The sequence below is a fragment of the Nitrospinota bacterium genome (assembly GCA_016235255.1).
Lineage (GTDB): Bacteria > Nitrospinota_A > UBA7883 > UBA7883 > JACRLM01 > JACRLM01.
Map to the genome: position 1 here is coordinate 1 of JACRLM010000072.1, position 46,953 is coordinate 46,953.

The 46,953-nt window shown below is 57.7% G+C and carries 44 protein-coding genes and 1 tRNA gene; 32 read left to right on the top strand and 13 right to left on the bottom strand.

Annotated elements, in window-relative coordinates; genetic code table 11:
* Window positions 1-413: 413 nt before the first annotated feature.
* A complete protein-coding gene (purL, locus tag HZB29_09375) occupies window positions 414-2,627 on the bottom strand; it encodes a phosphoribosylformylglycinamidine synthase subunit PurL (protein MBI5815805.1) in 2,214 nt (737 codons plus the stop codon).
* 213 nt (window positions 2,628-2,840) lie between these two features.
* Here purL and HZB29_09380 point away from each other — a divergent pair, with 213 nt between their 5' ends.
* Window positions 2,841-4,622 (top strand): SGNH/GDSL hydrolase family protein, encoded by a 1,782-nt coding sequence (locus HZB29_09380; protein ID MBI5815806.1) that lies wholly within the window; start codon window positions 2,841-2,843, stop codon window positions 4,620-4,622.
* Between the two features lie 19 nt (window positions 4,623-4,641).
* Here the strand turns inward: HZB29_09380 and HZB29_09385 are convergent, their stop codons facing one another.
* Window positions 4,642-5,178, bottom strand: coding sequence for a sulfite exporter TauE/SafE family protein (locus HZB29_09385; protein ID MBI5815807.1), 537 nt, complete (start codon window positions 5,176-5,178; stop codon window positions 4,642-4,644).
* Window positions 5,179-5,448: 270 nt separating this feature from the next.
* Here HZB29_09385 and HZB29_09390 point away from each other — a divergent pair, with 270 nt between their 5' ends.
* The 3 genes from HZB29_09390 (at window position 5,449) to HZB29_09400 (ending at window position 8,114) form a co-directional block, all read left to right on the top strand.
* The gene (locus HZB29_09390; protein MBI5815808.1) at window positions 5,449-5,670 is read left to right on the top strand and encodes a hypothetical protein; all 222 of its coding nucleotides are present in this window, start codon (window positions 5,449-5,451) and stop codon (window positions 5,668-5,670) included.
* 250 nt (window positions 5,671-5,920) lie between these two features.
* Complete coding sequence (locus HZB29_09395) at window positions 5,921-7,342, top strand: ammonium transporter (protein MBI5815809.1); 1,422 nt, start codon at window positions 5,921-5,923, stop codon at window positions 7,340-7,342.
* Between the two features lie 253 nt (window positions 7,343-7,595).
* Window positions 7,596-8,114 carry a hypothetical protein gene (locus HZB29_09400; protein MBI5815810.1) on the top strand — a complete coding sequence of 173 codons (519 nt, stop codon included), beginning with the start codon at window positions 7,596-7,598 and terminating at the stop codon, window positions 8,112-8,114.
* A gap of 84 nt (window positions 8,115-8,198) precedes the next feature.
* Here HZB29_09400 and HZB29_09405 read toward each other — a convergent pair.
* A tRNA-Leu gene (locus HZB29_09405) sits at window positions 8,199-8,285 on the bottom strand.
* A 165-nt stretch (window positions 8,286-8,450) separates the two neighbouring features.
* Here HZB29_09405 and HZB29_09410 point away from each other — a divergent pair.
* From HZB29_09410 to HZB29_09430, 5 genes are all read left to right on the top strand, one after another.
* Window positions 8,451-9,293, top strand: a complete 843-nt coding sequence (locus HZB29_09410; protein ID MBI5815811.1) for a segregation/condensation protein A — start codon at window positions 8,451-8,453, stop codon at window positions 9,291-9,293.
* Window positions 9,294-10,079 (top strand): SMC-Scp complex subunit ScpB, encoded by a 786-nt coding sequence (gene scpB / locus HZB29_09415; protein MBI5815812.1) that lies wholly within the window; start codon window positions 9,294-9,296, stop codon window positions 10,077-10,079. It begins immediately after the preceding gene.
* The gene (locus HZB29_09420; GenBank protein ID MBI5815813.1) at window positions 9,991-10,821 is read left to right on the top strand and encodes an rRNA pseudouridine synthase; all 831 of its coding nucleotides are present in this window, start codon (window positions 9,991-9,993) and stop codon (window positions 10,819-10,821) included. Before scpB ends, HZB29_09420 begins: the two co-directional genes overlap by 89 nt.
* A complete protein-coding gene (locus HZB29_09425) occupies window positions 10,821-11,831 on the top strand; it encodes a GHMP kinase (protein MBI5815814.1) in 1,011 nt (336 codons plus the stop codon). Before HZB29_09420 ends, HZB29_09425 begins: the two co-directional genes overlap by 1 nt.
* A 69-nt stretch (window positions 11,832-11,900) precedes the next feature.
* Window positions 11,901-12,401 (top strand): macro domain-containing protein, encoded by a 501-nt coding sequence (locus tag HZB29_09430; GenBank protein MBI5815815.1) that lies wholly within the window; start codon window positions 11,901-11,903, stop codon window positions 12,399-12,401.
* Window positions 12,402-12,419: 18 nt separating this feature from the next.
* Here HZB29_09430 and HZB29_09435 read toward each other — a convergent pair whose 3' ends face one another.
* The 3 genes from HZB29_09435 to HZB29_09445 all read right to left on the bottom strand — a co-directional run bounded on the left by HZB29_09435 (window position 12,420) and on the right by HZB29_09445 (window position 17,631).
* Window positions 12,420-14,897, bottom strand: coding sequence for a PAS domain S-box protein (locus HZB29_09435; protein MBI5815816.1), 2,478 nt, complete (start codon window positions 14,895-14,897; stop codon window positions 12,420-12,422).
* A 196-nt stretch (window positions 14,898-15,093) separates the two neighbouring features.
* Entirely contained in the window at window positions 15,094-17,088 is a 1,995-nt protein-coding gene (locus HZB29_09440; protein ID MBI5815817.1) for a heme lyase CcmF/NrfE family subunit, read from the bottom strand.
* Window positions 17,089-17,139: 51 nt separating this feature from the next.
* Window positions 17,140-17,631, bottom strand: coding sequence for a cytochrome c maturation protein CcmE (locus tag HZB29_09445; protein MBI5815818.1), 492 nt, complete (start codon window positions 17,629-17,631; stop codon window positions 17,140-17,142).
* 255 nt (window positions 17,632-17,886) lie between these two features.
* On the opposite strand from HZB29_09445, the gene HZB29_09450 reads away from it, so the two are divergent.
* The 21 genes from HZB29_09450 (at window position 17,887) to HZB29_09550 (ending at window position 39,854) form a co-directional block, all read left to right on the top strand.
* A complete protein-coding gene (locus HZB29_09450) occupies window positions 17,887-18,714 on the top strand; it encodes an adenylate/guanylate cyclase domain-containing protein (protein MBI5815819.1) in 828 nt (275 codons plus the stop codon).
* Window positions 18,715-18,835: 121 nt separating this feature from the next.
* A complete protein-coding gene (gene rplU / locus HZB29_09455) occupies window positions 18,836-19,144 on the top strand; it encodes a 50S ribosomal protein L21 (GenBank protein MBI5815820.1) in 309 nt (102 codons plus the stop codon).
* Window positions 19,145-19,197: 53 nt separating this feature from the next.
* Window positions 19,198-19,464 (top strand): 50S ribosomal protein L27, encoded by a 267-nt coding sequence (rpmA, locus tag HZB29_09460; GenBank protein ID MBI5815821.1) that lies wholly within the window; start codon window positions 19,198-19,200, stop codon window positions 19,462-19,464.
* An 89-nt stretch (window positions 19,465-19,553) separates the two neighbouring features.
* Window positions 19,554-20,615: a GTPase ObgE gene (obgE, locus tag HZB29_09465; GenBank protein MBI5815822.1), complete on the top strand. Its 1,062-nt coding sequence runs from the start codon at window positions 19,554-19,556 to the stop codon at window positions 20,613-20,615.
* A gap of 387 nt (window positions 20,616-21,002) precedes the next feature.
* Window positions 21,003-23,003: an FAD-dependent oxidoreductase gene (locus HZB29_09470; GenBank protein ID MBI5815823.1), complete on the top strand. Its 2,001-nt coding sequence runs from the start codon at window positions 21,003-21,005 to the stop codon at window positions 23,001-23,003.
* Window positions 23,000-25,555, top strand: coding sequence for a molybdopterin-dependent oxidoreductase (locus HZB29_09475; GenBank protein MBI5815824.1), 2,556 nt, complete (start codon window positions 23,000-23,002; stop codon window positions 25,553-25,555). The genes HZB29_09470 and HZB29_09475 overlap by 4 nt, the downstream gene beginning before the upstream one ends.
* 118 nt (window positions 25,556-25,673) lie before the next feature.
* On the top strand, window positions 25,674-26,027 hold the full coding sequence (ndhC, locus tag HZB29_09480; GenBank protein ID MBI5815825.1) for an NADH-quinone oxidoreductase subunit A: 354 nt from the start codon (window positions 25,674-25,676) through the stop codon (window positions 26,025-26,027).
* Complete coding sequence (gene nuoB / locus HZB29_09485) at window positions 26,018-26,578, top strand: NADH-quinone oxidoreductase subunit NuoB (GenBank protein ID MBI5815826.1); 561 nt, start codon at window positions 26,018-26,020, stop codon at window positions 26,576-26,578. Before ndhC ends, nuoB begins: the two co-directional genes overlap by 10 nt.
* 42 nt (window positions 26,579-26,620) lie before the next feature.
* Window positions 26,621-27,121 (top strand): NADH-quinone oxidoreductase subunit C, encoded by a 501-nt coding sequence (locus tag HZB29_09490; protein MBI5815827.1) that lies wholly within the window; start codon window positions 26,621-26,623, stop codon window positions 27,119-27,121.
* A 15-nt stretch (window positions 27,122-27,136) separates the two neighbouring features.
* Window positions 27,137-28,345, top strand: coding sequence for an NADH-quinone oxidoreductase subunit D (locus HZB29_09495; GenBank protein MBI5815828.1), 1,209 nt, complete (start codon window positions 27,137-27,139; stop codon window positions 28,343-28,345).
* A gap of 8 nt (window positions 28,346-28,353) precedes the next feature.
* Entirely contained in the window at window positions 28,354-29,442 is a 1,089-nt protein-coding gene (locus HZB29_09500) for an NADH-quinone oxidoreductase subunit H (protein MBI5815829.1), read from the top strand.
* Window positions 29,443-29,456: 14 nt separating this feature from the next.
* Window positions 29,457-30,050 carry an NADH-quinone oxidoreductase subunit I gene (locus HZB29_09505; protein MBI5815830.1) on the top strand — a complete coding sequence of 198 codons (594 nt, stop codon included), beginning with the start codon at window positions 29,457-29,459 and terminating at the stop codon, window positions 30,048-30,050.
* 3 nt (window positions 30,051-30,053) lie between these two features.
* Complete coding sequence (locus HZB29_09510; GenBank protein ID MBI5815831.1) at window positions 30,054-30,551, top strand: NADH-quinone oxidoreductase subunit J; 498 nt, start codon at window positions 30,054-30,056, stop codon at window positions 30,549-30,551.
* 4 nt (window positions 30,552-30,555) lie between these two features.
* Window positions 30,556-30,858, top strand: coding sequence for an NADH-quinone oxidoreductase subunit NuoK (gene nuoK, locus HZB29_09515; protein ID MBI5815832.1), 303 nt, complete (start codon window positions 30,556-30,558; stop codon window positions 30,856-30,858).
* Between the two features lie 8 nt (window positions 30,859-30,866).
* The gene (gene nuoL, locus HZB29_09520) at window positions 30,867-32,819 is read left to right on the top strand and encodes an NADH-quinone oxidoreductase subunit L (GenBank protein ID MBI5815833.1); all 1,953 of its coding nucleotides are present in this window, start codon (window positions 30,867-30,869) and stop codon (window positions 32,817-32,819) included.
* A 22-nt stretch (window positions 32,820-32,841) separates the two neighbouring features.
* Entirely contained in the window at window positions 32,842-34,431 is a 1,590-nt protein-coding gene (locus HZB29_09525) for an NADH-quinone oxidoreductase subunit M (protein ID MBI5815834.1), read from the top strand.
* A gap of 38 nt (window positions 34,432-34,469) precedes the next feature.
* On the top strand, window positions 34,470-35,924 hold the full coding sequence (locus HZB29_09530) for an NADH-quinone oxidoreductase subunit N (GenBank protein ID MBI5815835.1): 1,455 nt from the start codon (window positions 34,470-34,472) through the stop codon (window positions 35,922-35,924).
* A gap of 178 nt (window positions 35,925-36,102) precedes the next feature.
* A complete protein-coding gene (locus tag HZB29_09535; GenBank protein ID MBI5815836.1) occupies window positions 36,103-37,320 on the top strand; it encodes a hypothetical protein in 1,218 nt (405 codons plus the stop codon).
* Window positions 37,321-37,336: 16 nt separating this feature from the next.
* Window positions 37,337-37,879 carry a HEAT repeat domain-containing protein gene (locus HZB29_09540; protein ID MBI5815837.1) on the top strand — a complete coding sequence of 181 codons (543 nt, stop codon included), beginning with the start codon at window positions 37,337-37,339 and terminating at the stop codon, window positions 37,877-37,879.
* Between the two features lie 137 nt (window positions 37,880-38,016).
* Window positions 38,017-38,955, top strand: a complete 939-nt coding sequence (locus HZB29_09545) for a nucleotidyltransferase family protein (GenBank protein MBI5815838.1) — start codon at window positions 38,017-38,019, stop codon at window positions 38,953-38,955.
* Window positions 38,952-39,854 (top strand): zinc dependent phospholipase C family protein, encoded by a 903-nt coding sequence (locus tag HZB29_09550; protein MBI5815839.1) that lies wholly within the window; start codon window positions 38,952-38,954, stop codon window positions 39,852-39,854. Before HZB29_09545 ends, HZB29_09550 begins: the two co-directional genes overlap by 4 nt.
* A gap of 8 nt (window positions 39,855-39,862) precedes the next feature.
* Here the strand turns inward: HZB29_09550 and HZB29_09555 are convergent, their stop codons facing one another.
* The 7 genes from HZB29_09555 to rpsF form a co-directional block, all read right to left on the bottom strand.
* Window positions 39,863-40,933 (bottom strand): tetratricopeptide repeat protein, encoded by a 1,071-nt coding sequence (locus HZB29_09555; protein ID MBI5815840.1) that lies wholly within the window; start codon window positions 40,931-40,933, stop codon window positions 39,863-39,865.
* 35 nt (window positions 40,934-40,968) lie between these two features.
* Window positions 40,969-41,439, bottom strand: a complete 471-nt coding sequence (locus HZB29_09560) for a cyclic nucleotide-binding domain-containing protein (protein MBI5815841.1) — start codon at window positions 41,437-41,439, stop codon at window positions 40,969-40,971.
* A 151-nt stretch (window positions 41,440-41,590) separates the two neighbouring features.
* Entirely contained in the window at window positions 41,591-42,115 is a 525-nt protein-coding gene (locus HZB29_09565) for a 50S ribosomal protein L9 (protein MBI5815842.1), read from the bottom strand.
* Window positions 42,112-43,059 carry a DUF2232 domain-containing protein gene (locus HZB29_09570; GenBank protein ID MBI5815843.1) on the bottom strand — a complete coding sequence of 316 codons (948 nt, stop codon included), beginning with the start codon at window positions 43,057-43,059 and terminating at the stop codon, window positions 42,112-42,114. The genes HZB29_09565 and HZB29_09570 overlap by 4 nt, the downstream gene beginning before the upstream one ends.
* Window positions 43,060-43,083: 24 nt before the next feature.
* A complete protein-coding gene (locus tag HZB29_09575; GenBank protein ID MBI5815844.1) occupies window positions 43,084-43,347 on the bottom strand; it encodes a 30S ribosomal protein S18 in 264 nt (87 codons plus the stop codon).
* A gap of 55 nt (window positions 43,348-43,402) precedes the next feature.
* Window positions 43,403-43,807: a single-stranded DNA-binding protein gene (gene ssb, locus HZB29_09580; protein MBI5815845.1), complete on the bottom strand. Its 405-nt coding sequence runs from the start codon at window positions 43,805-43,807 to the stop codon at window positions 43,403-43,405.
* The gene (gene rpsF, locus HZB29_09585; GenBank protein ID MBI5815846.1) at window positions 43,794-44,171 is read right to left on the bottom strand and encodes a 30S ribosomal protein S6; all 378 of its coding nucleotides are present in this window, start codon (window positions 44,169-44,171) and stop codon (window positions 43,794-43,796) included. The genes ssb and rpsF overlap by 14 nt, the downstream gene beginning before the upstream one ends.
* A 224-nt stretch (window positions 44,172-44,395) precedes the next feature.
* On the opposite strand from rpsF, the gene HZB29_09590 reads away from it, so the two are divergent.
* Both HZB29_09590 and HZB29_09595 read left to right on the top strand, forming a co-directional pair.
* Window positions 44,396-45,349: a hypothetical protein gene (locus HZB29_09590; protein ID MBI5815847.1), complete on the top strand. Its 954-nt coding sequence runs from the start codon at window positions 44,396-44,398 to the stop codon at window positions 45,347-45,349.
* Between the two features lie 444 nt (window positions 45,350-45,793).
* Window positions 45,794-46,858 carry a PAS domain-containing sensor histidine kinase gene (locus tag HZB29_09595; GenBank protein MBI5815848.1) on the top strand — a complete coding sequence of 355 codons (1,065 nt, stop codon included), beginning with the start codon at window positions 45,794-45,796 and terminating at the stop codon, window positions 46,856-46,858.
* The last annotated feature ends 95 nt before the right edge of the window (window positions 46,859-46,953 follow it).

The following is a 46,953-nucleotide window of genomic DNA, read 5'->3' on the forward strand; positions in this document are numbered from 1 at the left end:
AATCCATTCTTCCCTTGCCAGTTTTCCCGTTACCGTTTACTCTTTTCATGTGACCTCCTTGCTTTCCGTTGTTTTCGTTCAAAAACATGGTAGCAGGTGAGGTCATACCTTCGTTTCAACTAAGTTTAGGACACTTTCCTCGCCATTATTATATTGCTTATGTTTCTTATATCGCAATATTCCACACTATCGCTAATTGTCTTATCGGCGCATGGTACTTAAACTTTAGTTGAATCCACATTATTTCTAACAAACACCAAATTTAATTTAATGCCATTTAATATCAATAAGGTACAATTGGCTAAATTTAATTTAAACTTTTACTTATTTCGCTAAAATGCGGATTCTATTCGTTTTATTTTCGCTTTCAAGCAATGACCTTCTTTGGTGGTTAAAGCCTGCGAGACTTGAATTTAAGCGAAAAGCCTGGGCAGGGTCTCAGACCAGGATTTCATAAGGTCCGGAGTTGTGGTCTGGACAAGTGCTTTGCCATTGACTGTGACTTTCATCCGTTTGAAGGTCACCTGGCCTGCCACGGCGGCGGGGACGCCCTGTGACCTGGCGGCCTCCAGAATTTTAACAGCGTCCGCCGGTGAGCTGGAAATCACGGCCCGTGACTGGGTTTCGGAGAACAGGAAAAGATCGGGCCGCAAATCCGTGTTGAAGGAGACTTCGAAACCAAGCTGCTTGTCCGATCCGATTTTAAAGCAACATTCAGCCAGCGCCACAATAAGCCCTCCGTCGGACACGTCGTGCATGGAATGGACCAGCCGCCCGTCCGCCATTATGAACATCAGTTTTTGCAGCGCGGCCTCTTTTTTTAGATCAACGATTGGCGGCGCGCCCCGTTCCACACCGTGGACGATTGACAGGTATTCCGATCCGCCAATCTCCGCAAGGGTGTCCCCCAGGACAATCACAGTGTCCCCTTCCTGCGTAAAATACTGGCCCACGAGTTTTGTATGGTCTTCCAAAAGACCTACAGCGCCGATGGTGGGGGTGGGATTGACCGACTGGTCCCCCGTCTGGTTATAGAACGAAACGTTGCCGGACACCACCGGGGTGGAAAGGGCGATGCACGCCTCCGACATCCCGCTGATCGCCTGGATGAACTGCCACATCACTTCCGGCCGCTCCGGGCTGCCGAAATTCAGGCAGTCGGTTATGGCCAAAGGTTTGGCGCCGGAGCATGCCACGTTCCTTGTGGCCTCCGCCACCGCCTGCATCCCGCCGGTGCGCGGATCCAGGTAACAATACCTGCTGTTGCAGTCCACGCTCATGGCGACAGCTTTTTGCGTCCCCTTTATCCGTATCACCCCCGCGTCCGATCCGGGCATCTGGATGGTGTTGGTGCGCACCATATGGTCGTACTGGCGATATATCCATTCGCGCGAGCAGAGGTTCGGCGATGAGATCAGGGTGACAAGAGCATAATTGTAATCATGTGGCTCCGGGAAAATCATGGGATCCAGCGATTGGCGCACCGCGAGATCCTCCGGCGGCAGGGCCGGCCTGTGGTACACCGGCGCCTTGTCCGAAAGCGGCGCGGCAGGCATCTCGGCGGCGACGATCCCATTGTCCCTCAATCGCACCATTCCGTCCCCGGTCACCACGCCGACGACCTCTGCGGAAAGCCCCCATTTTTCGAATATGGCGCGGACCTTTTCCTCCACCCCCTGCCTGCACACGAGCAGCATCCGCTCCTGCGATTCGGAGAGCATGATTTCATAAGGGGTCATCCCCTCCTCTCGGCGGGGGACTTTTTCCAGTTCAAGCTCCACCCCGGTGCCTGCGCGCCCGGCCATTTCGAAAGATGACGATGTCATCCCGGCGGCGCCCATGTCCTGTATGCCGACCACGTAATCGGTCTTGAAAAGCTCCAGACAAGCTTCCAGCAGGAGTTTTTCGGTGAAAGGATCGCCCACCTGCACCGTCGGGCGGCGCTCTTCGCCCCCCTCGCCGAATTCCTCGCTGGCCATGGTGGCGCCGTGGATGCCGTCCCGCCCGGTCTTGGAGCCGACGTACATCACAGGGTTGCCCACTCCCGAGGCGTTGCCCAGGAATATCCTGTCCTTTTTCACAAGGCCGAGGTTGAAAGCGTTCACAAGGCAGTTGCCATTGTAGCTGGGATGGAATGAAAGCTCCCCGCCGATGGTGGGAACCCCCATGCAATTGCCATATCCGGCGATCCCGGCCACAACGCCGTCGAGCAGATATTTTGTGCGCGGATGGGTAAGATCGCCAAACCTCAAAGAGTCCAGGCAGGCCAATGGCCGGGCGCCCATTGTGAAAATGTCCCGCAATATCCCCCCCACGCCGGTGGCTGCGCCTTGGTATGGCTCTATGTAAGAAGGATGGTTGTGGGACTCCATTTTGAAAACCACAGCCAGCCCATCGCCGATGTCCACCACGCCGGCGTTCTCCCCCGGCCCCTGAATCACCTGCGGCCCGGTGGTGGGAAACTTGCGCAGATGGGCGCGGGAGCTTTTATAGGAGCAGTGCTCGCTCCACATGGCGGACAGAATGCCAAGCTCCACCATGGTAGGTTCACGGCCGAGGATTTTCACCGCCTCGCCATACTCTTCCATGGACAGGCCATGCTGGGTGATAACGTCTTCTGTGATCATGCGAACATTATAGACATTTGATTGTGGATGGCAACGGAATGTGATTTGGCGGTTAAAGAGCGCCTGGGCACATGTGCGGCATGATGGTTGTCTCCGCTGCTCGGATTCACCCAAATTGACTTTTCACGGCTGGTGTTATAGCTTGCCGCCTTGATGATGAAACACCGGAACATCCATGACAGGTCTATTGATTAACCTTTTCCCGCCAGCAATATGAAGCCTTTTCCGAAAAAAATATTCACAATCTGTGGCGTGGCGCTATGGCTTGCCGCAACGGGTATTTTGGTGTGCTCCGGAATAGAGCCGGACAAGGCTGCGTCGTTTGCCGCGGGGGGCGGCACGGAAAAATGGGACCAGTTCTGGAAGCAGGGTTTTGCGGCGGCTAAAATCGAAAAACCGGGTGATGAACTTCCAACAGTCCTCCCCGGCCCGATGGACGCTTGGGGGGGCGGGAAAGAGCATGGAATTGGCGTCGCCATTCAAGCCGCTCCGGGCAAATATGATCTGGTGGCCACGTTTCACGAGACTCACGATAAATTTCCGCCATCGCTGACCGCGTTTCTCAACAATACGCAAATATGGCAGGGCAAACTTCCGGCCGGGGGCGGGCGGCCAGGCCCCTATTCCGGGATTATCGAAAAAGCTACGGTGCGCATCCCGGTCACAATCGGCGCGGGACAAAACAACGTCGAAATAAGGAACACTTCCGGATCGTGGGCAGCCCCGGCGGAGGTGTACCTATCCAAAGGGCGCCAAATAAACCTGGACAAGCTTGCGTACCGGCTGTTTTCCGGCCCAACGCTTTTACTGTCTGTGGCGGCGGCCGCTTTTGCCGGGCTGATTGTTTTCCGTATGGCGTCCGGCGGCCTTGCGGCTGCCACGGCGGAGGCGGGCCTTGTGGCCGTGTCGTTGCTTGCCACGGCGGTATGCATAGAGTTTGGCTACAGGCTGTACCTTAAAAACAGAAGTGAGTTAAAACCTGGCCAGGCGATAAACGCGGCGGCGGAAAAGGGGCATAACTATTCGCTGATGGAAATGCTGCTCCCCACCGGCGATTTCGACCTGCCATATCTGCTCAAACCCGGCCTGGACGGATTTTTTTATGGCAAGCATGTGCGGACGAACTCATACGGATTCCGCGGGCCGGACATTGCGCCCCAGAAACCTGCCAACACGTTGCGTATTGTGGGGCTGGGCGACTCCGTGCTTTTCGGATGGGGCATTGATTACGAGCAGACCACTCTTGCGCGGCTTGCGGAACTGCTGCAAAGCAAGGTGAACAAGCAAACACAGGTGATCAACACGGCTGTCCCCGGATATAACACCGCCGTGGAGGCGGCTGTATATGAGAAGGCCGCGCGCGGATTCTCGCCGGACATCGTTGTGCTGCTTTTCGTGGAGAACGATTTTTATTATCCCCACATCATGGCCGAGCCTGCGACCTTTTTCAGGCTGGACAAAAGCTATATGGCCTCCGCGTTGGCAGGTTATTTCGGATCAAGGTGGGGGGCCGCCGGCGGTCAGAATGAAAACTGGGTCACGTCGGCGGAGTTCGAGGAAAAGAAAGACAAGCCCGGCGGCGGGGACAGGATGATATCGGCCATCAACAAAGGATATGAGGCCACCACCGGCAAGAAAGCGGTGGAAAGCCTTATCAGACGGCTGGGCGCAAGGATAAAGGAGGACGGCGCGATCGGTGTGTTCGCATGGCCTCCTTTCAACGTGTATCCCAGCCAGCCGAAATACGATTACCCCACCCTGGATGAACGTGGATATTTTGAGAACGTGGCAAAAGAGGCCGGATTCCTGGTTCCACCCATGCACGACATGTTTCTGGAGTATGTGGCCAGCCACAAGGCGTATTGCCAGGGGGACATCCTGTGGCTCAACGAGAATGACAGCCATCCAAAACCGGACGCGCACCAGATGATCGCCCAGGCCATCTTCAATGCGCTTGTGGAGAGCGAGGCGTTGTCAAAACTCGCCACGAAATGACAGCAATGGCGGGAAAGGTTTACCGCAGCATCGTTGCACCCATGAGCGCGATCACAAGGTAAATTATTTTCTGGGCGGTGTTGCGGTCCAATTTCCTTGCCGCCGCCGCGCCAAAAAGGGAGCCGGCCGCCAGGAAGGGGGCGCACACGGCAAAATTGCCGAACGTATGGCCGGTGTCCAGCCCCGCCGCCAGGTAAAAGGCGATGATTATGGTGTTGCTGGCGAGAAAATAGGAGACGAGCGCGGCTTTCTTTTCTTCCACCTCCCACAGTTGCGACGACACGAACACAACGGAAACCGGGCCGTTCATCCCGAAGGCTCCGCCTAATATTCCGGAGAAAAGGCCGAACACGTATGAAAGCTTCGGCCAGATACGAAAATACCTCCCGGCGGCGATGAGTGAATAGATCGAATAGCAGACGAGCAGGGAGCCAATGGCTTTTTTCAGAATGGAAGGGTCCCACGTTTTCAGGAAGTAAACACCGATGGGTATCCCCAGCGCTCCGCCAACTATCAGCGGAGCCGATTTTTTTGAAATCGTACCGGTTGCGCCAATACGCTGCGAGGGTGATGTTTATCAGGATGCCGTTGATAAGGGACAAGGGGACGGCCGTTTTTACGTCCATCATCAATGTGAAAAGAGGGATGGCGATGAGCGCCTGGCCTAACCCGGCGGCCCCCTGCGTGGCGGCGGAGGCGAAAGCTATGAGGGCGAGAGCGGCGATGTTTTCCAAAAGCTTTTTCTCCATGCGCGCATGTCTGGCGGCGCCCGCCCTGCGCTATTGCTGTTATACTAACCTGAAAACACCGGTCACATATGAACAGCATAAGCTCCGCCGGGATAGCCGGCATACTCAGTTTCGTCCTCCCCGGCGCCGGGCAGATATACAACGGCAAGTTCCTGCGCGCCATATTCTGGTTCATCGTCACACCGGGGCTGTGGATCGGCAGCGGAGGGACGCTGGGCTGGATATGCCATGTAATAGCGGCCTACACGGCGTACAATTACGCCAAGTGCTTTGAGGAGGCCGCCCCAGGCCAGGACTGAATGTCAATTGTCATGTTCAAAACAAACATCCAGCCTAGAAACTAGGCTTCTACTATTATTCTTGCTGTCTATTTGGGCGGCCTGAAAATATCTCCCCATTAAATCCTTTGTAATTTCAAGCCATAGCGAAGGGTACGCCTTTTGCTTTTTGAGCATTCCTATAAAAGCGCATCAAGCGGCGGACAGACGATCCGGCTATGCGCTGATGGTGATGGAGGTTTGGGCGAATAAAGTTATGTGGAGGAGACCGATGAAACGGGCAATGTTTTTACTGCTAGGTATTTTCTTATTTACGTCGTTCCCCGTTCTGGCGGAAGAGGCGGCCTCTCCGCAAGCTTCGCAAGCGGCCCCGGCCGCCGACCAGCCTGCGGCGGCCCCGGCGCCCGCGCCAGAAGCCGCCCCGGCAGCTGAGGCCGCGCCGCCTCCGCCACCTGCCATCAACAGCGGCTCGGTGGCGTGGCTTATCACGGCCACGGCCATGGTGATGCTGATGACCCTGCCGGGACTTGCTCTTTTTTACGGCGGGCTTAGCAGATCTAAAAACGTTCTTTCGACGATCATGTACTCTTTTGCGAGCATCGCCATAGTCAGCGTGGTGTGGGTGCTTTGGGGCTACTCGCTTGCCTTCGGGCCGGACGTGGGGGGTGTGATCGGCGGACTGGACAACCTGTTGCTCAACGGCATCGCCCTTCCCGGCGACACCGGCCCGGCCAACGCCGTGATGAAGCTGGAGATACAGGACCTTCTGTTCGTCATCTTCCAGGGGGCGTTCGCGGTGATCACCGTGGCCCTTATATCCGGAGCATACGCGGAGCGCGTGCGCTTCGGCTCGTTCGTCCTTTTCTCCATACTGTGGGTCACGCTGATATACGCTCCGCTGGCCCACTGGGTGTGGGGCGGCGGCTGGCTGTTCAAGCTTGGCGCGCTGGACTTCGCCGGCGGGACGGTGGTGCACATAGCATCCGGTATGTCCGGCCTGGCGGCGGCGCTTTTTCTTGGAAAACGCAAAGGGTACGGCACGGAGAAGATCATGCCGCACAACGTCCCCTTCGTGGTGCTCGGCGCGGGCCTGCTGTGGTTCGGCTGGTTCGGGTTCAACGCCGGGTCGGCGGTTGCGGCCAATAACATAGCGGTGAGCGCTTTCGTGGCCACGCACACGGCGGCGGCGGCGGCGGCCCTCGGCTGGACGTTCACAGAGTGGCTCCACGGCGGCAGCCCCACAACGGTGGGCATGTCCTCCGGCGCGGTGGCGGGGCTTGTGGCCATCACCCCGGCGGCGGGGTTTGTGACCCCCGGCGCCTCGATCATCATCGGGGGCATTGCGGGGATGATCTGCTACTTCGCGGTGATGTACAAGCACAGGTTGGGATATGACGACGCGCTGGACGCTTTCGGCATCCACGGCGTGGGCGGCACATGGGGCGCCATCGCCACAGGCATATTCGCCTCCACTGCCATCACCGGCGCCACCGGCGCAAAGGGATTGCTGGAAGGGAACGCCGGGCAGGTGGTCACCCAGTTGATCGCGGTGGCGGCCACGATGGTGTTCTGCTTCGTGGGGACGTTCGTGATCATGTTCATCGTCAACGCGATCACCAAGTTCCGCCCGGAGACGGAGAACGAGATCATGGGGCTCGACCTTACAGAGCACAGCGAAAGCGCTTACAACTGACTTTAGTCCCTATTCAAGCGCCGGGTTCGCGTTAACTTGCGGGCCCGGCGCCCCTCCTTTTAGTCTGATTTCGAGGTCTCCGCCGGGAAACGCCGCAAGGCGTAGTTTGGCGGAAAACCTCCCTGGGCGCCGGGGATGGAAACATCCCCGGTGTTTTTTATTTGTTTTGGATGTGATCCGATTGACAGGGCGATATGGCGGAGCTATCCTTGCGGCATCTTTATAAAAGCAACGCCTGGCGGGAGACATATCCATGAGCAAAATCACCTCTGCGGCCGGTCTGGTCTTCATGCTATTCGCGGCATCGTGCGGCGGCGGGTCTTCGTCTTCAACGTACACTGCGGCGGCGTCTTCCGTATCCATATACAATTCTCTGCCGGGGACATGGGACGTGCGGCTGTACGGCCCGGTCACATCATGCTCCACCCTCGACCTTGGCTCCTTCGCCGGTGACGGGGAACGCACTCAACGGATATTCTCCACTCATGAAGACGGGGAGATAAAATACGTGACAATCGCCCTGGCCGATCCGGCCGACACCGCAAGCCCTTTGGAATATACCGTCACCTCGGACGGCGACCCTTTAAGGATGGAAAGGTCCTATGAAGAGCAGGGCGCCACCTGCGTGTGGACCCTCATGCGGTCATACGAACTGACCCTCACCGCTGACGGACGGCTGACCGGATATCAGAACACCGACATCACATCGGCCTCGTCCGCGTGCGAGCAGTGCTATTACACGCTGGAGGTGGAGATGACCCCGGCAGGGTGAAAGCGACGGTGCTTGATTTGGATGGATGGTTTGGACCGTCGAGCTTTCTGACGATTGATTGACCGATAAGGCCGCAAAGTTATTTGGTGCCGAAGGGGGGACTCGAACCCCCACATCCGTTAAGACACATGAACCTGAATCATGCGCGTCTGCCAGTTCCGCCACTTCGGCTTTCCTTTGCGGACGGGTCATCAAAACCCGGAAAAAAACATTATAACCACATGCCCATCCAAACGCAATTCGTTCCGGGCCTTTAATAGGGTATAATCTCCAATCCGCCGGAAAACGGCGGGAGGTGGTATTGGTGGACATGGTTTTGGATGCATAGCTTAAACAATGGCGTATAACATAAAGCTGGACGTTTTCGAGGGGCCGCTGGACCTCCTTTTGCACCTTATAAAGGAGAACCAGGTTGACATTTACGACATCCCCATCGCCTCGATCACAGAGCAGTATCTTGAATACATCGAGATTATGAAGTCTCTCAACCTGGAGCTGGCCGGGGAGTTCCTCGTGATGGCGGCCACGCTCACCTATATAAAATCGAAAATGCTCCTCCCCAAACAGGAGATCCCGGAGGGGATGGAGGAAGGGGAGGAAGGGCAGGATCCGCGGGACGAACTTGTCGCCAGGCTGATCGAGTACAAAAAGTACAAGGAAGCGGCGCTGCGGCTGCGGGAGAAGGAGATAGACCAGTCACAGGTGTTCGGCAGGATCCCATCGCAGGACGAGATGCCAAGCGAAGGGGAACTTCTGCTGGAAGTGAGCGTGTTCGAGCTTTTGAATTCCTTCCGAAAGATACTGGGAAAACTCGGCGAGGGGGACAAATACACGGTCACCCTCGAGGAGATGTCCGTCACCGACAAGCTAAACGAGATCATGGGGCGGCTGGAAACGGCCGACAGCATGACGTTTGACAGCCTGTTTGAGACCAGCCGCACCCGGATGGAGGTGATTGCCACGTTCCTTGCGGTCCTGGAGCTTTTGCGGCTGAAGCTGGCCCGCGCTCTGCAGATCCGGGTGGGCGGGGAGATAATGCTATACAAAGCGGCCGAAGAGGCCGGCGAGGCGAGGAACATGGAAGAGGACCTGGCGCCCCGGGAAGAATCCCCCGTTTCACCCGATCCCGCGGAGGAGACCGCCGCCAATGAAAACGAAAACGCGATGGAGAACGGATAAGTGGACCGCGAACAACTCAAGGCGATACTGGAGAACTTGCTTTTCATAGCCGATGCGCCGGTGACCGTGGACAGGCTTGCGGGGCTTTTTGAGAAAGAGGCCACCCGGGAGGAAATCCAGGGAGCCATGGAAGAATTGATCAGCGATTACGAGGGGCGCAACCTTATGCTGACGGCGGTGGGCGAGGGTTACAGGATACAGACCCGGCCGGAGAACGCGCCGTGGATCACCGCTTTTTTCAAGATGGAAAAGGGGCAAAGGCTCGGCCGGGCGTCGCTTGAGGCTCTGGCGATCATCGCGTACCGCCAGCCGATCACCCGGGCGGAAGTGGACGAGATACGCGGCGTTGATTCGGGCGCGGCGTTGCGGGGGCTTGTGGAGAAGAACCTTGTGAAGGCCATGGGGCGGCGCAAGGCCCCGGGCAAGCCGATGATGTATGGAACAACGAAGCGGTTCCTGGAATATTTCGGGCTGGCCAGGCTTGCCGATCTGCCCACAATGGAAGAGTTCCAGCGGGAGATGGACGAGACGCTTGGCGCCCAGGGCTCTTTCGAGTTCGCCGAGGACGATGCGGAAGGGGAAATCTCCGAACACCTGCCGGAGGCGGGGGTGATGGAGGACGATGTTAGCGAAGGGGGCGTCAAGGAAGACGGCCTGGCCGTGATACAGGAAGGGTTTGACCCTGAGGAAGGCGAGGATGACGATGAAGGATTCGTCCAGAACGACGAAGAGGCCGGAGAGGCCGGAGAGGCCGAAGACGCCGAAGACAAACAGCCCGGCGAGTGAAGGTGGGCCTGTAAGGCTCCATAAGATAATAGCCGCCGCCGGAATATGCTCGCTTCGCAAAGCGGAGGAGCTTGTGGCCGAGGGGCGCGTTTCGGTGAACGGGCAGGTGGTCACGGAAAAGGGCGCCGCCGCCTGGCCCGGGAGCGACATTATAAAGGTGGACGGCAAGCCGGTGGTCAAGACCGCCGCCAAGACATACCTTATGATGTACAAGCCAAAGGGGATCGTCACCACCCGTTCGGACGAGATGGGGCGCAAGACGGTGATGGACCTTCTGCCCAAGGAACACCAGAGCCTTTACCCGGTGGGGAGGCTCGACCTCATGTCCGAAGGGCTTCTGCTTTTCACCAACGACGGGATTTTCGCCCAGGCAGTGATGGCGCCAAAGCACGGCGTGGAACGGATATACATGGTGAAGGCCCGGAACAAGCCGGACCAGAAGACGATGAAGAAGATGATCTCCGGGATCACTGTGGAAGGGGAGAAGCTGGCGGCGGACTCTGTGGAAGTGGAAGAAGAGGTGGGGCGCAACTGCTGGCTTAAAATCACGTTGAGCGAGGGGCGCAACCGTCACATACGAAAACTGCTGGAGACCCTCGGCCTGCCGGTGCTAAAGCTCAAAAGGGTGGCCATCGGCCAGATTAAATTGGGCGCGCTAAAGCCCGGTGAAGTGATCCATCTTCCCGTGGAGGAGGTCAACAAGCTGATGAAATCGGCCGGAATGCGGAAAAAGGGGAAGTGATGGGGAAAATCGTGGCCACCGCCCCCGCACGGGTGGACCTGGCGGGAGGGACGCTGGACATCTGGCCCCTGAACTTGTTTTTCAAGGACACCCTCACGTTGAACATGGCCATATCCATAAGCGCCCGTGCGGAAGTGACGCCGCGCAGGGACGGCAAAATTGTCCTGGTCTCCCGCGACGGTGGCAAGCGCGTGGAATTCAAGAATCTGCCGCAAATAAAACATAATCATCCGCTGGGCCTGCTTTCACGGCTTGTGGAGAAATTCATCCGCAAGGGAGGGGTGGAGGTGGTCACCATGTCAGAAGCTCCGGCGGGGGCTGGGCTGGCCGGATCGTCGGCTTTGAATATCGCGCTGTGCGGGGCGTTGTCCCGGGCGGCGGGTGATAAGACATCCAAGGCGAAACTTATAGACATAGCCAAGGACGTGGAGGCGGCGTTGCTGCACACCCCCACCGGATTGCAGGACTACGCCGCGGCGGTGTTCGGCGGTGTCAACGCTTTCAGGTTCCCCGCCGGGGGGATGCAGCGGGCCAGCCTGGATATCGCCGGCAAGGAGCTTGAGCGCCGGCTGATATTGTTTTATTCCGGCCAGTCGCGCAATTCCGGGATCAACAACTGGGAGATGTTCAAGCGGGTGATAGACAAGGACAGGCGCGCGATGAACCTTTTCGCGAAGATCGCCGGATGCGCTGTGCAGGCTTCGGAGGCGTTGGCCGATGGCGATTTTAAACGGTTTGAGAAAGCCGTCGCCAGCGAATGGAAGGCCCGGCGATCCCTCTTTCCCTCCATATCTACCGATGTGATAGACGGCGCCATACAGGCCGGTGTTAAAGCAGGCGCCCGCGCCGCCAGGATTTGCGGAGCCGGAGGTGGTGGATGTTTTTTTGTGCTGGCGGAACCAGGAAGTCGCAGGGCGGTCATCGAAGCGGTGGAAAAACTAGGGCCGCGCCACCTTCCTTTCACCCTTTCAACCAAGGGGCTGCGGGTTTATAATGCGCGGAAAGATTGATTGCGGGCGGACCGGAAAGGGGACCAGGTGAACGCACTTCGAGTGGTGAAAGAACCGATCGAACTTATCATGGGGGACATCACCGAAATCGCCGCGGACGCCATTGTCAATCCGTCCAACGCAAGCCTGGTCCTCGGCTCGGGCGTGTCCGGGGCCATAGCGGCGAAAGGGGGCCCATCCATACAAGAGCAGATGGGCAAGATCGGCGGATGCCCCGTCGGAAGCGCCGTGGTGACCGGGGCGGGAACGCTGAAGGCCAGGCACGTCATCCACGCCGTGGGGCCGCAGATGGGGGAGGGGGACGAGGACAACAAGCTGCACAACGCCACGCTCGCCTCGCTCAAAAAGGCGGAAGAATTAAAGATCGGCTCCATCGTTTTTCCCGCTATCTCGACGGGTGTTTTCGGATTCCCGGTGGAACGGTGCGCCGCGATAATGATATCCACCGCGTTGGACCATTTCGCCACCGGCTCCCCGCGCAGCCTTAACAGGGTGATTTTCTGCCTATGGGGAAAAGAGTCGTTCGAGACTTTCAACAAAGCGCTCGACTGGCTGATGCCCCAGATGTGATCTGGCGGCGCGGGCAGGTCAATAAGGTTTCCTGTCCGCCACGGGGATGAAGAAAGTCACCGCGCTCCCCTTGTTTACACCCTCGCTTTCAACGGTGATCCTGCCGCCGTGGAATTCCATTATCATCCTGCACAGCGCCAGCCCAAGCCCAAGTCCGCCTCCCATGAACGCATATTCGCCGCCGTTGAAATCAACGGGATTTCCCAGTGAATAATAGTGCTCGAAAACATGGTCGAGCTTGTCTTTGTCCATGCCTATCCCCTCGTCCTTCATCTCAAGGGCGGCGAAGCCGTCCACGATGCGCGCGGTGATATGTATGCTTTTGCCGTCGGGAGTATATTTGATGGCGTTGGAGAGCACCTGGTCAATGGCCATGCCCAGCATCTCCGGATCGCCCATTATTTCGGTGTCCAGCGGTATTCCCTTGATGTCCACGCCGATGGAAAGGTTCCTTCCGCTTTTGGCGGCGGCGGCCTTTGCGTTGTCCACGCTGGCAAGCGCCGTGAGCAGCGGATAGAACCTTATCAGCCTGCGGTCCTTGGCCTGGGCGGAGAGCTTTTGTATCAGGGTCGTGGCCGTGAGCACCCGTTCAAGCCCGTCAATCGACCTGTCGAGCAGCGAGGCCGCCTCGCCAAGCTTTTCCGCCGCCACCCCTTCACTGCGCAGGTCGCCAAGAAGTGCCCGGGCCAGCCGCAGCCCCGAGACAGGCGTGCGCAGCTCATGGGATGTGACGGTGGTGAACCTGTCCTTGGCGTTTTTAAGGGCCATTTCGGCCGTGATGTCGCGGCTGACGGCCACAAAGCTTGTGATCTTTCCCGTTTCGCCGGCCACCGGCGAGATCATCATCTCCTGATTGATCATCGCGCCGTCCTTCCTTTTGTCGGTGATAAGGCCGCTCCAGATATTCCCGCGCAGTATGGTGTCCCACATTGTCCTGTAGAATTGCTCGCCATGTTTGCCGCTTTTTAAAATGTCGGGTTTGCGGCCCAGGACTTCGTCCCGCGAATAGCCGGTCAGCTTTTCAAAGGCGGAATTCACATGGCGGATCACACCCGAAGCGCTGGTTATCATTATTGATTCGACCGCCTGCTCAAACGCCGCCATCATTTGGGACATATCCTGTTCGGCGGCTTTCCTGTCCGAAATGTCCCTCATGAATATGACGACGCTCTCCTCAAGGGTGGGCGAATAGCTTGCGGTGGCCTCCACCTCCACCGTCCCGCCCCCCTTCTTAAGGAAGCGCGTCTCAAACCTCGCGCATCCGGTCTCCATCGCCTTGCGGACATTGGCGGATGTCTGTTCGGAATCCGCGGCGTCCTGCAGGTCCGAAAGGCGCATCTGGAGTATCTCGGCATCACCGCGCCCTGTCATGCGCAGGAAGGCGCCGTTGACTTCCAGGATATCCCCGTTGCGCCCGCACAGGCAAAAGCCGTCCGTCGCCGCCTGGAGAATCTCCATGTGGCGCTCCTCGCCCAGTTCCCTGGCCAGAATCTCGGCCTTGAGCATTTCGTTGGACACTTCCAGCTGGCGGGTGCGCTCACGCACCATTTCCTCCAGCGTCCCGGCGAATTTCCTCAGCTCGTTCTCGTCGGCCTTGCGCCGGGTGATATCGTGGAATACCCCGGTTATATAAACCTCTTTTTTGTTCCTCCATGCGGCCATGGAAGCCTCGACCGGGAATTCACGCCCGTCCTTGGCGGCCGCGGTAAGTTCCACGGTGTTGCCAAGGGCAAGGGGGATCACACTTTCGCCCAGACGCTTCAAGTCGTCCAAATGCTTGTCCCGCAGATGCCCGGGCATGATGATGGACGAAGGCTGGCCGATGACCTCCCCAGCGCTGTGGCCGAACATCCTTTCGGCGCTGTCGTTCCAGAAAAGTATGGTCCCCTTGGAGTCCATCGTTATGATGGCGTCCACCGCGGTCTGGGCGAGGGCCACGAACCGGTCATGGCTGCTTTTGAGGTTATCGAGCATGCGGCTGTTGTGCAGGGCCACCGCCGCCAGTTCGCCGAAGGCGCTGGCTATGTCCGCCTCCCGTTTGGTAAATCCTCCCGGTTTGTTGGCCAGGCCCAAAATCCCCACCGTCTTGCCTTCTATGTTCAACGGCGCGAACAGCGCGTTTTCCAGGCGCACATGCCCTTGGGGCATGTACTTCATCCACTCGCTTGCCGTGAAGTCGTTCTCGAACACGGCCGAGCTGGTGGCGCAGGCCTTGCCCCGAAGCCCCCGGATGGGCATGGGAAGCGAAGTGTCCACCGTGCATTCGCGCCCGCCGGCGTCAAGGAAAAGCACTTCGTTTTCATTGCCGTTTTCGGAAAGGAGGGCGACGTAGCCGGCGGCGGCCCCTGTGAGTTTCTTGCATGAATCGAAAATGGCCCTTGCCGAGTCCTTGAAGTCGCCATATTTGAGCACAGCCCGGGAAGCTTCCAGGAAAGTCTCTGTTTCAAGCCGCATTTCCTTGATCGCGGCGTCCAGGTCCAGGGTTGTAACGCTCATACTTCCGCCCCCGGCGAATCAGGAACCACACACCATCCCTAATTTAAATATACAGCCGTGCGCCGTATATGGGGAGGTCTCGGGAAATTACGGAAGGGATGGATTTCCCTTGAACTTGCGCCATGATAGAATTGAAAAAGAAGGATGCGCCCCGCTTTTCTCAGGCGGAGCGCGCAATCAAAGGTATTCCAGTGTATTACGCCGTAGCGCTATGGCGGGCCTCAAACCGTTTTTTCTCCCTTTTGTCCGGCCACATGGCGATTATGCCGCCAATCCCCATCATCATCCCGCCAATCCACAGCCATTTGACCAGTGGATTGACATGGACCTTGAACGTGGCCGATCCGTCCTCGTTAAGGGCGGCGAAGATGATGTACAGGTCCTCCACGGTGGTGGTCATTATAGAGACCTCGGAGGTGGGTTGCGGAGTTATGTCCCCCCTTATCCCTTTCATGTAGTACATGTTCCGTTCAGGAAGGGCGTAGCCAAGCTTGGCGCCCCCCTTTTCCACCAGCACCGTGGCCACCGCTTTTTCCATAGTCTCCTTCGGCTGGGAGTAATCGTATTTGTAGTAGGTGAGGACGTAATCCTTTATCGAAATCTTGTCACCGGGCCAAAGGTTTGCCTCCTTGTCCTGGTTAAACCACGCACCGGTGAATCCCGCGAAAGCCATGATCACCCCGATGTGGATCACATATCCGCCATAGCGCCGCTTGTTGCGCAGGAAAAGGTTTATCAGGGCCACGGCCTGGTTTTCCTTTCCGCCGGCGGCGCGCGCCTGGGCGCCCTTGAATATTTCCATCATGATGGTGGCGGCCACGAAAACGCACAAGGTAAAGGCCAGCCACGGCAGGAAGTCCCGCGCGCCCAAGGCAAAGGCCGACCCCCCACCGGCCACGGTGAAGGCGAAAGGTATCATGAAGTTCTTTTTAAAATTCGCCACAGAGGCCTTGCGCCAGGCGATAAGCGGGCATATCCCCGTGAGGACGAGAAGCGCAAGCCCGATGGGGACCATCACCTGGTTGAAAAACGGCGGGCCGACGGTGATCTTCTCCCCGCGCACAAGCTCCGAGATCATCGGGAACATGGTCCCCCAGAACACGGTGAACGCCGCGCCGACAAGTATCAGGTTGTTGAACAGGAACGACGCCTCGCGGGAAAGCATGGAGTCCAGCGAGGCGGAGCTTTTAAGCAGAGGCAGCCGCGAAATAATCAGCCCCGCCGAGAATATTATCGTGGCCACCAGGAAAAATCCGAAATAGGTCCCCACCGTCGATTCGCCGAACGAGTGGACCGACGAGATGAGCCCCGACCTTGTGATAAACGTGCCGAACACCGTGAGGATGAAAGTCAGCGCGATAAGCGACATGTTCCAGGTCTTGAGCATGTCCTTTTTTTCCTGGATCATCACCGAATGCAGGAACGCCGTGCCGGTGAGCCAAGGCATGAACGAGGCGTTCTCCACCGGGTCCCACGCCCAGTACCCCCCCCATCCAAGCTCCACATAGGCCCAGTTGGCGCCCAGGATGTTGCCGAACGTCAGGAACAACCACGAGAAAATGGTCCATCGCCGTGTGGTGCGGATCCATATGTCCCCCAACTGGCCGGACATGAGCGCCGCCATGGCGAAAGCGAACGGGATCGTGAACCCGACAAAGCCTACGTAAAGCGAAGGAGGATGGAAGATCATGCCGGGATTCTGCAGCATGGGATTGAGCCCGTGCCCGTCTGGCGGGAGGACCGGCATCCTCTCGAACACAGGCGAGGCCGCGGTCATAAGCAGCCCGAAGAAAGCCATGAGCGTGCCCAGTATGAACACAACGTACGGCATCAGTTCCCTGTTCACGCCGCGGTTCTGCCAGACGACTATCACCGAAAACAGCCCCAGCATCCAGGCCCAAAGCAGGAGCGAGCCCTTCTGCCCCGCCCAGAACGCCGTGAGCCTGTAAACCGGGCCCAGGTCGCGGTTGGTGTAAGAGTACACATACTCCAGAGAGAAGTCGTTCCAATAAAGGGCGTGCAAGAGCGCCGCGCTGGTAAGCGACAGCAGCGCAAAGGCCGCCACCAGCGCAAACTCCGCGCTTTTTATCATCGGGCGCGACCCTCCCTTCGCCCCCCACAACGAGGCGGCGGCGGCGTAAACGGACACGCCAAGGGTCAGCAGAAGCGAATATTCACCCAGTTCGTTCATTTGGCAACCTTTTCATGATGCGGATACGCGGACACGCGCCGCGATTTGCCGCTATATGGACTTTTTCACTTCCTTCGCGGCGTCATACCTGGATGGGCAACTGGTAAGCAGTTTGGTGGCGATGAACTTGCCGTTGGCAAGTTTGCCTTCCACCACCACGTCAATGTTGTCCTGGAACATGTCCGGCGTCACTCCTTCATAGTACACCATGATGGACTTTTGGGACTTGTCCAGCAGGCGGAAACTCAGCTTCAGGTTGCTCACTTCCTTCCACACGCTGCCCGGGGCCACCTTGCCCTCAAGCCGCAGCCCCACCCCTTCGGCGGCGGAGCCCATCGCCATCACTTCAGACACCGTTTTGTAATAAGACCCGCTTGTCTGGACGCCGGTGTATATAAGATACCCAATGGCGGCCGCAAGGATGGCCGCTCCAACGGCGAATTTTTTCTGTGCGCTGTTCATGCCGCTCTTTTTGGGAGTGGGCGCGGACGGCGTTTTATCCGCCTCCATTCCCGAAGATTCCGGGACGATCGCTTCTGACATCTAACCTCCACCAATACTAAACTGCCTAACTTAAAATTCTATCTTTGAGTAGCCCGGCAATTCAACAAATAAATGCCTATACAATGTCCCTGCAACAAAATGGATCAATAATTGCCGGGGGCAGACTAAAGTGTTATATTTTCGGATAGATGTTAAAGTTGCTTTCGTGGTATATATTTCGTGTTTTGCAGTACTTGAGGGATCACCAGGTTGCTGCGGCAAAAGGCCGAAGTTAAATAGATGGAAATTGGCTAAATGAATCAGGAAGAGAACAAGACAAGCGTCCCTTCGGAATTCGCGGACATAGAGTCGTATCTGGACAGCCGCGCCAAGCTGGAGGCGATGTTTGAGGAGAAGTTCACCAAGACCCTCGCGGTGATGTTCACGGACATCAAGGACTCCACCTCCATCACCGAGATTGAAGGCGACCTGGCGATGCGCCAGATGATCAAGCATCATAACGACATCCTGTTTCCCCTGATAAAGAAACATGGCGGAACCTTGGTAAAGACCATCGGGGACGGGACGCTTTCTTATTTTGAAAGCACACAGGAATGCCTGCGCGCCGCCGTGGAGATACAAAAAGAGATTGATGACAGCAATCTTCATAAACAAACGAAGGTGCCGATCCTTGTGCGAATCGGTTTTCACACCGGCAAGTGCATACTTGAGAAAAACGACGTGTATGGAGACGTGGTGAACACCGCCGCCAAGGTTCAGTCAGCGGCCAATCCGGCGGAGATATACCTTTCGGAAGCGGCATATCACGCGCTGGACGACGCGTCGGAGGTATACTGCCGGTTCGCCAAGTCGGCGGAGCTTAAGGGCAAGAAGGAAAGCGTCAATATATACAAAGCGTTCTGGAATCCGCAGGAGATAGAGTCGGACAAGGTCCACAAGGCCGAGGCCGTTCCACAGGCAAAGGGGATGGCTCCGGCGATGAAGATTGCGGTCATGGTTGCGGCCCCTTTGCTGGCGGTCCTGGTTCTGGTGATTTTAAGCCGCATTCTCAGCAATACATCAGCCGAGACGGACAAACGTTCGATAACCCATTCCGTGGAACCCGCCCGCCCTTCAAAATAGCCTCCCGCAAATTTTGCTTTGCAAATCGCGTAAATTTTGTAATAATTGCTCTTTTGGATTTGGTGGTTGCCAGCATTTGGCCGGAACGCGGCCCTTTTAAGTCATTTCGGAGGATTTTGCGATGTACGCGGTTGTGAAGGCCTGTGGCAGGCAATACAAGGTGTCCGAAGGCGATGTGATCGTCGTGGACAAGATCGAAGGCGACATTGGCGCCACTGTGGAGCTGGGGCCAGTGCTGATGGCCGGTGAAGGGGAGTCCGTGAAGATCGGCGCCCCCCATGTGGACGGCAAGAAAGTGACGGCGAAGATACTGCGCCAGGCCAAGGGAACGAAGGTGACGATCATCAAGCATCGCCGCAGGAACGATTACCGGCTGAAAAAAGGCCACAGGCAGCTTGAGACCACGCTTCAGATCGTTTCGATAAACTAAAGATTCGCGGCCGCGCCGGCATATGGCCGGGCGGGATTTTGGAGGATAGATAAATGGCACATAAAAAAGGACAAGGCTCCACATCCAACGGGCGGGATTCCGCCGGGCGCCGGCTTGGCGTGAAAAGGTTCCAGGGGCAGGTGGTGCGCGCGGGGAACATCCTGGTGCGCCAGCGCGGCACGAAATTCTATCCCGGCAAGAACGCGGGGATCGGCAAAGACCACACGATTTTCGCCCTGATAGACGGCGTTGTGGCGTTTGCCCAGAAAGGCCGGGGAGGCCGCCGGTTCATTTCCATAGACCCGGTCACCGCCGCCTGATTCGTTTTTTAATTTAGAATCGAACCGCTCCGCCTTTTCAAACCGGCGGGGCGGTTTTTCTTTTTCGGGGATTTTAGACATACTGCGCCATGAACGATTTTATTGACCGCGTAAGGATAAACATAAAGGCCGGCGACGGCGGGGCGGGCTCCGCCAGTTTCCGGCGCGAAAAATTCGCCCCCATGGGAGGGCCGGACGGCGGCGACGGTGGCAATGGCGGTTCCATAATATTCGTGGCGGACCACAATCTTGGCACCCTTCTGGACTTTACTTACCATCGCCATTTTGGCGCGGAAGACGGGGAGCGTGGCGGCAAACGCCAGATGTCCGGCAAAAGCGGGGATGACCTGACGCTCAAAGTCCCGGTGGGAACGATGTTGCTCGACGCGCAGACCGGGGAGCAGATCGCCGATCTGGACCGGGACGGCAAAAGCATCGTCGCCGCCAAGGGCGGCAAGGGGGGCTGGGGGAACGTCCATTTCAAATCGTCCATAAACCAGGCGCCGCGCCGGGCAAATCCAGGCACAGACGGCGAGAAACGCATGATTGTGCTGGAACTGAAGCTGATCGCCGACGTTGGCATTTTGGGGTATCCAAACGCAGGCAAGTCCACCCTTATCTCCCGCATATCCGCCGCAAAACCGAAAATAGCGGACTATCCGTTCACCACCATCACCCCCAATTTAGGCGTGGTGGAATGGTTGGAAGGTAAAACATACGTGGTGGCGGACATACCCGGATTGATCGAAGGCGCCGCCGAAGGGCGCGGACTTGGCCATCAGTTCCTTCGCCACGTGGAACGCACAAAGCTGTTGCTGCACCTTATCGACCCTGTGGCGGTGGAGGAAGGGCGCGATCCTGTGGCCGATTTCAAGGCCATAAACGCGGAGCTTGTGAAGTATTCGCCGGACCTTGCGGTAAAATCGCAGATAGTGGCGATAAGCAAGATGGACGCTGTGACGGACAAGGCCGGGCTTAAAAAGGCGGTCAAGAAATTGTCCAAGGCAAGCGGCGGCGAAGTTTTCACGATAAGCGCCGTGAGCGGCGAGGGGATAGACGACCTTAAGAAACTTATCGGGCGGCGGCTTTTGGAGATGAAGGAGGCGCAGATCGTGGAAGATATCCAGAAAGAAGAGCAGGACGATTTTTAGTTAGCCACAACAAGAATTTTCACCACAGAGGCACAGAGGCACAGAGGCACAGAGGGAAGAATATCTTAATCTCCCCGCCTCGGTGGTTATATCATCCCCCCAAAATCCATCAAAAAACACCTTGTGTATTCGTTGTACGTTCGCTTTTACTTAGTTTGAATCTTTTTTTGTTAAATTGAGTCTATTTTAGCTTGACGAGACCCCCCTGTATCTATTATAAATTCCAAGCTCTACGCTCGATGGCGGTTCAAGCGGAACCGGCAGGAAAAAAAGAGCGTTCAAAAGCACTGTCCACATTTTCATTACAGTTTATTCGTTCGCGCCCCTGCGCGGGCGAAAGTGGCTGATAGGGGTTTCTTTAATGGAATTAAGGGTGGCGGAACTGGCATGAAGGTTTTGTTCAGTTCATGGCGCGGAGAGGTTGTTGACAATCGCGGCAAAGCGCCCGACGATTGGGCCGACGCCGCCCAGATAAAGAAGCTTCCCACCGAATTTGGCCCCGGCCGCTCCGTTTCCGCTTTCATCGGATGGGACGGGATCATCTTAGCCTCCGAGCCGTACGATATAGTGGAGATGACCGCCAATTACGCGGCGGCGCTGCAGGCTTCTTCCTGCGCCAAATGTTTCCCCTGCCGCACCGGCACCAAGGTGATGGAAGACCTTTTGGCCGGCATCGTGGCGGGGAAAGGGGCCGAGGGGGACATCGCCCGGTTAAAAGATCTTTGCGCCACCATATCGCCCAATTCAAAGTGCGGCATCGGCCAGCTTGGCCCCATCGCCATAGAGCACGCCATCACGAATTTCCGGGATGATTTCCTGGCATATATCAAAGGCGGGAAAAAATCGGCCGGGCTGTACTATCCATACAAAATGACGGCGCCCTGCACGGCGGCCTGCCCCACGGGGATGGACATTCCCAGGTATATCGAATACATAAAAGACGGCGATTTCGCCGGGTCGCTTGCCACCATCCGGGAAGCGTGCCCCATGGCGGCGTCTTTGGGCCGGGCGTGTTTCCATCCGTGCGAGAACAACTGCCGCCGGGCCAACGTGGAAGCGCCGCTGGCCATATGCAAGCTTAAGCGCTCCGCCTGGGATTTTGAGTACCTGCACGCCGTCGAAAAACCATCCAATCCGAACATGAACACGCGGGATGAAAAGATCGCCGTGATCGGCGGCGGCATCGCCGGTGTGTCGGCCGCGTACTACCTGGCCCTCAAGGGATACCGGGTGACCATATTTGAAAAGCTGGACAATTTTGGGGGCGCGGCGTACACAGGCATACCGCATTACCGCATACCCAAAGACGTGCAGCGCGACGAGATCGCATATCTTGCCACCCTGGGGGTGGAGCTGAAGACAGGCGTCTGTTTCGGCAGGGACGAAACGTTCAAGAGCCTGCGCGAGAAGGGCTTTAAGGCTGTGTTCCTGGCCACCGGGGCGGACCTTTCAAAGAAGATGGGCGCCGAAGGTGAGGACGCGGGATACGAGGGATACTATCCCGGCATCAGCATCCTCAAGCAGGTTGTGATGAAGACCAGCCCGGAGGTGAAAGAGAAAACGCCGGTGGCGGACATCCCCAAATACAAACATGTGATGGTGGTCGGCGGCGGAAACACAGCCATGGACTGCGCCCGCACGTTCCGCAGGCTCGGCTCGAAGGTGACCATCGTTTATCGCCGCACGGAGAAAGAGTTGCCGGCGGATCCGCACGAGATTCACGAGTCCAAGGACGAGGGTGTCGAGTACGCGTTCCTGGAGGCGCCCACCCGGATCATCGCGGAGAACGGCAAAGTGACCGGGCTTGAGTGCCAGACGATGGAACTGGGAGAGCCGGACGCTTCGGGCCGCCGCAGGCCTGTGCCCAAGAAAGGGTCGGAGCATATCATCGCGGGTGATTGCGTGATCTCCGCCATCGGGCAGGATTGCGACATCTTCTACCTGAAGGAAGACGCCAACATCAAGATAAGCAAGTGGGACAACCCCGTTGCCGACAACGACACGATGCAGACAGACGTTCCCGGCGTGTTCGCCGGGGGGGACTGCATGATCGGCCCGATGACCCTTGTGGTGGCGGCCGGGCATGGACGGCGCGCGGCGCAGAGCATAGACCAGTTCCTGCGCGGCGGGAAGCCGTCCATCAACGACACCCAGAGGATGGAGAACCTTATCGCCGCCATCGGCGCGTACAACAAGAAAGAAGAGATAGCCAATCCGAAAGGATGGGACAGGCAGGTGATGCCATACTGCGACAGGGACGGGAAATTGCACGCCTTCACCGAGGTGGAGCTTGGATACACCCAGGAGCAGGCGATGGAAGAGGCGGCCCGCTGCATGCGCTGTTACATCGTTGGGATGGCCGCCGTCACGGGAGGAGGGGCGAAATGAGCGATCATGCAGTGAAAGCCGCTCCGGCCACGATTGAATTGACCATAGACGGAAAGCTTGTCACCGTCCCGCGCGGGACGACCATATTGAACGCGGCGCGCCAGAACGGCGTGTACATACCCACGCTTTGCTATGTTGAAAAGCTCAACCCCATCGGCTCTTGCAGGCTTTGCTCGGTGGAGGTGGAGGGTTCCAAAGGCCCCATAATGTCGTGTGTCACCCCGGTGACCTCCGGGATGAAAGTGACCACCCAGAGCGAGGCTCTGGCGGCCCACCGGCAAAAGATGATGCGGTTTATATTGACCAACCACCCGCTGGACTGCCCTGTGTGCGAGCGGAGCGGAGAATGCTCGCTTCAGAACCGGACGTTCGAGCTGGACGTCGTCGGCCATGATTACAGGACGGATGGACACAAAAAGACTCCGGTGGCCAACTGGAAGGCGTTGCGTTACGACCGCAACCTTTGCATTTTCTGCGAACGGTGCGTGAAGATATGCAGGGAAGTGCAGGGGATCGCGGCGCTTTCGATAGACGGATGGGGATATAAGGCGAGGATCAAGCCGAACGCGGGGGAGACGCTGGACTGCGATTTCTGCGGCCAGTGCCTGTCCGTATGCCCGGTGGGCGCCATATCAAGCTCGATCATATTCAACGGGCGCTCATGGGAGATGGACAAGACCCAGACCGTGTGCCCGTATTGCGCCGTGGGATGCTCGTTCCACGCCAACACGAGGAAAGGCTCGCTTGTCCGTATCACAAGCGACGACACCATCGGGGTGAACAACGGCAACCTATGCGCCCGCGGCAGGTTCGGTTTCGAGGCGCACCAGGGCGAGAACAGGGTGAAGACCCCCCTTGTCCGCAAGGGCGGGCGGCTGGAACCGGCCACGTGGGAAGAGGCCATCGCGCTTGCCGCGTCAAAACTGAAACAGATACATGCCGCAAGCGGGCCCGGCTCCATCGCAGTGATCGGCGGCGAGGGGCTTTATAACGAGGACGCATACGTATTGCAGAAGGTCTTCCGCGCCGGGCTTGGCGTGTGGAGGATAGACAATCCCGCCAACATGAGAAATCCGGAGCTTAACAGCGGGATTTGCGACACGTTCGGCGGCGCGGCCCCCATCGTTGAATATTCCGAAATCAGGAAGGCCGATTCGTTCTTCTTCTTCGGCGCCGACGCGGAGAAAGAGAATCCGGTGATAGCCAACATGGTGCGCATGAAGGTGCGTGACCATGGCGCGCCGATGTTCGCGGCGAACACAAGGAACATCGGATTCGCCCCGGCGTTCGACAGGAAAGTGATATTCGCCCCCGGCTCCGAGGCCGCGCTGGTGGCGGGGATTATCCGGGCCATGCTCGACACCAACATAAAAGATAACCGCGCCGCAAAAGCCGCAGGCGCAAATCCTCTGCTCGGCAAGAGCGCGCAAAGCGTGAGCGTGGAGGATGCGGCGAAAGTTTCGGGAGTGAGCGCCGGGGAGATCAGGGCGCTGGCCGCGGCGTTTTTAAAGAACGGCGCCCCGCTTGTGGTGATGGGGAGCGGCGTTTACACCCATCCAAAAGGGGCGCAGATCGCCAAGGGGCTTATAAACCTGGCCACGCTGCTCGGCGGGAAGGCGATGCTGTACAGGGAAAGCGCCAACAGCCAGGGGGTGAACGGCATGGGGATTTCCCCGTCGCATCTGCCCGGTTACATGAAGGCTGGCGACGAGAAGGCGGCCGCGCACTATTCACAGAAATGGGGGAAGAAAATATCCCCGGCATCCGGTGACGGGCTCGGGATTTTCGACGGCCTGGCGCAAAAGAAGATTAAGGCGGTTGTGATTGCCGGGGCAGACCCGGTGACGCACTCGGAGGGGGGCGGTTCTATCGCGCAAGCGCTGGCTGGCGCGGAGTTCACCGTGGTCACCACGCAGTTCCTCACGGAGACGGCCCTGCTGGCCAACGTTGTGTTCCCGTCGTCCACTTCGATGGAGCGGGACGGCGCATGCGTAAACAACGAAGGGCGGACGCAAAGCATAAAGAAAGTGATCGAGCCCGCCGGGCAGTCCAGGCCTGATTGGGAGATTTTCGCGGCGCTCGGATCCGCGCTTGGGTTGAACCTTGCGTACACCGCCGCGGCGGACGTGGCCGCCGAGATAGCGGCGGACGTTCCGGCCAATGCGGCTTTAAGCGGGGATGGCGGGGCATTCGAGTTTGACACGGCGGCGCAGCTTCCGGCCCGCGGTGGAGATTATCCGATGATGCTGGTGACCGGCTCGTCGCTTTTCCATCATGGGACGATGAGCAGGCAATGCCCGGCGCTAAACTCGCTGGATTCGGCGGCGGAGCTGGAGATCTGCGCGGCGGACGCGGAAAAACTTGGTTTCAAGGACGGGGACGGAGTTCTGGTGGAGTCGAAGGAAGGCTCGATAAAGCTTAAAGCGGCTGTCACTGCCAAGTCCCCCTCCGGGGTTGTGTTCGTGGCGAAGAATTTTGAGAACGCGCCGGCGCTCCATCTTTTTGCGGGGGGGCAGGCGGCCGTGGCGGTGAAGATCAGCAAACTGGCTTGACGGGCATTAGGATTTGACTTTGATGGAATCGAAAGATAAACTTGGCGCGCCTCTGAGGTGTGGAAACCTCCGCGCCGATTTTCAAAATGAACCGCTCAATTTTGGGAGCGCCTGACAGGTGAACCAGTATATACCCGTGCTTTTGGTGTTCGCCGTTTCCGCCGGGATAGCAGCGGCGGTGCTGGCGATATCCGAGGGGCTTGGCCCCAAGGAAGTGTTCCGGGAGAAGATGGAGCCGTTCGAGTGCGGCGAGAACGCCATAATGTCGCCGAAACTGCGGTTTTCGGTGAGGTTTTACCTGATAGCGCTTCTATTTATTGTGTTCGATATAGAAGCGGTGTTCATGTTCCCCTGGGCGGTGATATTCCAGCCGCTGGGGATGTTCGGCTTCGTGGAGATGACGGTGTTCATCGTTATCCTGGCCATCGGGCTTGTGTATGTGTGGAAAAAGGGAGCCTTGGAATGGGAATGACGGAAAGCGAAAAGGCGGACGTCGCGGCGCTGGGCGACAGCGTGATAATCACCCAGTTGGACAAGATCATCGGCTGGGGCCGCAAATACAGCTTTTTCCTGTACCCGTTCGTGACGGCCTGCTGCGGCATGGAGTTCATGTCGGTGGCGGGGCCCAGGTACGATCTGGACAGGTTCGGCGCGGCCCTTCCCCGGTTCTCCCCTAGGCAGGCGGACCTTTTGATGGTGGTGGGAACGATAAGCCACAGGCAGGCGCCGATATTGGTGAAGGTCTATAACCAGATGACCGAGCCCAAATGGGTGTTCGCTTTCGGTACCTGCACCGTATCCGGCGGGATGTATGACAACTACGCCACAGTGCAGGGGATAGACACGCTGATCCCGGTGGACGTATATGTCCCCGGCTGCCCGCCGAGGCCGGAGATGGTGATAGACGGGCTTATAAAGCTTCAGCAGAAGGTGGTGGCCGAGCCGCACCAGATGGCGTACAAGAAGGGGATCGCCCCGGTGGGCGAGGCGGACGACAGGATCGTCACGGGGCGGAAGGCTTAATTAAAGATGAGCGGCGCTGTGGAAACGGAAGATTCGGCGGTGATGGCGGCGGTGAAGGCGAAGTTCGCCGGATCGCGGACGCTGATCCACACCCATTGCCAGAAGGGGGACGACACGATAGTCGTGCGCGCCGATGACATACTAGACGTGATGGAATTCCTGCGCAACGGCGCGGGGCTTTCGTTCGACATGATTCTCGACGTGACGGCTGTGGACTATTTGAACGACATGGGGATATGGCCGTACATGGCGGAACTCGGGGCCCGGTTCGAGGTGGTGTACCACCTGTATTCGGTGGACAAAAACCATCGGATAAGGGTGAAGTCTCCGCTGCCCGCGGACAAGCCGCACATCAACTCGGTCACCTCCATATGGCCCGGGGCGGACTGGTTTGAGCGGGAGGCGTGGGACCTTTACGGTGTGGTGTTCAGGGGCCATCCGAATTTGAAGAGGATATTGCTGTACGAAGCTTTCGTGGGGCATCCGTTGCGCAAAGATTATCCGAAAACCAAGCGCCAGCCTTTGATCGGGCCGGTGAATTAACAGACAGATATCAAGATGACCGAAACGAACAGGGATTACGACTTCCACCGGGAGCACCACACGGAGCTTCTGACGGTGAACATGGGCCCGTCGCACCCGGCGACCCACGGCACCGTGAAGTTCCTGCTCACGCTCGATGGCGAGACGATAGAGAACATTGACGTGGAGGTGGGCTACCTGCACAGGGGTTTCGAGAAGGAGTGCGAGGCCACCACGTGGAACGGCGTTTTCCCGTACACCGACAGGCTGGACTACACCGCCAGCGTGCTCAACAACGTGGGCTACGCCATGGCCGTGGAGAAGCTGGCCGGGATAACCATTCCGGAGCGGTGCCAGTACATCCGGGTGATCGTAAGCGAGATGGCGCGCATGTCCGCCCATTACACGACGACGGCGGCCGGGGCTCTCGAGCTTGGCGCGCTGACCGCGTTCATATATTTCGTCGAGGCGCGGGAACTTCTGTGGGACATGCTAGAGTCCGTTTGCGGCGCCAGGCTGACCCACAATTACGTGCGGATCGGCGGGGTGATAAGCGACCTTCCGGCGGACTTCAAACAAAACATAAAGACCGTGTTCGCCACCAACAGGAAACTGTGGGTGGACTTTGACAAACTGCTCTCCAAGAACCGGATATTCATAGACCGCATGCGGGACGTGGGCGGCATAAGCCGTGAGGACGCCATCGCCTGGGGATTCACCGGGCCGTGCCTGCGGGCGGCCGGCGTGCCGTATGACGTGCGCCGGGCCAACCCGTACCTTGTTTACGACCGGGTGGACTTCGCCATTCCGGTGGGGGAGACGGGGGACAATTACGACAGGTTCCAGGTGCGCATGGAGGAACTGGAGCAGTCCATGCGGATCATAGAGCAGTGCCTGGAGCAGATGCCCGAAGGGCCTGTGAACATAAACAACCCGGATTTCAGGCAGGCCTCCAAGGACGACATATTCACGAAAATGGAGCCCCTTATCTTCCAGTTCAAGACCGTGGTGGAGGGGCATAAGATACCCAGGGGCGAAGCGTACGCCGCCGTTGAAGGGGCCAACGGGGAACTGGGCTATTACGTTGTCTCCAACGGCGGTGGGCATCCTGTGAAGATGCGCGTCCGCCCCCCCTGTTTCCAGCTTACGTCGGCGCTGCCGCTTCTTATCAAGGGGCGGATGATAGCCGACCTTATACCGACGTTCGACATGATCAACCTTATCGGCGGGGAGTGTGACAGGTGAGCGAAGCCCTGATTCCCGACCTGATAGAGACGGCGTTCAAGATAGCCTTCGTGTTCGGGCTGAACATGGGCTTTTTCGCCCCTATGCTAGGCTGGGTGGAGCGCAAGCAGTCCGCCGTGATGCAGGACCGTATCGGGGCCAACCGGGCGGACATACTCGGCTTCACAGTGATAGGGCTGTTCCACAGCATGGCCGACGCGCTAAAGCTTATATTCAAGGAAGATTTCATCCCGCGCGGAGCCGACAGGGTGATGCATACCCTGGCCCCGGCCATCGCGCTGATCCCGGCGTTGTCCGCCTTCGCGGTGATCCCGTTCGGCGGCAAGTACAACCTGTGGGGCCACCCGGTGAACCTTGTGATAGCGGACCTGGACGTGGGGGTGCTTTACGTTTTCGCCATAGCGTCGCTGGCCACATACGGTGTGGTGCTGGCCGGATGGGCGTCCAACAACAACTGGTCGTTCATCGGCGGGCTTCGCGCCGCCGCGCAGATGTTTTCGTACGAAGTGGCGATGGGGCTGACCATCATGGGCCTTGTGATGTACTACCAGAGCCTGTCGCTTGTGACCATTGTGGCCAAACAGGAGAGCTTCTGGAGCTGGGGGATAATCTGGCACTGGCCCGCGTTCATACTTTATTTCACATGCGCCATCGCGGAGAACAAGAGGACTCCTTTTGACATACCGGAGGCGGAGAGCGAACTCGTGGCCGGATACTTCACGGAGTATTCGGGGATGAAGTTCATCATGTTCTGGATGGCGGAGTTCGTGGAGATCGTCACCATCGGCGCGCTTTGCGTGGTGTTGTTCCTGGGCGGGCATCACCTGCCGGGGATCACCGACAGGACGCTTATCGAGCTTTTCGGCGGGGCGGGGTCCACCACGGCGAACCTTATCGCGATGTTCGTGGGGATCGGGGTCTTTATAGTGAAGCTGGTGATCCTGATATTCGTGCAGATGACGGTCCGGTGGACGCTTCCCCGGTTCCGTTATGACCAGGTGATGAAGCTCGGGTGGAAGATGATCCTTCCGCTTTCCCTTATATGGATATTTGTGATGGGCGCGGGAATCCTTTCCGGGATAGTGCCCAAGCCGTAGAGGTGATGAAATAGATGGCGATCACGATAAAGAAGACGCGGCGGGAAGTGACGCTCTCCCTTTGGGAGAAGTCATACCTGCCGGAGGTGCTGCGCGGGATGTACATAACGCTGCGCCACTTCGCACGGAATTTCGGCGGGCTGATAAACGAGTTTGTTTTGGGCGGCGGCCGGGGCGAGCGGAAGATAATGACGGTGTATTACCCGGAGGAGACGTTGATCCCTCCGCCCGCGTTCCGCGGCAGGCCGGTGCTTGTGCGCGGGTCCAACGGGCTGGAAAAATGCGTTGCCTGCGGGCTGTGCGAGGCCGTATGCCCTCCACACTGCATCAGCATAATAGGCGGGGAGCGGGACAACGGCGACAGGTACCCCGTGTCTTACACCCTGGACGGGGCGCGGTGCATCTTCTGCGGCAGGTGCGAGGAAGTGTGCCCCAAAGAGGCCATCGTGATGAGCGACAGCTGGCGGGAGCTTTGCGAGTATGACCGGAGCAGGATGCTTTATACGAAAGAGGACCTGCTTGTCCCGGAGAGCGATTTGAAGAAGCGGCTTGACCTGATACGGAGCAGATATTATTCCGCCGCGCAATACGAGACTATTGGAAGATAGACGATGGAACTATTAGCGTTCAACATGTTTGCGGCGGTGGCGGTGGCGTGCTCGCTGTTCATGATCGTGTCCAAAAAGCCGGTCAATTCGGCGATGAACCTGATCGCGGTGATGTTCGCCCTTGCCGGGCTTTTCGCGATGCAGGAAGCGCATCTTATCGCCGCCCTGCAGGTGCTGGTGTACGCCGGGGCCATCATGGTGCTGTTCCTGTTCGTGATAATGATGCTCAACCTCAGGGAGAAAGTAGGGATGGAGACGCGCCGCCAGCCTTTCGCGCAGCTTCTGGCCGTGATCGTGCTCGGCGGGCTGTTCACTCCGATGGTGGCCCTTTACGACCCTTCGGCGGTGAAAGTGAAAATCATAAACCAGACGTTCGGCTCCACGGCGGGGGTCGGGCGGCTTTTGTTCACAGATTACCTGCTCCCATTCGAAATAGCGTCCGTGCTTCTGCTGGCGGCGCTGGTGGGGGCGGTGGTGCTCACAAAAACGAGGCTGCGGTAGGCAGATGATAACAGTAAACCATTACCTCGCGCTGTCCGCGGTATTGTTCAGCATTGGCGTTGTCGGTGTGCTAACACGGCGCAACATCATCGTGATAATGATGTCCATCGAGCTTATGTTGAACGCGGGCAACCTTCTTTTTGTCACTTTCGCCCGGCACATGGGGGACATGGGCGGGCATGTTTTCGTTTTCATGGTGATGGCGGTGGCGGCGGCGGAGGCCGCAGTCGGGCTGGCCATCGCCCTGGCGTTGTTCAAGAACCGCGCCACCGTGGACATTGACGAAATGAACATCCTCAAGGGGTAACCGGAAATATGTGGGGTCTTGAGCACATCTGGTGGGTTCCGGCGCTGCCGCTCATAGGGGCGACGCTAAACGGCCTGTTGGGTTTCCGTGTCTCCAAGAAGATGGTGGGCGTTTTCGCCGTAGGCTCCACGGGGCTTTCGTTCCTGGTGGCCGCCATGGCGTTTTTCAACCTTCTTTCGCTTCCGGCGGAGGAAAGGCTTTACGAAAGCGTCATTTTCAAATGGATAGAGGCCGGGTCTTTCACCGCGGAGGCGGGGATACAGATAGATCCGCTTTCCGCGATATTCCTGATGGTGGTGACGGGGGTGGGATTCCTCATCCATGTATATTCCATCGGCTACATGGGGCACGAGGCGGGGTATCCCAGGTATTTTGCGTACCTGAACCTGTTCATGTTCTCCATGCTGATGCTTGTGCTGGGGAACAATTTCCTTTTGATGTTCATCGGCTGGGAAGGGGTTGGGCTTTGCTCGTACCTGCTGATCGGCTATTACTACGAAAAACAGTCCGCCTCCGACGCCGGGAAAAAGGCGTTCGTGATGAACCGGATAGGGGACTTCGGTTTCCTTCTGGCGATCATGTGGATATTCTGGACTTTCGGCTCCATTGATTACACCACGGTGTTCCCGGCGGCGCATGAGAAGCTGATGCTCGGCGGCATGGCGGTGACGGGGATAACGCTTCTTCTGTTCCTTGGCGCCACCGGCAAGTCCGCCCAGATACCGCTATACACCTGGCTGCCGGACGCGATGGAAGGCCCCACGCCGGTGTCGGCCCTCATACACGCGGCGACGATGGTGACGGCGGGAGTGTACATGGTGGCAAGGTGCAACGCCCTTTTCAACCTGGCGCCCACGACCATGATGGTGGTGGCGCTCATCGGCGCGGCGACGGCCATTTTCGCCGCCACAATGGGTCTTTATCAGAACGACATCAAGCGCGTGCTGGCCTATTCCACCGTGTCGCAGCTAGGCTACATGTTCCTGGCGTGCGGGGTGGGCGCGTATGTGGCGGCGGTTTTCCACGTGATGACCCACGCGTTTTTCAAGGCCTGCCTCTTCCTTGGATCCGGCTCGGTGATTCACGGCATGTCCGGCGAACAGGACATGAGGGAGATGGGGGGGCTCGGTAAAAAGATGCCCCAGACGCATCTGACGTTCCTGATATCCACCCTCGCCATCGCGGGCATCCCGCCGCTGGCCGGGTTCTTCTCCAAAGATGAAATACTGCTTTCCGCGTTCCTCGGCCACACACCGGGTCATCTGGTATTTTGGGGATTGGCGACAATCGCCGCCGGCGTGACGGCCTTTTATATGTTCCGGCTTTATTTCATGACATTCACCGGCGAGCTTCGCGCCCATGACCATCATGTGCGCGACCATGTGCATGAATCGCCCTCCGTGATGACCATGCCGCTTATGATCCTGGCCGGCCTTGCGGCGGTGGGGGGATTTGTGGGCCTGCCGATAATCGAGGGGGGCCACGCGTTAAGGGAGTTCCTCGCCCCGGTCTTCCATGTCCACGGCGCGCCGGAGCATCCGCACGCGGACCTGGGCATGGAGCTCGGGCTGATGGGTGTGTCCGTCGCGATGGCTGTCATCGGCATATTCACCGCGCGGTACTTCTACTTCACCAATCCGGCGGCCGCAAAAGAACTCGCGGAAAAAGAGGGGGTGACCAAGACCATATACACCCTCATGCAGAACAAATACTATGTGGACGAAATATACGACGCGCTGTTCGTAAAGCCCATCGTGGCCTTCTCGGACAAGGCGCTGTGGAAGATATTCGACGTGAAGATAGTGGACGGATTCGTCAACGCCATGGCCGACCTGTTCATGGGGCTCGGCGCGGCGTTCCGCACGATGCACACGGGGCTCACCCGCAACTACGCCTTGGCGATGGTGTTCGGAGGTGTGTTCCTTGTGGGCTTCTGGCTGGTTTCGATGGGTGGAAGATAAGGTTTAACGGGGATTTGACGTGATGGAGTCTTTGCCGGTCCTTTCGTTGGTGACATTCATCCCGCTTGCCGGGCTGCTTGTCATCCTGCTGATTGACAAGGAGAACGTGACACTCATCCGTGGTGTGGCATTTGCCGCCACGCTTGTGGACTTTTTCGTTTCCATCCCGCTGTTCACCCGGTTTGAGAACACGCACCTGATGCAGTTTGTGGAGAAGAAGGACTGGCTGCCGCAGTTCGGCGTGAGCTATTACATGGGGATAGACGGCATATCCATGTTCCTGATCCTGCTGACCACCCTGACCACCGCCATATGCGTCCTTTCGACGTGGACGGCGGTGGAGAAGCATGTAAAAGAGTTCATGATGATGATCCTCATGCTGGAAACGGGGATGATCGGGGTCTTCTGCGCTCTGGACTTCTTCCTGTTCTACGTGTTCTGGGAGCTTATGCTCATCCCGATGTACTTCATCATCGGAGTTTGGGGCGGCCAGCGGCGGATATACGCGGCGGTGAAGTTCTTCATATACACGATGGTCGGCTCGGTGCTCATGCTCCTTGCGATCATGTGGCTGTACTTGCACCACCATGAGGTCAAGGGCTTCTATACGATGGACATCCTGGCCTACCAGGGGCTGGAGATCGGGCTGACGGCGCAGGTGGTCCTGTTCCTGGCGTTCTTCCTGGCGTTCGCCATCAAGGTGCCGATGTTCCCGTTCCATACATGGTTGCCGGACGCCCACGTGGAGGCGCCGACAGCCGGATCTGTGATACTGGCCGGCATACTTCTGAAAATGGGAACGTACGGGTTCCTGCGGTTCTCCCTGCCGATATTCCCGGAGGCCACCATATGGGCTGTTGACTGGGTAAGCTGGCTTGCCCTCATCGGCATAGTTTACGGGGCGCTTGTGGCCATGGTGCAGGAGGACGTGAAGAAGCTTGTGGCGTACTCGTCCGTAAGCCACCTGGGCTTTGTGATGCTGGGGATTTTCGCGCTTAACGTGCAGGCGATAGAAGGCGGCCTTCTGCAGATGCTAAACCACGGCGTCTCCACCGGCGCGCTCTTCCTTGCGGTGGGGGTGCTTTACGAGCGGCGCCACACCAGGCTGATTTCCGAGTATGGCGGCGTCACCAGCAAGATGCCTGTGTTCGCGGTGGTGTTCATGATTGTCACGTTGTCGTCCATAGGGTTGCCGGGGCTCAACGGTTTCGTGGGCGAGTTCCTGGTGCTTATGGGGACGTGGAAGGCCAATCCGCTTTTCGCGGCGATAGCCACTTCCGGGGTCATCTGGGGGGCGGTGTACATGTTGTGGATGTTCCAGCGGGTGATGTTCGGCAAGGTGACAAATCCGAAAAATGAAAAACTTAAGGACCTGAACCTGCGTGAGATTGTTTATTTCGCGCCTTTCATAGTTCTTATATTCGTCATGGGCGTGTTCCCTACGCCGTTTATAAAAAAGATGGAGCCTTCCGTGGTGCATCTGGTCAATCAGGTGAAGGCACATCAGGGGAGCCCGTCCGGGCTCGCCCAGACGCCGGCCGGAATGCCGGTTCCGGCGCAAAGCCACGGCCATGGGCATGGGGCGATCGGCTCCACCGGGTCGGATGGATAGAAAGAGGGCCTAACAATGAATAAACCGATGAGGCGGCAATGAGCCCGATACACATACCAGCCATCCAGCTTTCGGCGATAGCGCCGGAGATAATCCTTACATGCACGGCGGCGCTATTGCTGATGATGGAAGTGTTCGCCGAGAAGAAGGGAAAAGACCACTTGGGCTATGTGGCCCTGGCCGGTGTGGCGCTGGCCGGCTATGCCACCATTGGCCTTCACGGCCCCGCGCATCCCGCTTTTTCCGGCCTGTATGTGGTGGACAACTTTTCCACTTTCTTTAAAGTGGTGTTCCTGATAGGGACGGGGCTTTCCATCCTGCTGTCCGTCAAGTACATCAAGGATGAGGGGATAGACAGCGGCGAGTATTACGCCATGCTCCTTTTCGCCACGGTTGGCATGTTCACGCTGGCCTCGGCGGCCAACCTTATAACGGTCTTCATGGGGGTGGAGGTCCTTTCAATATCCCTATATGTGCTGGCGGGATACACCCGGGCGAGGGAAACTTCCAACGAAGCGTCCATCAAATATTTCATCCTCGGCGCGTTGTCGTCCGGATTCCTGCTATACGGCATCGCGCTGGTCTACGGCGCCACCGGGACGACAGGGCTGCACGCCATCGGTGATGCGGTGCGAGCCGGTGTCGGGAACAAAATGACCCTTACCGTGGGCGCCGCCCTAATAACCCTGGGCTTTTGCTTCAAGGTTGCGGCCGCTCCGTTCCATATGTGGACGCCGGACGTTTACCAGGGGGCTCCTTCGCCGGTGACGGCGTTCATGTCCGCCGGGCCCAAAGCGGCGGCTTTCGCGGCGTTCCTGCGGGTGTTCGCGGAGGCGTTCCCGGGGCTTAAAGGGGAGTGGTGGGAGATCATCTGGATTCTCGCCGCCGTCACAATGACGCTTGGTAACGTTGTCGCGCTCCAGCAGAACAACGTGAAAAGGATGCTGGCCTACTCGTCCATATCCCACGCAGGATACGTGCTTGTGGGCTTTGCGGCGGGAAGCCCGGCGGCTTCTTCGTCCATATTGTTCTACATGCTCGCCTACACGTTCATGAACATAGCCGCCTTCGCCATAGTTACCGGGATCGGCGGCAAGGGGGAGGAAAAAGTCTATTTTCAGGACTATACAGGGCTTGGATATTCCAGGCCTGCCGTGGGTCTGGCCTTGTCCGTGGCGCTTTTCTCCCTGGCCGGGATACCCCCCACAGCCGGGTTCGCCGGGAAATTCTACGTTTTCCTTTCGGCCATCGACGAGGGTTTCATCTGGCTCGCGGTGATCGGCGTGCTCAACTCCGTCGTGTCGGTGTTCTACTATCTGCGGCTGACGGTGTACATGTACATGCGCGAGGAAGGCAAGGCCGAGGCCACCCCCGCGTTCGCCCCATCGCTTGTGGTGGCAACGGCGGTGGCGGTCACAGGCGCGCTATGGCTTGGCATCGCTCCGGGGCCATACATCGAGATGGCCAAGGCCGCCTTTTTAACCTTCCAATAAGCGGCGAGCCGGTTTTCCTCCTGTTCCGTCCGGAAAATATAATCCAGCTGTCCGTCTAACTTGCTTTAACGGCGGCCGCGGGGAAATATATAGCGGCGCAACCATAAGCGTTAAGGTAGAATAGCGCAATGCCCGCAAGGGGCGTGTGTTAATTATTAACAGCAAGTTACAGAGGTTTATGGCGATTTTTAAAAGCGCGCTCACGGCCCCGTTGGCACTCGCGATAATCATTTCAGCCTCGTTTCTTGCATCCTGCGAACCTGTTAAAGAAAACGTTGTGGTGGACAACGGGACATATGGCTATTCTTCCGTCACCACGGTTTCACTCCCCCCTGGTGTGGTCAAGCAATCTGTGACCATTCCCGGTGTGGAGACAGGCAGCACTGTCAGCGAAGTGATCTTCGAATCCTCTGGCCAGTTTTACGTGGATGGAGCCAGAAGCTCGGGCGCCACATATTTTGACTGGGACTATTCGGCAAATTCGGTGTCCGGCTCATACCCGGACTACTACAGCTTATTGTGGTCGTCCACCGGGACGACAATGTCTTTCATGGCTCCGGTCAGCCACACCTTATCGGACAGTTACCCATCAGGCGACTACGAGTTCTTTTTGACCAATCCCAACAGTTTCCCGATAGATATCGCCGTTTACAGGGCTTTCAAGAGGGAATCGGACTTTGCCAGCGGGTCGCTTAGTCTAAACTTTTTCGTCTACACAGTTGGAGGGGCGGCAAACAGCGTGATCCCCTCCGAAACGGACATCGGCTTGATAAAGAGTTTCATGAACTCGGTCCTTGCCCAGTCCGGCGTCACCATCGGCGCGATAAATGTGGAGTTCCGCGACGATCCTACGGCGTTGAGCTTGGCGAGCGACATGTCCGGATTGAGTTCTTTCCTTTACCAGGCTTCTTTGGCGACCGCAGGGAGGTCCGACACCGGGATAAACTGCTTCCTGTTGCCCAGCTTGCCCGAAGGGCTTGTGGGCATGGACGGGGCGATTCCCGGCCCTGGATTCCTTCATGGGACCGGTGCGTCCGGCCTTGTGGCGCTGGCCGGTTCGCTGGGGTACGTTTTTCCGGGATACACAGATCATGAAAGCGACCAGATATATCTGGCCCTCACCCTCGCCCACGAGATAGGGCACTATCTCGGGCTGTATCATCCTTCGGAAAGCGACGGAGGCGCCTATGACCCTCTTTCCGACACGCCCGAGTGCGGACCTGATAATGACACGGACGGTGATGGCATTGTCTCCGGGCCGGAGTGCCGCGGCAAGGGGACCGAGTACCTGATGTTCTGGACGGACGACAGCGAATATCTGTCGTCGGGCAATTTCCAGACATTGATTTCGCCCCAGCAAGGGCAGGTGATAAACACGCATCCATCCATATTGTGAACAGGAGAATGTCCATATGAAGAATATATTCACAGCCGCGCTGGCCGCGTTCGTCCTGGCCTTCGCGCATGTTTCTTTCGCCGGTGGGGCCGTTGTCCCGTACGAAAACATGGTGTCCGTCCTGTCCGGTCATCACGGCGCTCCGGGCGATGAGTATTGGAGCAAGCTGGACGCGGACCATACCCGGGAGGTTCTTCTCAAGATATCAGGGGATGAGAAAGTTCATACCATAGTGCGGGCGAGGGCCGTGCTGGCGTTGGCGCATTTCCGGACAGAGCAGACCGCCGCCGTCATCACCCAGAAAGCCAAGAGCGACTCTCTGCCGTACCTGCGGTCGGCCGCGTTCGAATCACTGGCGAAAAGCGAAGGGGAAAACGCATTGAAGGCGCTGTCGGACGGGCTTAAGGACAGCGATGTGATGGTCCGGATTTCCGTGGCAAGGTCCATCGGCAAAATCGGCGGGGCTGAGGCGAAAAAGACTCTCAAGGGAAGCCTTGGGTCCGAGAAAGACTCCACAGCAAAGTCCGTCATGGAAAAGACTGTCGAGCAAATGCGCTGACGCCGCCACCGGAAAATAAACGGCGGGGCGGCCCAAATCTCCCCGCCGAATTCCAGCGCTCCAGCCAACTTAACCCGTTATAATTGAATCAAGGAAACAATCCCGCCCGGAATTTGCGCGGAGGAGCCTTATCAGGTATGGACGCGATCTTGCTTTGTGGAGACAGGGGAGCCTCGCGCCACGTAAAAGGCGTCAATAAGGCCCTCCTGCCGGTCAAGGGGGCGCCGCTGTTCACCCATGTCCTGCGCGCCCTCGAAGGAGCCGCCCGGATAGAAAGAGTGTTCATAGTCGGCGACAAAAAGAAGCTGGACTCAGCGCTTGTGGAGTCTGGCGGATCGTCCAAGCCGGTTGTGACGATGGACCAGTGGGAAAATCTCGCCGCCAATATCTGGAACGGCTTTCTGGCCACTTTGGACGGATACACCCTCGGGGCGGAGCGCAAGCGGCCTGAATTAGCCGGGCGGATGGTGTTTTGCGTTCCCGGGGACTCTCCTTTGATAACTCCCGCCGAGATAAATGAATTCCTGGACAGGGCCGATATGGACCGCCACGATTACATGATAGGCCTGACTCCGGAAAAGGCGCTGGACCGCTACCTGCCGGCACGCGGCAAGCCGGGGATCAGGATGACCTGTTTTAACGTGCGCGAAGGGCGGTTCCGTATCAACAACATGCACATTGCCCGGCCGTTCGCCTTTCAGAACAGGGGCGCGATACAGAAAATGTACAACGTGCGTTACCAGAAGAATCTGCGCAATATCGCAAGGATGCTCAAGGACCTTTGGGCAATCAGGGGAGTGCGGCCGCGCCTTTGGATATACATCGTGATGCAGGTTTCCATGATGCTGTCGCTGGCTGGATTTTCGGGGCTTGCCGCAAAGGCAAGTTCGCTTGTGTCCATGGACGACGTGGCCGGAGGCGTTGGGGCCATACTCGGGCTGAGGGCCGGCCTTGTGGTCACCGGCCATGGAGGATCCGCGGTGGACATAGACAATGACCATGATTACGATGTGATGCAGGCGATGTACGATGAATGGACGGCGGCCGGTAAAAACATGATCGGAGATGCGCCATGATACTTACAATCATTTCGCTGGCGGCCCTGGCGGTTGTTCTCGCGCCGGATCCCGCCCTGGCCTGGGGGGCGGGGATGCATGTGGCCCAGGGGAGCTTCATTCTGGACCATTTATACATGGTCAGGCCGGAGATCGCCGCCATCCTGCAAAGCTATCCATTCGATTATATCTACGGCTGCATCAGCGCGGACATATTCATCGGCAAAGGCTACAAGCGCAGGGACGATCATTGCCACAACTGGAGCGTGGGGATGAAGGTGCTTCACGCTGCCAAGAGCGAATCGACGAAATCATACGCCTACGGCTACCTGACGCATCTTGCCGCCGATGTGATCGCGCACAACCACCTGATCCCCAACCTCCTTTACGCCACCCCCACGTCCCGGCGGATCGGGCACGTGTACTGGGAGTTCAAGGCCGACAGGTTCATCCATATGAAGCACTGGCGCCTGGCGTCCGACGTTGTGTCCATGCACAACCACGGGAACGACACACTTATAAAAAGGGTGATGAACAGGAGCATGCTGCGGTTCGGGGCGAAGAAGCTGCTGTTCCGCCGCGCCGTGAGCATGAGCGACCTGACGGAATGGATGGACACCGTGCAGGGATTCATGGGCAACTTCTCCGCCATAGCCGACGCATTGCGCGTGCTGTCCCGGGGGAAAGTGTCACAGCTGAACAACTGCTCGATAAACCTGATAGTGGACCTGCTCAAGAATTGGGACGACGCGGTGTGCTTGAAGTATGACCCCGTCGGCACGGACAACACGATCAACTCGAAACTCACCCGCAAAAGCCACGGGCTGGCCCTTTCAATCCACAGGAAGGAAGACCTGTTTCCTGTGCCGGAGGAAATCGCCGGTTTAAATTACGTGGATCACAAGACGGAAAGGATGTGACACCCGGGTCAGCCGCCTGCTTTCCGCGAAAGCGAGCCGAGCAGGGCGAGCCTTTCATTAAGCAAGCCGGGATTTATAAGCGATAGAGCTTCGCAGAACCGGTCCGCCGCCCCATGCCGGTCTTTGCCGCGCAGATTCAAAAGCCCCAGCCGGTATGGGATTATCCAGTCCAGCCTGGACTGTCCTCTGGCCGCTTCGTACAGATTGGCGGCTTCGTCAAACCGGTTTCCGGCATAGGCTATGTCCGCCTTGAGCTTGGAAAACTGATCGTGTTCAAACGAATCGCCCAAAATATTTTCAAGCCTTTTCAAATACTGCGCCGCCTCTTCCGGCATGCCGTTTTGAGAGCAGTGCACCGCCAGCGATTCGGCCGCCAGCGCGTTTTGCCGGTCACTGGCAAGCGCTTTTTTATACAGCTCGAAAGCATCCGCTTTATTGCCATGGGCGTATAGCCTGTCCGCCTGGATCACCATCCCGTCGCCTCGCATTTTCGATGGCTTTGCAAGATTGCGCATTACATTCATGGCGGACGCCGCCGCCCAGTGTATCCATGCAGCCATGCCGTCGAGCCCGCCAAATATCCACCCGAACGGTCCGCCGATGTGATGCTCACGTTCGGCGGAGCCTTTGTCATCCGTGGCCAGCGCCGATATGCGTTCTTCAAGGGCGCAAAGGACAAGAGCCTGCGCGCGCAGCGTGGCGGCGGGAAGCATGGTTTCGGCTTCAAGCAGATATTTCAAGTCGCCGGACAATTTATATTTCGAAAGGGCGCGCAAGACGCCAAGCGAGATGTTCGACGGGGAGAACGCAAGCCCTTCCTCCGCCGTTTTCAGCGCATTTTCCCAATCCCCGGCAGAGGCGAGATTGGCGGCCAGGAAATAGCGGGCGGCGCGGTTGGCTGTATCGGCCTTCACAGCGGCGCGAAACTGCTCCGCGGACTTTGAAATCAATCCAAGCCGGATGAACAGCCGGCCGCTTGGAGATTCGACGGCCGCTCCGGAAAGCACGGCTCCGGCGTCGTCTGCTTTCCCTGATCCCGCAAGGGAAGCGGCTTTTCTGATGATGCGGGCGGAGCTCATAACTGGAATTGCAGTTCCCGGTGGTGGTGGGGTGATTATAGGAGCATCTGGTTTTTAAGCTGGTCACTTGAATGGCGCACCTTCCGGCACAATGTCCCGCAAAGGTTTCTTAAGAAAATAAATCCAATATCCTTGTCGTTTTCAAGGAGGGCGCTCAATTTCTGGAAGGGGAGCCTTATCGCCTTCACTTCATCCATCGCCACCACAGTGGCCGACCGTTTATGCCCGTCTATAAAGGAAAGCTCCCCGGCGATCCCCTTGTAAAAAAGGATCTCGTATTTGTTGTCCGCCGAGTTTCCGCTGGAGTTGGCCAGGGTGTTCTTCATTTCAAACGAGACAAGCCCGTCGTAAACGATGAATATGTCCCGCCCGGTGTCGTCTTCTATGATAAGGCTGGATCCCGGCGCATATTCCTCGCAGACAGCCAAAGACGCAAGCCTGGCGGCCTGCTCATCGCTCATGCCGGCGGTGAGGCCGTTTTGCTTTAGAATTTCGACGATGTCCAAAAGTCCCGTCTCCCGTTAAGTTTAGGCATAGGCGATGGGAAGCTGATAACCTGTTTTTCAGCTTAATATAGCAGTTTGCGCCGCGCCGGGCGAAAAAAAAGCGGGGCGTTTGCCGCCCCGCCCGCTTAAAACAATACGCCGTTAAGGAAGCCTATTCCTCGTTGGAGGTCTCTGCGGCTGCTTCGTCCTTCGCCTGTTCCTCGGCCCCTTCGTGGGAAGGCTCTTCGACTACTTCCGCCTGGACAGTGATCTTGATCTTCGCCGTCACCTTCGGATGGAGCCACAGGGCCACCTCTTCGTCGCCAAGATGCCTGATGGGCCTGTCTATCACCATTTTCTTCCTGTCCACGGTGATGCCGCGCTCCTTTAACGCCTCTTCCACGTCCCCCCCGGTCACCGACCCGAACAGCTTGCCGTCCGCGCCCGCCTTGCGGATGAACACTATCGGCTCGAGCGCCTCGAGCGCCGCCTTCTGCCCATCCGCCTCGGTGACGGCCTTGGCCAGCTTGCGCGCCCTTTGCTTTAAGTTCGTCTGGAATGTCTTCTTATTGCCCGCTGTGGCCGCTTCCGCCAGTTTTTTTGGAATAAGGAAGTTCCGGGCGTAGCCATCGGCGACTTTCACTTCGTCGCCGGGATTGCCCAGGCTTTTAACAAAATCCTTGAGAATGACTTTCATGACTGTTCCTCCGGTGTGTCCGTTTTCTTTTTTCTGAATTCAGCCCATACGTCCATAAGCCCAAGCCCGGACATCACAAGGATGAGCGGCGGCTGGGAAAAAATCACAAAGTACCCGATCGCTCTTAGGATCACGTGGACCTGGGCCTTCATGAAGAAATAATGGATAAGCGCCAGGCCCTGGACCATGTACGCCCCCATCACGCATATCAAAACATTGAGGGCAACGGTCTGCGCCGCGCCCTCCGCGAACATGGACCCGGCCCCGCCGGCCACCACGCCCCACACAAGCCAGTCCGACGCGCGCAACTCCGCCAGGCTGTGGTTCTTGAAATAAATCCCAAGGCCGAACCGCAACGACGCCGCCCGTATCGCCATGATGTTCATCGCCGCCATGGTCAGTGCGCTAAGGAACGCCATGGAGGGGAACAACCGGGCGAAAACTTCAGCCAGCGACTTGCCGTTCTCCGAAAGCCAGTTGATGACCTCCGGGTCGGCGTTCACCTGTTTATAAGACTCCATCGCCGTATGCACCGCCATTCCGGCGATGCGCTGAGGGGCATCTATGGCGTTTCCGCCGGACATTTCCACGGCCGCGTAAAACACCGCAAAGCCGGCCAGCGACGAGACAATGGCCGCCTTGGCCAGCGTGCGCTCCAGCGAATCGTCCTTGAAGAACGACGACGAGAGCGCAAAGGCCGCCGACACGCAGGTTCCAATGTAAATCGCCGCCACCGCAGGCCCGCCTATCAGGAACACCGCCATGGCCGCAACCACAGCCCAGCCCGCTCCCGCCTTGTGGCCGTGCGACACTATTGAATAATACAGCGGCGCGGCGGCGAACATCGCCAATGGCGGAAGGGCCATGGACGCAAGAAAAAGCACGGCCGAAAGGGCCGGGGGCGCCACATGGGCGTAAAAGCTCCTTCCCGCCCCCTGTGTCATGGATGCCGCCGCAGTGTTCACGGTCTAAAAGAACGAGTAAGGGAAAATGGCGATGAACCTTGCGCGTTTAATCGCGGTGGTCACCTTGCGTTGATGGTAGGCGCAGTTGCCCGATATCCTGCTCGGGATGATCTTGCCCCTGTCCGTCAAAAGGTTTTTCAAGGTCTTCACGTCCTTGTAATCAATGTGCTCCACCTTGTCGGCGCAGAACCTGCACACCTTCCTCTGGAAGAAAGTGCGCTTGGCCGGGCCTGAAGAAGAGGGTTTTTTACCTTTGGCTTTCCTCATATGACTCCAAATCCTGTTTGTTCGTTGTTATTTGTATGGCGTATCGCTCGCGCCGTTAAAACGGCACGTCGTCCGCCGGGTAATCCGCCGGCGCCTCTTCCTTGCGTCCCTCTCTGGAACCGGAATCTTCGCCACGGGACCCAAGGAATACGACCCTTTCGGCCACCACCTCGATCTTGCTGCGCTTCTGCCCTTCCTCGGTCTCCCATGTGGACTGCTGAAGGCGGCCTTCAATGCACGCCTGGCGCCCCTTGGAAAGATACTTCGAACAGTTCTCTCCCTGGGCTCCCCAGACGGTGATGTCTATGAAGTTCACCCGTTCCTTCCACTCGTCCCCCTGCTTGTACTTGTCGTTGATGGCCAGGCCGAACTTGGCCACGGCCGTGCCGGAAGGGGTGTAGCGCAGCTCCGGGTCCCTTGTCAGATTGCCGATCAGGATTACTTTGTTAAGACTCGCCATTTTCCTGGGCTCCCGTTTCCTCCACGGCGGCTTCGGCGGCCGCTGGTTTATCCGCGACGGCGTACCTTCCCGCCGAACCGTCGAACAGCACAGTCATGGACTTTACGATGTTCTCGTTAAGGCGGAAATGCCTGTCCACCTTGGTCACGGCGCCGCTGTCCACGGTGTAGCGCAACACGTCGTAATAACCGTAGCGGTGCTTGCGGATGGGGTAGCCCAGGCGCCTTTTGCCCCATTTGTCCTCGGAGATGATGGAGCCCCCCTCGCCTTCGATAAGGGACCGCACCGCGGCGAGTTCCTTTTCTATGTCCTCGTCGGACAGGTCGGGCCGTACAATGAAAATGCTCTCGTAATCGTTCGTCATGAGTCCTCCTTTTGGGTTTATATCAAGCCCCGCGCTTCAATGCGTGGAGCAAGGAGCATTAACCACCAATAAACGTTACAATATAGCCGTGTGGCACGCCAAAATCAAGAAAAATATAGAAAAAACCTATCATTTATCAGTCCGCCAAAATAATGACGCATGGCGTTAAAGATGGCGATTTGCCCTCCGATAAGCTTATTAGACATCACAGTCCGGGGGCAATTATGGACGGCGTTTCGGCCATGCCGGGGAATTTCAACGCGGCGTTTTCCTTTAAACGGTCAATATCCGCGTTGTGGGCTTATTCACAAGGCGATAACGGCAAGATATCCAAGGATTTGGGGAGCGATGCGGCCATCGTGAACATTCAGGGTGGCGCGGCCCAATCCGGTGATACGGAAATCAAGGACAGCAAGGACACCGACCTTGAGCTTTTGAAAAAAACCTTCGGAATCAAAGACGCAGGCGATGATCTTTCCGCCAAATTCGCGCAGGGGGGGCAGGAAAGTGGCGGAGGCGCCGAAAAAACCGTTAATACGGGAAAGGACGCGGGGGAATCCGGCGATGCGCCTCCGCCGTCAACCGGCGGGGCGATTCAATTCCAGGCGCAGGTGAGTGTTGAGGTGTCCGGCAGCTTCTCCATCTCCACAGTCCAGCAGACGCAGCAATCCGATCCCCTTGCGCTGGACCTGACCGGCGAAGGAATCAGGACTACCGGCGTGGAGGGCGGGGCGCAATTCGACATCAACGCCGACGGCGTGATGGACAGGACAAGCTATGCAACCGGAGGAACGGCGTTCCTCGCCATGGACAAAAACGGGGATGGGACGATAAACAACGGCTCCGAACTTTTTGGCGACCAGAACGGAGCGGCCAACGGCTTTGAGGAACTGGCGCGTTACGACCAGAATGGCGACGGCTGGATTGATCCAAAAGACCAGGTTTACTCCAGCCTGCGGCTGGCGGCAGGCGGGGGGGCGGACCGGTTTTCCGTCGCCAACATGAAAACTTTGGAGCAGGCGGGAGTTGCGGCCATAGGGTTACGTTACGCGCAAACAGCCGCCTCGGCCACATCCAGCGGCGATTCCATAGCTCAAACCGGAACGTTCATAAGATCGGACGGTTCACAGGGAATGGCCGGGGATTTAATGCTAAACAAAGTTTCATTAACAGCTTAAGGGTTTGTTATTTTAAGTCTTTCATGCATGTGGAATCTTTCCGCCCCGAAAAAAATTCCTCGTGGTGTTGTGGCAATTTCCGTCAAACATGCGTTGCAATAAACAACACGGCTTTTGTCCAAATTCGGGAATTCACAAAAAAACATGTTTATGAGAGCGGCGCCAATATTGCTGACTCGATATTGAGGATACGTCAAAAAGGTGTGTCCGGTTTGGTGGGGGTTTTTAGTGGTGGAAAAAGAGCGTTTGGCTCTTATTTCATCACCAATTCGATTATGACAGAGAGCGGGAGGTGGCTATATGGGGTGGTTTGAGCCGTTCTGTCAAAATGGGGATCCTTATAAATTCAAGTTCAAGATGTTAAACGGAGAATTCGCCGGGGCAACGCAGACTAACGCTTCTTCCGCGGCGGCGGGGCGTTCAAATTGGCTTGGCCATTCACCCATGCTTCACAACCCGGGCGTAAAACAGTCGCTCAAAAAACTCGGCATGCGCTACGCCAAACTCCGGAGGATTGTGGACGGGGTGGGAGTGATGGTGGCGGAGCTGGACTTTGGCGGTGTGATAAGGTTTGTCACTCCATCGGCGCGCAAGGTGATCGGATTTGCGCCGGGGGACATTGTGGGAAGCCATATTTCAAGGTTCATCCACCGGGAAGATCTGGACGAATTTGAAAGATTGCTGGCCCCATGGACAGTGTATGAAAATGAGACGGTCCAGGCGCGATTCCGGTTCCTTCACGCCGACGATTCGTGGCGGTGGCTTTCGATTGCCGGCTGCGAACCGGCGCAAAGGCCGGAAATCAGCGGCGTGATAATAACTTTCCATGACGTCACCTCCGGGAAGTTCGCGGAGGACGGACTGGCCAAGGCCAAGGAGGAGTCTGAACGGAATGTGGCGATCCGGACAAAGTTCATGTCCATCATGGCGCATGACCTGAGGTCGCCGCTGACCGCCATATACGGCCTTTTAAAGCTGCTGGGCGCCAAGCCTGATGGAGTTGGATGCCTCGAAAAAAGGGAGGAGATCATTGAGCGGATATTGAACAGCGTCCAGCAGATGCTCAACCTGACCGACGACATCCTGTCTATCAACCGTTTTGTGAAAGGCAAGTTTGAGCCGAGGTTTGCGCCGGTGAATTGCGCCGAGTCGGTGGGCGGCGTGATCGCCCGCCTGAAAAACCTGGCGGACATAAAGGGGATCCAAGTCGCCGCCCGCCTTGATCCGGGATTGTGGCTTCTGGCGGACAGGCCGCTTTTCGAAGAGGCCGTCGGCAACCTTGTCACCAACGCCATAAAGTTCAGCGGGGAAGGGGACAGGGTGGAGATATTCGATCCGCCAGCAAGGGCGGGAGTGATCGCCGTGAAGGACACGGGGGCCGGCATTGATCCGCAGTTGATAAACGATCTTTTCAAGGAAGATGTGAAGACAAGCACCAATGGAACCGCCGGTGAGCGGGGCACAGTGGACTGCACCCCTGAGACTGGAGGGTTTTTGACACGGAATTAGTGTACCTGTCCGATAATGGGGGAATCCCCGGAAAGGAATCGGACAGATGAAGAAGCAATATCGGCGTTACGACGAGGAGTTCAAGCGCGATCTTG

Bases quoted from the DNA above. Each gene is read 5' to 3' on its own strand.
- purL (MBI5815805.1), bottom strand. From the start codon at position 2,627: ATGATCACAGAAGACGTTATCACCCAGCATGGCCTGTCCATGGAAGAG.
- HZB29_09380 (MBI5815806.1), top strand. From the start codon at position 2,841: ATGAAGCCTTTTCCGAAAAAAATATTCACAATCTGTGGCGTGGCGCTA.
- HZB29_09395 (MBI5815809.1), top strand. From the start codon at position 5,921: ATGAAACGGGCAATGTTTTTACTGCTAGGTATTTTCTTATTTACGTCG.
- HZB29_09400 (MBI5815810.1), top strand. From the start codon at position 7,596: ATGAGCAAAATCACCTCTGCGGCCGGTCTGGTCTTCATGCTATTCGCG.
- HZB29_09410 (MBI5815811.1), top strand. From the start codon at position 8,451: ATGGCGTATAACATAAAGCTGGACGTTTTCGAGGGGCCGCTGGACCTC.
- HZB29_09420 (MBI5815813.1), top strand. From the start codon at position 9,991: ATGACGATGAAGGATTCGTCCAGAACGACGAAGAGGCCGGAGAGGCCG.
- HZB29_09425 (MBI5815814.1), top strand. From the start codon at position 10,821: ATGGGGAAAATCGTGGCCACCGCCCCCGCACGGGTGGACCTGGCGGGA.
- HZB29_09430 (MBI5815815.1), top strand. From the start codon at position 11,901: ATGGGGGACATCACCGAAATCGCCGCGGACGCCATTGTCAATCCGTCC.
- HZB29_09435 (MBI5815816.1), bottom strand. From the start codon at position 14,897: ATGAGCGTTACAACCCTGGACCTGGACGCCGCGATCAAGGAAATGCGG.
- HZB29_09440 (MBI5815817.1), bottom strand. From the start codon at position 17,088: ATGAACGAACTGGGTGAATATTCGCTTCTGCTGACCCTTGGCGTGTCC.
- HZB29_09445 (MBI5815818.1), bottom strand. From the start codon at position 17,631: ATGTCAGAAGCGATCGTCCCGGAATCTTCGGGAATGGAGGCGGATAAA.
- HZB29_09450 (MBI5815819.1), top strand. From the start codon at position 17,887: ATGAATCAGGAAGAGAACAAGACAAGCGTCCCTTCGGAATTCGCGGAC.
- rplU (MBI5815820.1), top strand. From the start codon at position 18,836: ATGTACGCGGTTGTGAAGGCCTGTGGCAGGCAATACAAGGTGTCCGAA.
- rpmA (MBI5815821.1), top strand. From the start codon at position 19,198: ATGGCACATAAAAAAGGACAAGGCTCCACATCCAACGGGCGGGATTCC.
- obgE (MBI5815822.1), top strand. From the start codon at position 19,554: ATGAACGATTTTATTGACCGCGTAAGGATAAACATAAAGGCCGGCGAC.
- HZB29_09470 (MBI5815823.1), top strand. From the start codon at position 21,003: ATGAAGGTTTTGTTCAGTTCATGGCGCGGAGAGGTTGTTGACAATCGC.
- HZB29_09475 (MBI5815824.1), top strand. From the start codon at position 23,000: ATGAGCGATCATGCAGTGAAAGCCGCTCCGGCCACGATTGAATTGACC.
- nuoB (MBI5815826.1), top strand. From the start codon at position 26,018: ATGGGAATGACGGAAAGCGAAAAGGCGGACGTCGCGGCGCTGGGCGAC.
- HZB29_09490 (MBI5815827.1), top strand. From the start codon at position 26,621: ATGGCGGCGGTGAAGGCGAAGTTCGCCGGATCGCGGACGCTGATCCAC.
- HZB29_09495 (MBI5815828.1), top strand. From the start codon at position 27,137: ATGACCGAAACGAACAGGGATTACGACTTCCACCGGGAGCACCACACG.
- HZB29_09505 (MBI5815830.1), top strand. From the start codon at position 29,457: ATGGCGATCACGATAAAGAAGACGCGGCGGGAAGTGACGCTCTCCCTT.
- HZB29_09510 (MBI5815831.1), top strand. From the start codon at position 30,054: ATGGAACTATTAGCGTTCAACATGTTTGCGGCGGTGGCGGTGGCGTGC.
- nuoK (MBI5815832.1), top strand. From the start codon at position 30,556: ATGATAACAGTAAACCATTACCTCGCGCTGTCCGCGGTATTGTTCAGC.
- nuoL (MBI5815833.1), top strand. From the start codon at position 30,867: ATGTGGGGTCTTGAGCACATCTGGTGGGTTCCGGCGCTGCCGCTCATA.
- HZB29_09525 (MBI5815834.1), top strand. From the start codon at position 32,842: ATGGAGTCTTTGCCGGTCCTTTCGTTGGTGACATTCATCCCGCTTGCC.
- HZB29_09530 (MBI5815835.1), top strand. From the start codon at position 34,470: ATGAGCCCGATACACATACCAGCCATCCAGCTTTCGGCGATAGCGCCG.
- HZB29_09535 (MBI5815836.1), top strand. From the start codon at position 36,103: ATGGCGATTTTTAAAAGCGCGCTCACGGCCCCGTTGGCACTCGCGATA.
- HZB29_09540 (MBI5815837.1), top strand. From the start codon at position 37,337: ATGAAGAATATATTCACAGCCGCGCTGGCCGCGTTCGTCCTGGCCTTC.
- HZB29_09545 (MBI5815838.1), top strand. From the start codon at position 38,017: ATGGACGCGATCTTGCTTTGTGGAGACAGGGGAGCCTCGCGCCACGTA.
- HZB29_09550 (MBI5815839.1), top strand. From the start codon at position 38,952: ATGATACTTACAATCATTTCGCTGGCGGCCCTGGCGGTTGTTCTCGCG.
- HZB29_09555 (MBI5815840.1), bottom strand. From the start codon at position 40,933: ATGAGCTCCGCCCGCATCATCAGAAAAGCCGCTTCCCTTGCGGGATCA.
- HZB29_09565 (MBI5815842.1), bottom strand. From the start codon at position 42,115: ATGAAAGTCATTCTCAAGGATTTTGTTAAAAGCCTGGGCAATCCCGGC.
- HZB29_09570 (MBI5815843.1), bottom strand. From the start codon at position 43,059: ATGACACAGGGGGCGGGAAGGAGCTTTTACGCCCATGTGGCGCCCCCG.
- HZB29_09575 (MBI5815844.1), bottom strand. From the start codon at position 43,347: ATGAGGAAAGCCAAAGGTAAAAAACCCTCTTCTTCAGGCCCGGCCAAG.
- ssb (MBI5815845.1), bottom strand. From the start codon at position 43,807: ATGGCGAGTCTTAACAAAGTAATCCTGATCGGCAATCTGACAAGGGAC.
- rpsF (MBI5815846.1), bottom strand. From the start codon at position 44,171: ATGACGAACGATTACGAGAGCATTTTCATTGTACGGCCCGACCTGTCC.
- HZB29_09590 (MBI5815847.1), top strand. From the start codon at position 44,396: ATGGACGGCGTTTCGGCCATGCCGGGGAATTTCAACGCGGCGTTTTCC.
- HZB29_09595 (MBI5815848.1), top strand. From the start codon at position 45,794: ATGCTTCACAACCCGGGCGTAAAACAGTCGCTCAAAAAACTCGGCATG.